Here is a 54542-nt window from a genome sequence, read left to right as displayed (position 1 = left end):
CGCGCTGAGCCGCTTCGGCCGGATCAGGCTGGGCGCGGACGATTCGGAGCCGGAGTTCACGAACCTGGCGTGGATCGCGATGATGTTCAGCGCCGGGATGGGCATCGGTCTGATGTTCTACGGGGTCGGGGAGCCGCTGACGCACTTCCTGAACCCTCCGCCGGCGACCGGGGTCCCGGCCGGGTCGGGCGCGGCGGCGCGGACGGCTCTGGAGTACTCGTTCTTCCACTGGACGCTGACCCCGTGGGCGATCTACGGCATCGCGGGGCTCGCGCTGGCGTACGCGGGCTTCCGCAAGGGCCGGGGGAACCGGCTGAGCTCCGCCTTCGTGCCGCTGATGGGGGCGCGCCGGGCGGAGTCCTGGCCGGGGAGGGCGATCGACCTGCTCGCGGTGTTCGCGACGGTGTTCGGCACGGCGACGAGCCTGGGGCTCGGCGCGCTCCAGGTCGCCGAGGGGCTGAACCTGACGATGGACGTGGAGAACTCCACGGCGACGCAGCTGGTCATCATCGTGGCGCTGTCGGGGGCCTTCGTGCTCTCGGCGTTCTCCGGGCTGAACAAGGGCGTGAAGTGGCTGTCCACGCTGAACATCGTCCTCGCGGCCTGTCTGATGGTCTTCGTGTTCCTGCTCGGTCCGACCGTCTACATCCTGGACACGATTCCGGCCTCCGTCGGGGGTTATCTGCACGAGCTGCTGCCGATGGCGAGCCGCACGGGCGCGTTCACCGACCGCGACTGGCTGGGGGCGTGGACGATCTTCTACTGGGCGTGGTGGCTGTCCTGGGCGCCGTTCGTCGGCACCTTCATCGCCCGGATCTCGCGCGGCCGGACGATCCGCGAGTTCCTGGTGGGGGTGCTGCTCGTGCCGTCGGGGGCGACGGTGGTGTGGTTCTGCGTGATGGGCGGGACCGCGATCCGGCTGGAGTCCACGGGTGCGGCGGACCTGGCGACGGCCGTGAAGGACGGGGCCGAGGCCTCGCTGTTCGCGATGCTGGAGGCGCTGCCGATCGGGACGGTGACCTCGGTCATCGCGATGCTCCTGGTGATGACGTACTTCGTCACGAGCGCGGACTCGGCCTCCCTGGTGATGGGTTCGCTGACGAGCCGCGGCTCGCTGCACCCGCCGACCTGGCTCGTGGTGACCTGGGGCGTCCTGATGGCGGCCGTGGCGGCGGTGCTGCTCGTGGCGGGCGGTCTGACCTCGCTGCAGACGGCGACGATCCTGGTGGCGTTGCCGTTCGTGGTGGTGATGCTGGTGCTGTGCTGCGCGCTCCTGAAGGAGCTGCGGGAGGACCCGGGGGCGGGCCCGGCCCGGCACCACGCCCTGCACGGGCTGCGGGACGCGGTGCGGACCCTGGTCGGCGAGGCGATGACGGAGCAGGGCGGCGAGCCCCGCCGCGAACGGCCCCGGGAGACGGCGAAGGCCGGCACCGGCGTGGAGCCGCCCGAGGGCGAGGGCTGACGCTCGGCGCGCGTCCGGCCGCCCGATTCGGTACACCGGAGGTATGGGGTTCACGGACGGGGAGCTCGGTGACCGGATCCTGGGCGGCTGGACGGGCCGGATCGCCGGGAACATGCTCGGCAAGCCCGTGGAGCGCGGCGACCACTGGACCCGGGAGCGCATCGACGCGTATCTGCGGCTGACGGGGGCGCTCCCGCTGACGGACTACCTCCCTCCCCCGCCGCCGGGAGCGGAGGGCTTCGAGCTGCGGCCGGAGTGGGAGCGGTGCGTGCGGGGCGGGATCGACGGCAGCTGCCGGGACGACGACGTCGACTGGTCGGTCCTGGGGCTGCACCTCCTGGAGACGTACGGCTTCGCGTTCACCACCGAGCAGGTCGGCGAGGAGTGGCTGCTGCGGCTGCCGTACCTGCAGACGTTCACGGCGGAGCGGGTCGCCTACCGGAACCTCGCGGACGGGCTGCGGCCGCCGCTGACCGCCACGTACGACAATCCGTACCAGGAGTGGATCGGGGCGATGATCCGGGCCGACGTGTACGGCTGGACCTGCCCGGGTGATCCGCGCCGGGCCGCCTCGCTGGCCCGCCGGGACGCGGTCCTCTCGCACACCGGGAACGGCGTGTACGGGGCGATGTGGGCGGCGGCACTGATCGCGGCGGCCTTCACCGCGCCGGACCTGCGCGCGGCACTCGAGACGAGCCTGGAGCGGGTGCCGGCGAGCAGCCGGCTCGCCCGGACCGTACGGGGCACGATCGCGCTGTACGAGTCGGGGCTCGGCTGGTCGGAGGCGCTCACCGAGCTCGCGGAGCGGACGGCGGGCCTCGGCTGGATCCACACCGTCCCGAACGCCGCCGTGCTCACCGCCGGACTGCTGTACGGGGAAGGGGACTTCACCGACACGATCGCGCTGACCGTCCGCGGCGGCCTGGACACCGACTCCAACGGGGCGACGGCGGGCTCGGTGGCCGGGGTCCGCTGCGGCGCGGCCGCGATCCCGCCGCAGTGGTCCGAGCCGCTGCGGGACCGGGTGCGCAGCGCCGTCTTCGGCTTCGACGGCGTCCGCATCAGCGAACTGGCGGAACGGACGCTGCGGTTGGCGGGGCGGACGGGGTGAGGGGAGGCTTGGGGTCCACGGGCCGTTCGAGGGACGACAGGGCGACCGCGAGGAGCAGCAGAGCGCCGACGACCAGGACGAGGCCGCCGACGAGGACCCAGAAGCACCCGCCCAGGAGCAGGCGGGCGCGCCGGTCGGGGGTCGCCGGCACCCTCAGCCCTGCGGGGGTTCCGGTGGGACGATCTCGCCGGTGCGCTGCGGTTCGTCGCGGCTGACGGCCCGTGCCTCGGTGCGGTGGCCGCGGGCGATGTAGTCGCGGACCACCGCCTCGACGGCGTCCTGGGGGTTGCCGATGCCGGCCAGAACCATGACTTCCACGACGAGTTCGGCGTCGAGACCGATGTTCACCTTGGCCATGGCGGGAACCTAACACCGGGAAACCCGCTCGCGGGAGCGGTTCGTCGGTGCCTAGGGTCTTCGCATGACCATGGTCGCGATCTTCACCGGTGCCGGCATCTCCACCGATTCGGGTATCCCCGACTACCGGGGGCCGAACGGTGTGTGGCGGCAGGACCCCGAGGCCGAGCGGCTCGTCACGTACGGGCCGTACATGGCCGATCCGGACATCCGCCGCCGCTCGTGGTTGATGCGGCTCGACGGCGCGGTCCTGGGCGCGGAGCCGAACGTGGCGCATCGTGCGATCGCCGCCTACGAACGGACGAGCGGCAACGCGCTGCGGGTGATCACGCAGAACGTGGACGGCCTGCACCAGGCCGCCGGGGTGTCCGAGCGGAAGGTCCTCGAACTGCACGGCTCGGCACGGTCGGTGGTGTGCACGGCCTGCCACGCGCGGTCGTCGATGGCGGAGGCGCTCGACCGGCTGCGGGCCGGTGAGGACGATCCGGCGTGCCGGGCCTGCGGCGGGATCCTGAAGTCCGCGACGGTGATGTTCGGGCAGCGGCTCGATCCGGTGGTGCTCGGGACGGCCATGTCGATCGCCAAGGCCACCGAGGTGTTCGTCGTGGTGGGCAGCAGCCTCCAGGTGCAGCCGGCGGCCTCCCTCGCGGGGATCGCGGCCGAGCACGGCGCCCGGCTGATCATCGTGAACGCCGAGCCCACGCCGTACGACTCCGTCGCCGACGAGGTCGTGCGCGAGCCGATCGGCACGGCGCTGCCCGCGCTGCTCGACAGGCTGCGCTAGAACAGGGCGTCCGGTTCCGCCGTGCCCGATTCGAAGGCGAGCAGCCGCTGCTTGCGGTCCAGGCCGCCGCCGTAGCCGGTGAGGCTGCCGCCCGCACCGATGACCCGGTGGCAGGGGACGATGATGCTGACGGGGTTCTTGCCGTTGGCGAGGCCGACGGCCCGGGAGGCGCCGGGGTTGCCGAGCTCCTCGGCGAGCTCGCCGTACGTCCGGGTCTCCCCGTACGGGATGCGGAGCAGCTGCTCCCAGACGCGCAGCTGGAACGGGGTGCCGATCAGGTTCAACGGCAGCTCGAATTCGGTGAGTTCGCCCGCGAAGTAGGCGTCGAGCTGGCGGATGGTCTCGCCGAAGGGGCGCGGGTCGGGTTCGCCGAAGGTCTCCTCGGCCGGGCGGTGGCGCTGTCCTGTCATGTGGACGCGGCTGAGGACGCCGTCGACGGCGACGAGGGTCAGCGGGTCGTACGGGCTGTCCACGACGGTGTTCTGGATGACGGGTGGCATGGGACGGGGTCCTTACGGTCCTTACGCGGGCAGGAGGTTGATCGGGTGGTCGTCGGTCGCCCAGAGGTACTGGACGGCGTAGGCGCGCCAGGGGCGCCAGTGCGCGGCGCGGGCGGTCAGCGCGGCGGGGGTGCCGGGCAGTCCGAGCCCTTCGGCGGCGCGGCGGACGCCGAGGTCGCCGGGGAGGAAGGCGTCGGGGTCGCCGAGGGCCCGCATGGCGATGATCTCGGTGGTCCAGGGGCCGAAGCCGGGCAGGGCGAGCAGCCGGGCGCGGGCCTCCTCGCGGTCGTCGGCGGGGCCGAGCGGGAGCGAGCCGTCGGCGAGGGCCCGGACGAGGGTGAGGAGGGTGGTGCGGCGGCTGCGGGGCAGGGCGAGGGTCTCGGGGTCGAGGGCGGCGAGCGCCTCGGGGTCCGGGAAGAGGTGGGTGAGGCCGCCCTCGGGGTCCTCGATCGGGACGCCGTGCGCGGTGACCAGGCGGGCGGCGTGGGTGCGGGCGGCGGCGGTGGAGACCTGCTGGCCGAGGACGGCCCGTACGGCGAACTCGGCGGCGTCGACGGTGCCGGGCACCCGGCGGCCGGGCGCCTTGTCGACGATCGGGGCGAGCAGCGGGTCGGCGCGGAGCTGCTCGTCGACGGCGACGGGGTCGGCGTCGAGGTCGAGGAGCCGGCGGCAGCGGCTGATCGCCTGGGTGAGGTCGCGCGGGTCGGTGAGGAAGAGGCGGCAGGCGATGTGGTCGGGGCGCGGGGCGAGGGCGACGATGCCGTGTCCGTACGGGAGGCTCAGCGTCCGCCGGTAGGCGCCGTCGCGCCACTCCTCCACGCCGGGGACGGCGGTCGCGGCCAGGTGGCCGAAGAGGTTGGAGGGTTCCAGCGGGGCTCGGAACGGCAGCCGGAGGCTGATGACGCCGGGGGTCGCGGCCGTCTGGAGCGGTGACCGGCGGGCGGCGCGGGCGCGGAGCTCGCCGGGGGTGAGGGCGAAGACCTCGCGGACGGTGTCGTTGAAGGTACGGATGGAGGAGAAGCCGGCGGCGAAGGCGATCTCACCGAAGGGCATCGGGGTGGTCTCGATGAGCAGCCGGGCGGTCTGGGCGCGCTGGGCGCGGGCCAGGGCGAGCGGTCCGGCGCCGAGTTCGGCGAGGAGCTGGCGTTCGATCTGGCGGGTGGACCAGCCGAGCCGCCGGGCCAGGCCGGGGACTCCCTCGCGGTCGACGACGCCGTCCTGGATGAGCCGTACGGCGCGGGCGACGGCGTCGGCCCGGACGTTCCACTGGGGTGAGCCGGGGCTGGTGTCGGGCCGGCACCGCTTGCAGGCCCGGTAGCCGGCGCGCTGGCAGGAGGCGGCGCTGGGGTGGAACTCCATGTTCTCCGGCTTGGGCGGGACGGCCGGGCAGCTGGGCCGGCAGTAGATCCGGGTGGTGCGGACGGCGGTGAAGAACACGCCGTCGAAACGGGCCTCCTTCGACTGGACGGCCCGTACGCAGCGCTCGGTGTCGGTGTGCATGGTTCCAGGATCGGGGACGGAAGGGCCGCGGGCTGGCGAGAAAACGACATGGACGTCCGCCCCGCTCCCGGGCCTCAGCCGCCCCCTCCCGGTCCTCAGACGGTGACGGTCCGGTAGTGGGTGGTCAGCCGGCCGTCCTCGTCGAGGACATGGAAGGCGAGGGCCGGCGGCAGGTCGAGGTGGACGTGCGGGTGATCGGTCGGGTTCTCCCAGGGCAGGCGCAGGGCCGAGACCACCCCGGGCGCGACGAGCAGCGGACGCCCGGCGAACGTGGTGGCGGCGGCGGTGTGGGCGTGGCCCGCGAGGAAGGCCGTGAGGTGGGGGTGGCGGCCGGCGAGCGCGGCGAGGCGATCCTCGCCGAACTGCCGGATCCCGTCCACGTACGGGGTGTGCAGCGGGACCGGCGGGTGGTGGAAGGCGACCAGGACGGGCACCTCGTGCGGGGTGTCCGTCAGGACGCCGTCGAGCCACTCCAGGGTCTCGTCCTCCAGGAAGCCCCGGTGTTCGCCGGGCACCGAGGAGTCGCAGAGGGCGATGACGAAACCCTCGCCGCGGAGCACCTGGTCGACGGGGGCGCCGGGGCGCGCCGTGGGCTCCTCGGGGAGGAGGCCCTTGCGGAAGGCGGCCCGGTCGTCGTGGTTGCCGGGGCAGACGAGCAGCGGATGGCGGGAGGTCAGCAGCTCCCGCGCCACCGCGTACTCGTCCGGGGTCCCGTGGTCGGCGATGTCACCGGTGACGAGCACGGCCGCCAGGTCGTACGGCAGCTCCTCCAGATACCGCAGCACCGCGCGGGTACGGTCCTGGCTGCGCTGCTCGCCGTCGATGTGGACGTCGCTGACGTGGGCGATGACGATCATGCGGCCGGGCCTCCGTGGGTGCGTGTGGCGTTCACCCGACCGTACGGTGGGCGCGGCCGGGCCCGGAAGGGCCGATCCGGGAGCGGTGGCCTTGCCCGGTCCGGCTACTCGAAGCGGGTGGTGTCCCCGGCGCCGACGCGCACGATCTCGGGCTCTCCGCTGGAGAAGTCGACGACGGTGGTGGGTTCGGTGCCGCAGTCGCCGGAGTCGAGCACGGCGTCGACCTGGTGGTCGAGCCGCTCCTTGATCTCCCAGCCCTGGGTGAGCGGTTCGGCCTCGTCGGGCAGCAGGAGCGTGCTGGAGAGCAGCGGCTCGCCGAGCTCGGCGAGGAGGGCCTGGGTGACGACGTGGTCGGGGATGCGGACGCCGACGGTCTTCTTCTTGGGGTGGAGGAGCTGGCGCGGCACCTCCTTCGTCGCCGGGAGGATGAAGGTGTACGCGCCGGGCGTGGACGCCTTGACCGCGCGGAAGACGTCGTTGTCGATGTGCACGAGCTGGCCCAGCTGGGCGAAGTTCGCGCACATCAGCGTGAAGTGGTGCCGGTCGTCGAGGTCGCGGATGGCGCGGATGCGGCTGATGCCGTCGCGGCTGCCGAGCCGGGTGCCCAGCGCGTAGCAGGAGTCGGTCGGGTACGCGACGAGCGCCCCGTTCCGGATGGAGTCGGCCACCGCGCCGATGGTGCGGGGCTGGGGGTTGTCGGGGTGCACGTCGAAGTACTTGGCCATGGGGAGCAGTCTATTTTCGCAGGCTCCGCCATACGGCCTTCGCCGCGTTGTGCCCGGACATGCCGTGCACGCCGGGGCCGGGCGGGGTCGCGGAGGAGCAGAGGAAGACCGCAGGGTGCGGGGTGGCATAGGGGCGGAGGGAGAGCGTGGGGCGCAGCAGGAGCTGGAGGCCGCGGGCGGCGCCGCAGGCGATGTCGCCTCCGATGTAGTTGGCGTTGCGCTCGGCGAGTTCGGCCGGTCCCGCGGTGGCGCGGGCCAGGACGCGGTCGCGGAAACCGGGGGCGAAGCGCTCGATCTGACGCTCGATCGCCTCGGTGAGGTCACCGCGCCAGCCGTTCGGCACATGGCCGTACGCCCAGAAGACGTGCTTGCCCTCGGGGGCGCGGGAGGGGTCGACGAGGCTGGGCTGGGCGGTGATGAGGAAGGGGGCGTCGGGGGCGGTGCCGGAGGAGGCCTCGCGCAGGGCGGTGCCGATCTCGCCGGCGGTGGGGCCGATCTGGACGGTGCCCGCCCTGCGGGCCTCCTCGGCGGTCCACGGCACGGGCCCGTCGAGCGCGTAGTCGATCTTGAAGACGGCGGCGCCGTACTTGTAGTGGTCGTAGTGCCCGCCGAAGCCGGCGATCCGGGCGAGGGCGGTGGGCGAGGTGTCGAAGACGTAGGCGCGGGCCGGCGGCAGGTCGTCGAGCCGCTTGACCTCGAAGTCGGTGTGGACGGCGCCGCCGAGGTCCTTGAGGTACGCGGCGAGGGCGTCGGAGATCGACTGGGAGCCGCCCCGGGGCATCGGCCAGCCGCCCGCGTGCGCGGCGAGCGCGAAGACCAGACCGACGGCGCCGGTGGCGAAGCCGTCGAGCGGGGCGATGACATGGCCGACGAGGCCGGCGAGGAGCGCGCGGGCCTTCTCGTCCTGGAACCTTCGCATCAGCCAGGTGGAAGGGGGCAGTCCGGCGAGGCCGAAGCGGGCGAGGGTGACCGGGTCCCGGGGCAGCGCGGTGAGCGGCAGCTGCATGAAGTCGCTCGCCAGGGTGTCCCACTTGCCGAGGAAGGGGGCGACGAGCCTGCGGTACGTCCCGGCGTCGCGCGGTCCGAAGGAGGCGGCGGTCTCGGCGACGGACCGGGCGAGGACGGCGGCGGTGCCGTCGTCCCAGGGGTGGGCCATGGGCAGTTCGGGGTGGAGCCACTCCAGGCCGTACCGGTCGAGCGGCATCGTCTTGAAGACGGGTGAACCCGCGCCGAGCGGGTGCACGGCGGAGCAGGGGTCGTGGTGGAAACCCGGAAGGGTGAGCTCCTCGGTCCTGGCGCCGCCGCCGACCGTGGACTTGGCCTCGAAGACGGCCACGGACAGTCCGCGCCGGGCCAGTTCGACGGCGGCCGTCAGTCCGTTGGGCCCCGCCCCCACGACGACGGCATCGAGCATCGACGTCTCGTTCGTCACCTTCGGACTCCTTCGTCAGCCGATGGCCAAGGCTCCCAGGATAGGCGGGTGGTGGACCGCGTCTCACACGCCTCCGAGGAGCGTCCGGATCCGCTCGGCGGTGTCCGCGTCCCGGGCGGTCGTGAACGGCAGCGCGTTCCCCCCGGCGATACGGAACGGCTCCCCCGCGATCGTCGTCGTCGCGCCGCCCGCCTCCGCGACCAGGAGCAGTCCGGCGGCGTGATCCCACGCGTACTCCCAGCTGAAGGCGGTGCCGTCGAGCGCCCCGCGCGCCACGGCGAGGTACTCGAGCCCGGCCGAACCGCAGGGTCGGGGCCGTACCCCCTCGACCTTCAGGCCGAGCAGGGCCCGCTTCTGGTCCGGGGTGGTGTAGTCGGGGTGCGAGGTGGCGACCTCCAGGACCGCGCCCGGCGCCGGCGAACCGGACCGTATCGCCTGCCCGTTGAGCGTGGCGCCGCGCCCACGCACGGCGACGGCGAACTCCTCCAGGGCGGGCGCGAAGGTCCAGGAGGCGAGGATCTCGCCGCGGTGGGCGAGGGCGACGAGGGTGCAGAAGCCGGGGTCGCCGTGGACGAACTGGCGGGTGCCGTCGACGGGGTCGACGATCCAGACGGGGGCGTCGCCGCGCAGCGCCTCGTACACCGTGGGGTCGGCGTGGACGGCCTCCTCGCCGACGACCACGGAGCCGGGCAGCAGGGCGGTGAGGGACTCGGTGAGGTGCTCCTCGGCGGCCCGGTCGGCGACGGTGACCAGGTCGTGCGGCCCGTTCTTCTCGACGATGTCGTCGGCGGCGAGCTGCCGGAAGCGCGGCATGATCTCGGCGGCGGCCGCCTTGCGGACCGCCTCCTCGACCTCGGTCGTACCGCCGCGGAGGACGTGCTCAAGGAAGTCTTCGATCATGCCTCCAGCTAAGCACGGGGCGCTGACAACCGGAATGCCGCTCTTGTCACCCCCCGTTTCCCCGGAGAGTACCCTTTGGCCGAGTTCACCCCTTACAAGCAGGGAGGCTTCCGTGCACGGCGCGTACCACGGTGAGTACAAGGTCCCCGGCGGAAAGCTGGTGGTCGTCGACCTCGACACCGAGGACGGGGTCCTGCGGAACGTCCGGGTCGCGGGCGACTTCTTCCTGGAACCCGACGAGGCGATCCTCGCGATCGACGGGGCGCTCGAAGGCGCGCCGGTCGACACGGACGCCTCGGGGCTCGCGGCACGGATCGACGCGGCGCTCCCGCCGGGCACGCAGATGTTCGGCCTGACCACGGAGGGCGTCGGGGTCGCGGTCCGCCGCGCCCTCGCCCACGCCACGGACTGGACCGACTACGACTGGCAGCTCATCCACGAGCCGCCGCAGTCCCCCGCGCTGCACATGGCACTCGACGAGGTCCTGACCGCCGAGGTCGCGGCCGGCCGGCGTCCGCCGACCCTCCGGGTCTGGGAGTGGGGCGCCCCCGCGGTGGTCATCGGCAGCTTCCAGTCCCTGCGCAACGAGGTCGACCCGGAGGCGGCGGAGCGGCACGGCATCCAGGTGGTGCGGCGCATCAGCGGCGGCGGGGCGATGTTCATCGAGCCGGGCAACACCATCACGTACTCGCTGTCCGTCCCCGACGCCCTCGTCCAGGGCCTGTCCTTCACCGACAGTTACGCCTACCTCGACGACTGGGTCCTCGGGGCGCTCGGCGACATGGGGATCCGGGCCTGGTACCAGCCGCTCAACGACATCGCGACGGACGCGGGCAAGATCGCGGGCGCGGCGCAGAAGCGGCTCGTGGCGGGCGAGGGGGCGGTCCTGCACCACGTGACGATGGCGTACGACATCGACGCGGACAAGATGACCGAGGTGCTGCGGATCGGCCGCGAGAAGCTCTCCGACAAGGGCACGAAGAGCGCGAAGAAGCGGGTGGACCCGCTGCGCCGTCAGACGGGCCTGCCGCGCGAGACGGTGATCGCCCGGATGATCACCTCCTTCCGCGACCGCTACGGCCTCACGGAGGGCCACGTCACGGAGGACGAACTGACCCGCGCGAAGGACCTGGCGGAATCCAAGTTCGCCACCCCGGAATGGACGTCCCGGGTGCCGTAGCGCCCCGTAGGGTCGCGGCATGCGTGTCGAGGAGCCGGTGAAGCCCGGTCTGCGGATGGAATGCGCCGACGGGGGCCGGCTGGTGCTGCTCCAGGGCGCGGTCCCGGTTCTGTTCGCCCGGCAGCGGGCCACCCACCACGGGGTGCACTACGCGCGGACCGGCCGATACGTTTCCCCACTGGCCCCTCTGCGGGCCGAACGGGCGCGCGGGTTCGCGGAGTTCTCGGCGCCGGGCACGGAAGAGTGGACGGCGCGCTGGGCCGCACACGCGGAGACGGAGCTCCGCACATCTGCCGACGGGCCGCTCCACGCGGGCGAGTGGCGGCTCGGCCCCCAGCCGAACGGCTGGTTCGTGGACGGCAACTGGCCGAAGCTGCTGGCGCACGACCCCGACCGGGGCCACCTGACCTGGTTCGGGTACGGCGACCCGGCCGAGGACGCGCGCGACCTGCTCCCGCTGCGGGCGCTCTCCCCGGTGGACGCGCCCCGGGTGCGGGCGTACCGCCGTCAGTACCGGGAAGGGGTGCTGCCGCCGGTGTTCGCCTGGTGGATCAGCGGGCTCCATTCCCCCGTCGTCCTGGACGGCCACGACCGTCTGACGGCGGCGCTCGCGGAGGGCGGACGGCCGCGCGTACTGGTCCTCTCGCGGGCCGTGGACGCCGCGTGGGTGGAACTCTGCTCCGCCCGCCCGGTCCAGGGGTACGAGGAGCGGGTTGCCGCCCTGGACGGCACGGACGGATCCGCCCTCCTGATCTCGTACGAGAGCCGCCGTCTCGCGGAGACGCTCCAGAGGATCACCGAATCGCCCGATGCGACCCGGGCCTGGCCGTTCCCGGGCGGAGCCCCGGCCTGGGACGCGGCTGCCGCCGCGCACGTGCCCGGCTGGGCTCCCGACGCCGACCGCTGATCACACCATCGGTCACCAGTCCGGCCCCCTGATCAGGTGACCCCGCCGCGTCCCCGTCGTTGATGCCCACGCGGGTCGGGGCAGAGGTGCGGAAACGTCTCCGCACCGTTGGCGGTCCGGGACATGGTGTCGGCACGGCGGAGGTCAGGTGGGACGGGTGCGGAAGGTTGTCGCGGCGGTCGTGGGGGCGGTCGTGGGCGTGTGGCCGTTCGGTGGCGCGCCGCACGCGTACGCGGTCGTCGGCGGGCAGGAGGCGCGGCCGCATCAGTACCCGTTCATGGTGGGGCTCGTGGACCGGGAGGAGCGCCGGGTGATGTGCGGTGGCGCGCTGGTCGGCGAGCGGTACGTGCTCACCGCCGCGCACTGTCTCACCGGCTCGTACAGCAGCACCGCGCGCGTGGGCGTGCTGCTCGGCGACCACGATCTGACGCGCGCGGACGACAGTCCGAACGCCGTCCTCGCCGCCCCCGCCGCGTTCCTTCCCCACCCGGGCTACGACCCCGGCACCCAGCGCGACGACATCGCGCTGATCCGGCTGGCCGAGCCGGTGGTGTTCAACCGTGACGTGCGGCCGGTCGCCCTGCCCGCCCGGTACGCGCACGGCGCCTTCGACCACACCCAGGTCGAGGCCCCCGGCTGGGGCGCCACCTCCTTCGGGGGCCGTACCTCCGACGTCCTGCGGACCGTGGTGCTCGGCACCATGAGCAGCCCGGCCTGCGGCACCCGGGGCATGTCCGAGGTCACCGCCGCCCAGCTCTGCACGTACGCGCCCGGCCGGGACACCTGTCAGTACGACTCCGGCGGCCCCCTGGTCCACACGATCGCGGGGACGCCGTACCTGGTCGGTCTGGTCTCCTACGGCAAGGGGTGCGCGACCGACACCCCCGCCGTGAACACCCGGGTCTGGTCCTACCTCAACTGGATCGGGAGGACGGCCGGGCGCCTCCCCCGCGCTTCATGAGGGCGGTGTAGAGGAGCAGGGCGGCGACCAGGCCCACGGCCCAGCCGTAGTCGGCGAGGGGCTTGAGGAAGGGGATCAGGCCGTTCTCCGGGAACGGCCCCGTGCCCGGCGCCGAGTGCGAGCCGCCCACGGCGAGGACGCCACCGACCGCGAAGGCGAGGACGGCCGCCGGGTTCCAGCCTCCCCGGTACCAGTAGGGGCCGTCGGCCCGGTAGAGCCCTTCGAGGTCGAGGACGGTGCGGCGGACGAGCCAGTAGTCGGCGATGAGGATCCCCGCGACGGTCCCGAGGAGGCCGCCGACCAGGCCGAGCCACGTGAAGATGTACAGCTCCGGGGTGGCGGTCAGCTTCCACGGCATGATGAGCACGCCGACGACGCCCGTGATCAGCGCCCCCGTACGGAAGTTCACCAGCCTCGGGGCGAGGTTGGCGAGGTCGTACGCCGGGGAGACGACGTTGGCCGCGATGTTCACCGACAGGGTGGCGACCAGGACCGTCACCAGGGCGAAGAGCAGACCGAAGACGTTGTCGGTCTTGGCCGCGAGCGCCACCGGGTCCCAGACCGGCGCCCCGTACACGGCCTGCGAGCCGGAGGTGACGAGCACCGACAGCAGTGCGAACAGGGTCATGGTGGTGGGCAGTCCGAGGGTCTGGCCGAGGACCTGGGAGCGCTGGGCCGCGCCGAAGCGGGTGAAGTCCGGGATGTTCAGGCTCAGCGTCGCCCAGAAGGCGATCATGCCCATCAGGGCGGGGAAGAAGACGGGCCAGAACTCCGCTCCCCAGCCCAGCTTCGACGGCTGGTCGAGGAGCGGCCCGAGGCCGCCCGCCTTGACCGTGATCCAGACGAGGAGGGTGAGCGCGCCGACGATCACGAAGGGCGCGGCCCAGTTCTCGAAGCGGCGCAGGGCCTCCATGCCCCGGTAGATGATGGCGAGTTCGAGCGCCCAGAAGAGCAGGAAGCAGAGCCACAGGGTCCATGGCTGGCCACCGACTTTGGACGCCTCCGCCCAGCCGCCGCCGAAGACCTTGTCGAGCAGGACGAACACGCCCTGGCCGCCGATCCAGGTCTGGATGCCGAACCAGGCGCAGGCGACGCCGGCCCGCACGAGCGCGGGCAGGTTCGCGCCGCGCAGCCCGAAGGAGGCGCGCGCGAGGACGGGGAACGGGATGCCGTACTTCGGTCCGGCGTGCCCGGTGAGCAGCATCGGCACGAGGACGACGACATTGGCCAGGGCGATGGTGAGGACGGCCTGCTTCCAGTCCATGCCGAGGGCGACGAGACCGGAGGCGAGCATCCAGGAGGGGATGTTGTGGGCCATGCCGACCCAGAGGGCGGCGAAGTTGTACGTGGTCCAGCGGCGTCCGGCCACGGGGACGGGCAGCAGGTCGTCGTTGACGAAGCGGGGGTCGGCGGGGGTCGTGCCGGGTGCGAGCTCGACCCGGCCGTGGTCGATCGCAGAGGGGCCGGGTCTGCCGGAGGACGCGGTTGCGGTCATGGACGGAACCCTTCGTTCGGGGGACGGAACGAGGCCGTGCGGGGCGTGGGGCTCTTGACCGTGCGGAGTCTTGTCCTGTGGGGCGGGGGCGTCAAGAAGGACGGAACGCCCAGTCACCTGGGAAATGTCCTGCTTGCCCGTGCGTTTGACGGGGCGCCTGCTCTCTGCCCGACAATTCCCGGATCGGAATCGGCTCGACGTGCCGGAAGGGAACCAGTGGTGGCGACGCTCGCGGAGATACAGGCCCGGTTGGGAGAACCCCGGTTCAACTGGTCGGATCCGGCCCCCTGGCTCGGTCTCGAGGAGGAGCTCGGCGTCGCGCTCCCCGCGGACCTGCGCGAGATCGTGGACGCCTACGGTTCGGTCATGGTCAACGGGCAGCTGTACCTGAAGCACCCCGCCGGCCATCTCCTGCACGACCTGGGGACCTTCGTCCGGCAGGAGATCGAGTTCTGGCGCGAGGAGGACATGGCCGAGTTCCTGCCGAGCCGGGCGGGGGCGGGCCCCGGGGAACTGCTGCCGGTGGCGACGGCCACGACGGGAGAGATGATCTTCCTCCGTGTCCCCGACGAGCCGTCCTCGCCCTGGCGTGTCCTGGTCCAGGAGATGGACAGCCCGTCGTGGACCCTCTACGAGATGACGTTCGGCACGTGGTTCCTGGCCTATCTCAAGGGGAGGGACGTGATGCTGTGCTCGCGCGGCCGCACGCCCGACGGCCCGTTCTACGAGTTCCTTCCCTGATCCGGCTCCGCCGGACACCGACAGGAGCCCCGCCCGGGAGGGCGGGGCTCCTGTCGTTCGGGGACGGTCAGGCGCTGAATCGGGAGAGGCGAGCGGTTCTCGGCCGTCGCGTCGTCCATCTGCTGACCTGGCACCAAGGGTGCGGTGCCCGCCTCCGAGGGCGGGTTCTCCGCACAGCTTCAGGCCGCCGGCACCACGACGGAGGTGAGGACCAGACCGTCCCGGACCAGCCACCGGCCGCTCATCGACGAGAGCGCGGTCCCCCCGATCTCGGGACCGGTCTCGTGCAGTGCGACGGTGAACGTGCCGTCGTCGGGGGCGAAGTGGACGGTGGCGTCCTCGAAGCCCAGCCAGCGACGGGCGAGCGGGAACCACGCCTTGTAGACCGACTCCTTGGCGCTGAACAGCAGGCGGTCCCAGCAGATGCCGGGGGCTTCGACCGCCCACCGCTCCAGGGCGCGGCGCTCCTCGGGGCGGGCGACCGTGGGGAGGACCTCCCGCGGAAGCGGCGCGTGCGCCTCGGCGTCGATGCCGAGTGAGGCGACCGGTCCCACGCGGGCGAGCGCGGCGGCCCGGTATCCGTCGCAGTGCGTGAAGCTGCCGAGGACGCCGTCGGGCCAGATCGGTTCCCGATGGGGGCCGCTGAGGATCGGCGCCGGCGGGAGGCCGAGTTCCGCGAGGGCCCGGCGGGCGCAGTGGCGGACCGTCAGATACTCCCGGCGCCGCTTCTCGACGGCGCGGGCCAGCACGGCGGCCTCCTCGGGGAACACCGCCGCTTGCGGAAGGTCCTCGTACGCCTCGACGACGGCGACGCCCGCCGGGAGCAGCGACCTCATCGCGGCCGTCCCGGCAGGATGACGCGCGGGGCGAACTCCGTGGAGCGGGTGCGCCATTCCCGCGGATAGCCGAGGGAGACCTCCTCGAAGCGCACCCCGTCGTGGTGCGTCGTGCGGGGAATGTGCAGGTGCCCGTAGACGACGGCCGCGGCACGGAACCTGGTGTGCCAGTCGGCGGTGTGCACCGTCCCGCACCACTGCGCGAACTCCGGGTACCGCAGGATCTCGGTGGGCTCGCGGACGAGCGGGTAGTGGTTGACGAGGACCGTCCTCAGGTCCGGCGGCACCGCGGCGAGCCGCTCCGCGGTGTACTCCAGGCGCGCCCGGCACCATTCCTGCCGGCTCGGGTACGGGTCGGGGTGCAGGAGGTACTCGTCGGTGCAGACGACGCCGGACTCGTGGGCGATCGCGAGGCCTTCCTCGACGGTCGTCGCACCCGGCGGGTAGAAGGTGTAGTCGTAGAGCACGAACAGCGGCGCCACCGCGACCGGCCCCTCCGGGCTCTGCCAGACGGGGTACGGATCCTCGGGGGTGTCCACGCCGGCGGCCCGGCAGATCTCCACCAGGTGCCGGTAGCGCGCCTCGCCGCGCAACTGCTGCGGATCGGAGGAACGGGTCCACAGTTCGTGGTTGCCGGGCGCCCAGACGACCCGGCGGAACCGGTCCGCCAGGGAGGACATCGTCCGGGCGAAGAGCGCGCTGTCCTCGGCGACGTCTCCGGCCACGAGCAGCCAGTCGTCCGCGTGTCCGGGCTTCAACGCGTCGACGACGGCGCGGTTCTCGCCCGCGGCCACATGCAGATCACTCACCGCCAGCAGCCGCGGGCCACCGGCGGACACGGACGGGCTCGCCTGGGTCATGGGGCAACCATACGTCTGTGCGACTGCCCATGTCGGCCCGTCCGGGCCGTGGTTGGGGGGCCGACGGGCCTCAGCCGAGGGCCGGGATGATCTCGGAGCCGTACGCGTCGATGGTCCCCTCCCGGTTGTCGTGCATGTTGTAGACGGCGAACTGGTCGACGCCCAGGCTCTTGAGGTGGCGGAGTTTCTCGATGTGGGCCTCGGCGGGGCCCAGGAGGCAGAAGCGGTCGACGATCTCGTCGGGGACGAACTCCGTGTCGGGGTTCCCGGCGCGGCCGTGATGGCTGTAGTCGTAGCCGTGCCGGTCCTTGATGTACGCGGTGAGCTCCTCCGGGACCATGGACGAGTGCTCGCCGTACTTCTCCACCAGGTCGGCGACGTGGTTGCCGACCATGCCGCCGAACCAGCGGCACTGGTCACGGGCGTGGGCCAGGTCGTCGCCGACGTACGCCGGGGCCGCGACGCAGATGGTGAGGGCGTCGGGGTCGCGGCCGGCGTCGGCGGCGGCCTGGCGGACGGCCTTGACCATCCATTCGGTGAGGAAGGGGTCGGCGAGCTGGAGGATGAAGCCGTCGGCCTTCTGGCCGGCGAGGGCGAGGGCCTTGGGGCCGTACGCGGCCATCCAGACGGGAAGCCTGCCGTTCTTGATCCAGGGGATCTGGATCGCGTTGCCGTCGACGGTCGCCTCGCGGCCCTCCGCCAGGTCGCGGATGACCTCGATGGCCTCGCCGAGGCGGGCCAGGGTGTTCGGCTTGCGGCCGGCGACGCGCATGGCGGAGTCGCCGCGGCCGATGCCGCAGACCGTGCGGTTGCCGTACATGTCGTTGAGGGTGGCGAAGGTGGAGGCGGTCACCTCCCAGGTGCGGGTGCCGGGGTTCGTCACCATCGGCCCGACGTGCAGCTTCGTCGTGTGTTCGAGGATCTGGCTGTAGATGACGAAGGGTTCCTGCCAGAGCACGGCGGAGTCGAAGGTCCAGCCGTAGCGGAAGCCGTTGCGCTCCGCCCGGCGCATCAGCCCGACGACCTGCGAGGCGGGCGGGTCGGTCTGCAGGACGAGTCCGAAGTCCAACGTCGTTCTCCTAGTTCAGGTACTGACAGGTGGAGCGGGGGGTGAAGGCGCCGTGGCCGGCCCGGCCGGTGAACTTCCGCTGGTCGATGACGGGTTCGCCGCGCGACAGGACCGTCTCGACCTGGCCGGTGATCGTCTTCCCCTCGTAGGCGGAGTAGTCGACGTTCATGTGGTGGGTCGCCGCGGAGATCGTCTGGGTGGCGTGCGGGTCGTAGATGACGATGTCCGCGTCCGCTCCGGGCGCGATCGTGCCCTTCTGCGGGTAGAGGCCGAACATCCGGGCCGGCGTGGCGCAGGCGATCTCGATCCAGCGGCGGCGGCTGATGTGCCCGTCGACGACGGCCTGGTGGAGGAGGTCCATGCGGTTCTCCACCCCCGGCAGGCCGTTGGGGATCTTGGAGAAGTCGCCGCGGCCGAGGTCCTTCTGGCCCACGAAGCAGAAGGGGCAGTGGTCGGTGGAGACGACCTGGAGGTCGTTCGTCCGTAGTCCCCGCCACAGGGCCGCCTGGTGCTCCTTGGGCCGCAGCGGTGTCGAGCACACGTACTTGGCGCCCTCGAAGCCCGGCTCCGCGAGGTTGTCGGTGGACAGGAAGAGGTACTGGGGGCAGGTCTCGCCGAAGACGGGCAGCCCCTTGTCGCGGGCGGCGGCGATCTCGGCGACGGCCTCCTCGGCGGAGACGTGGACGACGTAGAGCGGGGCGCCCGCGACCCGGGAGAGCTGGATCGCCCGGTGTGTGGCCTCGGCCTCCAGGAGGGCCTTGCGGACCTCCCCGTGGTAGCGGGGGTCGGTCTCGCCGCGCGCGAGGGCCTGTTCGACGAGGACGTCGATGGCGATGCCGTTCTCGGCGTGCATCATGATCAGCCCGCCGTTGTCGGCGGAGCGCTGCATGGCGCGCAGGATCCGGCCGTCGTCGCTGTAGAAGACGCCCGGGTAGGCCATGAAGAGCTTGAAGGAGGTGATGCCCTCCTGGACGAGCTTGTCCATCTCCTTGAGCGTGTGCTCGTTGACGTCGGAGAGGATCATGTGGAAGGCGTAGTCGATCGCGCAGTTGCCGTCGGCCTTGGCGTACCAGGCGTCGAGGCCTTCGCGGAGGCTGTGGCCGACGCTCTGGACGGCGAAGTCGACGATGGTGGTGGTGCCGCCCCAGGCGGCGGCGCGGGTGCCGGTCTCGAAGGTGTCGGAGGCGAAGGTGCCGCCGAAGGGCAGCTCCATGTGGGTGTGGGCGTCGACGCCGCCGGGCAGCACGTAGCGGTCGGTGGCGTCGATGGTCCGGTCGGCGGTCCAGCCGGCCGCCACGTCGGAGCCGTGGGCGGCGAGGGCGACCACACGGCCGTCCTCGATCAGCACGTCGGCGTGGACTTCGTCGGCGGCGGTGACGACGAGACCGCCGCGGATGAGGGTACGGGTGCTCACGGGACTACTCCCCTGCCAGCTAGAGCGACCGAAGGGCCTGTTCGAGGATGGCCGCGCCTTCCTCGGCCTCGGAGACGGTGAGGGAGAGCGGTGGGGCGATGCGCAGGATGCTGGTGTTGTGGCCGCCGCCCTTGCCGATGAGCAGGCCGTTCTCGCGGGCGGCCTCCAGGACGGCGCTCGCCGCGTCCGGGTTCGCCCGGTCGGTGCCGGGTTCGGTCAGCTCGATGCCGATCATGAGGCCGCGGCCGCGGACCTCCCGTACCGCCGCGACTCCGGCGGCCGCGGCCCGGACGCGTTCGATGAGGAGGCCGCCGACGCGGCGGGCGTTGCCCTGGAGGTCGTGCTCCAGGAGGTACGCGAGGTTGGCGAGGCCGGCGGCCATCGTGACCGGCGAACCGCCGAAGGTGGAGATGGAGTTGGCGTCGAGACAGTTCATGATCTCGGCGCGGGCGACGACCCCGCCGACGGACATGCCGTTTCCGATGCCCTTGGCGAAGGTGAGGATGTCGGGCGGTCCGGCCTGGCCGTGGGCCTGCCAGCCCCAGAAGTGGTCGCCGGTGCGGCCCCAGCCGGTCTGCACCTCGTCGGAGATCCAGAGGATGCCGTGCCGGTCGAGGACGCGGCGGAAGGCGGCGTAGAGGCCGTCGGGCGGGGAGGTGAAGCCGCCGACGCCCTGGATGGGCTCGGCGATGAGGGCGGCGACGCCCGAGCGGGTCTGGCCGAGCATGTCCTCCAGGTCGGCGACGCACGCCTCGATGAACCGCTCGTCGGTGAGTCCGGCGTAGGGGCCGCGGGTGCGGACGCCGCCGTGCACGTACAGCGTCTGGAGCGGGGAGAGGCCGGTGGGCGACCAGGCGCGGTTGCCGGTGATGCCGACGGTGGAGAAGGAGCGGCCGTGGTAGCTGTTGCGCATCGCCAGGATCTGGTTCGAGCGGCGGTACGCGGTGGCGAGGAGGAGGGCCGTGTCGTTGGCCTCGGTGCCGGAGGTGGTGAAGAAGACCCGGGCGTCGGGGATGCCGGAGAGGCCGGCGACGCGCTCGGCGAGCTCCACCATGGGGCGGTTGAGGTAGAGCGTCGAGGAGTGGATGATCCGCCCGGCCTGCTCGGAGACGGCCTTGGTGACCTCGGGCAGGGCATGGGCGGTCATGGTGGTGAGGATGCCGCCGAAGAAGTCGAGGTACCTGCGGCCCTCGGCGTCCCAGACGTGGCGGCCCTCGCCGTGGGTGATCTCCAGGGGGTCGCGGTAGTAGAGGGCGACCCAGTCGGGGATGACGGCCTTGTGCCGGGCGTACAGGTCGGTCACGGCTGCACCAGCCCGTCGTACGCGTCGGGGCGGCGGTCCCGGTAGAAGGCCCACTGCTGCCGGACCTCGTCGATGAGGCCGAAGTCGAGGTCGCGGACGACGAGTTCCTCGGCCTTGTCGGAGGCGACCTCGCCGACGAACTGGCCGCGCGGGTCGACGAAGTAGCTGGTGCCGTAGAAGTCGTTGTCGCCGTACTCCTCCTGGCCGACGCGGTTGATCGCGGCGACGAAGTACTCGTTGGCGACGGCGGCGGCGGGCTGTTCCAGCTGCCAGAGGTACGAGGAGAGGCCGCGCGAGGTCGCGGACGGGTTGTAGACCAACTGGGCGCCGTTGAGGCCTAGTTGGCGCCAGCCCTCCGGGAAGTGGCGGTCGTAGCAGATGTAGACGCCGACCTTGCCCACGGCGGTCTCGAAGACCGGCCAGCCGGCGTTCCCCGGGCGGAAGTAGTACTTCTCCCAGAAGCCCCTGACCTGCGGGATGTGGTGCTTGCGGTACTTGCCGAGGTAGGAGCCGTCGGCGTCGATGACGGCCGCGGTGTTGTAGTAGAAGCCGGAGTCCTCGATCTCGAAGACGGGGACGACGATCACCATGCCGGTCTCGCGGGCGAGGTCCTGCATCCGGCGGACGGTCGGCCCGTCGGGGACCGGCTCGGCCCAGCGGTAGTGCTCGGGCTCCTGGACCTGGCAGAAGTAGGGGGCGTTGAACACCTCCTGGAAGCCGATCACCTGGGCGCCCTGTCTCGCGGCCTCGCGGGCGTGCTCCTCGTGTTTCGCGATCATGGATTCGGTGTCGCCGGTCCAGGTCGCCTGGACGAGCGCGGCGCGTACGACGTCGGTCATGAGCTGCTCCTTCGGCACGGCGTCAGAGAGCCTCTACGCACGTAGACGCGATGCGTAGGAGGAGAACGTAAGCCCCGTCACACCCCGGAGCAAGACCACCGCCGTGAAGCGGCCGGGTCGATCATGTTTCATACCCGAGTGGTCCACGTCGGACACGTACCGACACGTACCGACCAGTACGGATAGGGCCCCGTTCCCTCTCAGGCCCCGGCCAGGCCCGCCACCCGCAGGGCGTGGAGGAGGTCGCGCTCCCGGGACGCGGACACCGCGCGGGCCGCGGCGAGGAGCTGGGGGACGAGCCCGCGCGGGTCCGCGCCCGCGAGCCGGGCCGCGTCCTCGGGCGCACGGACCCGGACGAACGCGGTGAGCAGGGCGTGCGCCTCACGGTGGTGCTCCTCGGCGTGCAGCGCGGCGCACGCCCCGGCGAGCTCCTCGACCGGGCGGGCCACGCCCTGCCGGAGCAGCTGCTCGCAGTCGGCCGCCCGGCCCGCGTCGGCGAGCACGCCCGCGACGGCGGCGAGCCGGCCCGGAGGCAGCGAGGCCGCCTCCCACAGCAGCGTGGACCAGTCGGCGCCGAGCCCGGCCCGGTGCAGCTCCGCCGCGAGGGCGGGCAGCCGGTGGGGCGGCCCGCCGAGCGCCTCGCAGAGCAGGGCGTGCGCCTCGCCGGTGCGGCCCTGGGCGCGCAGGCGCCGGAGGGCGTAGACCGCGTTGGCCGCGGCACGGAGGGCCTCGGCGTGGTCGACGGCGGGGGCCGCGGGCGCGGCGACGGGTTCCGCGGCACCCCCGAACCGGGCGCCCCGGGGCGCTACTCCCCCGGCCGGCAGGACGGGCACCGGCGCGGCCGCCTCCTCGGCCCCTTCTTCGAGCCAGGCGTACCGGGCACCCCGGGGCCGCCGCTTGACCTTGGCGGGCCGCGGGGCATCGACGGACGGGCCGCCGGCCGGAACGGGGCCCGCATCCGGACGGGCGGGGCGGGTCGAAGGAGCCGCATCCGGACGCGCGGGGCGCGTCGATGGCGCGGCCGGGCCCGGTGTCCCCGCCCCCAGTCCGGCCAGTCTCCCCGTCAGCTCCCTCACCCGGGCCGTCGCCCTGGCCTGGTCGTCCCGCGTCCAGGCGAGGTCGTGTTCCAGGCGGGCCGCCTCGGCCGGGTCCGGGGTCGTGCGGAGACGTTCGGCGAGTTCCCGGCCGCGGGTCTCGGCGTGGCGGCGTTCGCCCTCCATCAGGTCCCGGCGTTCCGCGAGGGCCTCCGCTCCGCCGGGCCGCTCGTCGTGGGCGCCGGCGGCCGCCGCGTACAGGATCCGGCCGCGCGTTGCGAACGGTCCGCCGGCGGGCTCCCCGGCGTCCTGGAGGAGGGACTCGACGACGTCCCAGGGCAGGATCTCGGCCCCGTCGAGGCAGGCGCGCAGGCCCTCGGGGTCGCGTGCGGCGAAGATCCCGTACCAGCCCCCGTCCGGTCGGCAGCGGCCGACGAGCTCTGTCAGCCAGCCCTTGAACGCGGCGACTTCCACCGGGAGTTGATACACCGTCATGCGTCACGCACCTGCCCCGCCGTCGACTGGAACCTTCCGGTCCGCGGGTATTGGACCGCAGTCGTGTTACGGGACGACTACGGACCGTTTTCAGAACGTGACGACGATCCCGGTGTGCGGGCGCTTCCCGAGCCGGACGATCATGGCGGGCACGTCGGTCAGCCAGTACTGCCAGGTGTACTTCCGCGAGAGCAGCCGCCGGATCCGGCGCAGTTCCTCCCCCTCCACCAGCCGCCCCGTGCCGGCGAACCGCTCGGCTCCCTCGGCGACGTTGCCGCGCAGATCGCAGACGGCGACCTCGACCCGGGGGTCGTTGCGCAGGCGCTTGACCTTCCAGGAGTCGGAGCGGGTCCACACGTACAGCGCGGAGTCCTCCACCGCGTACCAGACGGGCGTGGCGACCGCCGTGCCGTTCTTCCGGAAGGTGGTCAGGCTGACGTAGCGGCCGCGCCGCAGCTCTTCGGGCATCATGCCCGGGAGCTTAGAGCGCGGCCCGTTCGTACGCGGTGCGGGCCTCGGTGATCTCGGGGGCGTGGGCGCGCGCCCAGTCGCAGGCGGTGTCGAGCGGGGTGATGAGGGACCGGCCGAGGGCGGTGAGGGCGTACTCGACGCGGGGCGGGTTCTCGTCGTGGACGGTACGGCTGAGGAAGCCGTCGCGCTCCATGGCGCGGAGGGTCTCGGTGAGGACCTTGGGGGTGATCCAGTGCAGCGGGACGCGGAGTTCGGAGAAGCGGCGGGGCGTCCCGTCCTCCAGGCAACGCAGCACCATCGCCGTCCACTTGCCGCCGCCGACGCGGATGGGCTGGGCGGGTACGCCGCAGTCGGGGTCGTGGAAGAGGGAGGGGCTCAGCGGCTCCGGGGAGGACTTCTCGATCATGCGGCCGACGCTAGCCCAGTACCGTTGAAGTAACCAGGGGTGCCCGTTCTACGGTCCCGCCATGGACAACGACAGCAAGCGTGTAGTCATCTTCGGCGCCGGCGGACGGGTCGGCCGGGCGGCCGTGGCGGAGGCGGTGGCCCGCGGCCACCGGGTGACCGCCGTGGTGCGCGAACCGGACGCGTACCGCGATCTGGAAGGGGCGGGCGTCACGCTCGTACGGGGCGACGCGACGGACGCGACCTCGGTGGCGGCGGTCGCGGCCGGCCACGACGCGGCGGTGAACGCGGCCGTCCGGCTCGACGTTCCCTCGGCCGACTTCTTCACGGCCGCGGCGAAGGCGATGGTCGCCGGGCTCGCCGAGGCGGGGGTCGGGCGGCTGCTCACCCTGGGCATCGCCACGACCCTGGAGACCGCGCCCGGGGTGCGGTTCATGGACGCGCCCGAGTTCCCGGAGCAGTACCGGACGTTCTCCCAGGGGCACGTGGCCGAGTTCGAGACGCTCACGGCGGAGGCCGGGCCCGAGCTCGACTGGCTGATGGTGGTGCCGCCGATGGACCTGAACGCGGAGGCGGAGCGGACGGGCGGCTACCGGACGGCGGTGGGCACGGTGATCGACGGCCCGGGCCGCATCGCCCACGCCGATCTGGCGCTCGCACTCCTGGACGAGATCGAGCGCCCGCGCCACAGCCGGGTGCAGCTGGCGGTCTCCGTCTGAGGGGACCGTCAGACGGGCGCCGGGGTGCAGTGCACCACGAGCTCGTCCATGGAGAGGTTCAGGACCCCGGCCAGGGCCGCGACGGTGAAGAAGGCCGGGGTCGGGGCCCGACCGGTCTCGATCTTGCGGAGGGTCTCGGCGGAGAGACCGGCGGCCGCGGCGATCTCGACCATGGACCGCTCGCCGCGCGCCTCGCGCAGGAGCAGGCCCAGGCGCTCGCCGCGCTCGCGCTCTTCGGGGGTCAGGGGTGTGCGCACCATGCCCCCATATTAATACCGACCCCCCATAAAAATACCGGTATAGTAATTGGCTATGGTGGAGATCAAGACGAACGAATCCCTGGCGGCCATGCGCGAGTCGGGCCGGGTGGTCGCCCGCGCCCTTGCGGCCGTACGAGAGAAAGCGGCGCCCGGCGTCGCGCTCACCGAACTCGACGCGGCCGCGCGCGAGGTGCTCGCGGAGGCGGGCGCCGGCTCGCCCTTCCTCGACTACCACCCGGAGTGGGCCCCGGTGCCGTTCCCCGCGGTCGTGTGCGTCTCCGTGAACGACGCGATCGTGCACGGCATCCCGGACGGGACGCGCCTCGCCCCGGGTGACCTGGTCTCGGTGGACTGCGGGGCGACGCTGGGCGGCTGGGCCGGCGACTCGGCCGTCAGCTTCACGGTCGGCCCGGCGCGTCCTGAGGACACGCGCCTCATCGCCGCGGCGGAGGAGGCCCTGGAGGCCGGCATCGCCGCGGCCGTCGTCGGCAACCGCATCGGCGACATCGCCCACGCGATCGGCCGGGTCTGCCGCGCCGCCGGGTACGGCATCCCCGACGGCTTCGGCGGCCACGGCATCGGCCGCGCCATGCACGAGGACCCGGGCGTCCCCAACGAGGGACGCCCGGGCCGGGGCATGAAGCTGCGCCACGGGATGGTGCTCGCGATCGAGCCGATGCTCATCGGCGGCGGCACCGACGAGCACTACACGGCGCGGGACGGCTGGACGATCCGTACGTCCGACGGCTCGCGCGCGTCCCACGCCGAGCACACGGTGGCGATCACGGACGACGGCCCGCGTGTCCTGACGGCGCTCTAACCCGCGTCCGGCCGCACCACCATCGCCGAGCCGCCGCCCCGCCGGACCGTCTCTGCGGCGGCCACCCAGCGGCCGTCGGGGAGGCGCTGGACGCCGGTCGCCGCGCCGATCTCCGGGTTCTGCCGGAAGCCGTGCCCGATGCCTTCGAGCTCCGTCTTCAACGGGCTGTTCCACAGGGCGGGTTCGAGTTCGGTGGTGGCCTGGTTGCGCTGACTGGCGCGCGGCGCGGCGATCGCGTCGACGAGCGGCAGGCCCCGGTCCAGGACACCCGTCAGGGTCTGGAGGACCGTGGTGATGATCGTCGCGCCGCCGGGCGAGCCGAGGGCGAGGACGGGCCGGTCGTGCCGGTCGAGGACGATCGTCGGGGAGATCGAGGAGCGCGGCCGCTTGCCGGGGCCGGGCAGGTTCGGGTCGTGGACGGCCGGGTTGGCCGGGGCGAAGGAGAAGTCGGTCAGCTCGTTGTTGAGCAGGAAGCCCCGGCCGGGGACGGTGATGCCGCTGCCGCCGGTGGACTCGATGGTGAGGGTGTAGGCGACGATGTTGCCCCACTTGTCGGCCACGGTCAGATGCGTGGTGTTCTCGCCCTCGTACGTGGTCGGCGCGGCGGTCCCGCCGTTCGCGCACGGCACCGGGCTGCTCGGGTCGCCGGGGGCGAGCGGGCTGGTGAGGGCGGCGTCGTCGCGGATCAGGCAGGCCCGGGAGTCGGCGAACCGCTGGGAGAGCAGTCCCCGGGTCGGCACGGACTCGAAGGCCGGGTCGCCGACCCAGCGGCCCCGGTCGGCGAAGGCGATGCGGCTGGCCTCGATGAAGCGGTGCAGGTACTGGGCCCGGGTCGCCGCCGAGAGGTCGGTGCCCTCCAGGATGTTCAGCGCCTCGCCGACGCTCGTGCCGCCTGAGGAGGACGGGGCCATGCCGTAGACGTCGAGCCCGCGGTACGAGACCTTCGTGGGCCTGCGGGACTCGGTGCGGTACGCGGCGAGGTCGGCTTCCGTCAGGTCGCCGGGGCGGACGGTCCGGGTGGCGCCCGCGCGGAGCGGGGGCGTGCGGACGGTGTTCACGATGTCCCGGGCGAGCGGGCCGCGGTAGAGGGCGCCGACGCCTTCGCGGCCCAGCGTCTCGTACGTACGGGCCAGGTCGGGGTTCTTGAAGACGGAGCCGACCACGGGCAGCTGCCCGCCGGGCAGGAACAGTTCGGAGGTGGCCGGGAAGTCGCGGAAGCGGGCCTCGTTGGCGGCGGTCTGGGCGCGGAAGGTGGGGTCGACGGTGAATCCGTCGCGGGCCAGCCGCTCGGCGGGTTCAAGCAGGGTGTCGAGGCGCTTGCTGCCCCAGGCGTCGAGGGCGGTCCTCCAGGTGGCGGGGGTGCCGGGGGTGCCGACGCCGAGGCCGCTGGTCTGGCCCTCCTCGAAGGGGATGGGCTTGCCGTTCTCCGTGAAGAGGCCGGCGTCGGCGGTGCGGGGCGCGGTCTCGCGGCCGTCGATGGTGCGTACGGTACGGCTCTTCGCGTCGTAGTAGACGAAGTAACCGCCGCCTCCGATGCCCGCCGAGTACGGCTCGGTGACGCCGAGGGCGGCCGCGACGGCGACGGCGGCGTCGACCGCGTTGCCGCCCTTCCGGAGCACCTCGATGCCGGCGGCCGAGGCGTCGGCGTCGACGCTGGCCACGGCACCGCCGTGGCCGACGGCGACGGGTTCCTTCACCGAGGGCGGGGCGGTGCTCGGTGGGGCGGCTGCGCCCATCGAGAGCACCGCCGCCGCGACGGCGAGAAGGGAGACCTTGCCAGCGGCGGAGCGACGCATTCCTACCTCCAGTCAACGACCGTCCGCGCAGCGTAACTTCCCGCGCCGCCTCCCGTCAGGACCGCCTCGAACTGAAGGCCGGATCGCCGCTAGCATGCGCGCCCATGAACGAAGACGTCCGCAACATCGTGCTCGGGGTCCTGGCGACCGGGATCAGCGCGTCCTTCGGCTGGCTGGGCCGCACGTACTTCTGGCGGCGCAAGCTCCGCCGCAAGCAGGACTTCTTCGGCCTCCCGGGGAGTTCCGAGTGCCTGCTCGTGGTGAACAAGGAGGCCGGCGGCAGCACCGCCGTGCACCGCTACGACGTGTTCGCGCTCCTGGAACTCTGCGCGCTCATCAAGGACTGCGGGGCGCACGCGCGCATACTGCAGCACGACCAGGCCCATCAGGGCTTCGGCGACCGCACGGAGTTCTGCGTCGGCGGGCCCGGCTCGAACCGCCGCATGGCCGCCCATCTGGCGACCCTTCTCCCCGGACTCACGGTGAACGTGGACGTGGAGAGGGGCCCGGACCAGGGGTCGTTCCTGATCGGCTCCGAGCGCTACCGGATGGACGCCGGTGTCGAGGAGTACGTGATCCTCGCCCGGCTCATGGCGGGCGAGGACTGCCGGCCGGTGTTCCTCTTCTGCGGGCAGCGGGCGATCACCAACCAGGCGGCGACCCGCTATCTCGCCCGCCACTACGAGTCCCTCGCGCGCCGCCACCGCTCGGGCTCCTTCGTCCTGCTCCTGAAGGTGGTCAACTCGCAGGCGTACGGCCCCGATGTGGTGGAGCTGGTGGCCGATGTCACGCGCGCGGCGCGTACGGCTCCCGTGGCCGCACCGGCAGCGACTTGAGCCCGTTGATGAAGTTGGAGACGAGGCGCCGGGGCGGTCCGGCGAGGGCCAGGCCGTCGCAGGCCGCGCGCACCTCCTCGTAGAACACGCGGAGCTGGAGCCGGGCGAAGTGGGCGCCGAGGCAGACGTGCGGGCCGTCGCCGAAGGAGACGTGCGGGTTCGGGGTCCGGCCGAGGTCCAGGCGGTGCGGGTCGGTGAAGACGCGCTCGTCGTGGTTGGCGGAGGCGTGGAAGACGACGACCTTGTCGCCCGCGAGGATCTTCTGCCCGGCCAGCTCGGTGTCGCGGGCGGCGGTGCGGCGGAAGGAGAGCACGGGCGGGTGCACACGGAGGAGTTCGTCGACGGCCGTGCCCACGGACACCTCACCGCGCCACAACCTCCCCTGTTCTTCCGGGTGTTGGGCAAGGGCGAGGATGCCGCCTGGTGCGGCGCTGCGGACGGTGTCGTTGCCGGCGACGGTCAGCAGGAAGAAGAACATCTCCAGTTCGGCGTCGGCGAGTTCGGAGGCGGCGAGGACGCTCATGACGTCGTCGGCGGGGTGCGCGCGTTTGTACGCGGCGAGCTCCTGGGCGTAGCCGAACATCTCGGCGAGCATGGCGGGCGAGCGGGGGTTGACCGGTCGGCCCTCGGCGTCGAGGACCGGGGGCTCGTCGGGGTCCTGGTAGGCGATGACCCGCTCGGTCCAGGCGTGCAGGAGCCCCCGGTCGCTCTCGGGCACTCCGAGCAGGTCGGTGAGGTTGAGCAGGGCGTAGTCGTCGGTGACGGCCCGGACGAGGTCCACCTCGCCGCCGCCCGCGAACGCCTCACCGAGCAGCTGACGGGCGCGGTCGCGCGCGGTGGCGGTGAAGCGCTCGATGCGGCCGGGCGTGAAGGCCCGGCTGACGAGGCGTCTCAACTTGCCATGTGCGGGCGGATCCTGATTGAGCATCATGCGCCGGATGAAGGGCAGGTCGGCGGGGTCGGGATCGCGGATCTGGGTGGCGCCGAGGTGGGAGGAGTACGTCCCCGAGTCCTTGAGCACCCGGACGACGTCGGCGTGCCGGGTGACGGCCCAGAACCCGGCCCCGGCGGGCCAGCCGAGGATCTCCGGTTCGTCCTGCCGGGCGACGGGGGCGAGGTCGCGCAGGGCGCGGAAACGGTCGTGCGGGATGCCCGCGGCGTAGATCCGGGGGTCGAAGACGTCGGGCGGGTCGATCCTGCTCTGCACCGGCCCTCCGATCGGAGTGAAGACGTCACCATCATGACAGGTCAGGGCCCGTTTTCGTAGGACGGAACGCACAGTTCGAGAGCCTTGTCCGGCCTGTCCCCCGACTCCCAGAATCTCCGTCGTGCATCACACGGAGATTAGGGGGCCCATGGGGAACGCAGGGAAGTTCGACGCGGAGACGGTGCTGAGGGCGCGGGTCCTGCTGCTCGGGTCGGAGCCGTTGACCCTCGGGGAGCGGCTGGGCGCCTACCGGGTGCTCGCGGAGGTGAGCCCGCGGGCGTATCTGCCGAAGCTGGTCGACGCGCTGGTCGAGCGGGCCTACGAGTTGAGGGATCCCGCGCTGCGCCTCGCCCTGATCGGGGAGGCGGCCGGCGCGGCGCGGCGGCTCGACGCGGATGCGCCGAACGGGAAGGAACGACTGCACCGCGCCCTGGGCGGCCACGAGCACGCGCTGTTCGCCGCCGGCCGACGGGCCGAGGGGAAAGCGGTGTGCGAGGAGCTGGCGGAGGCCGGCTCGTACCGCCGGCTCGCGATCGTGCTGGCCGAGGAGGGGCGCCACGCGGAGGCCGCCGAACTGTACGGCCGGCACCGCGAGCCCGGGGACAGCGTGTCCCCCTGGCGCCTGATCGAGTGGGTGGCCGAACTCGACGCGGCCGGGCGGCACGAGGGGGCACTGGAGGTGTTCGCCGGCCTCGTGGACGACTGTCGGCACAAGGGGGCCGAGGACCGTGGCCCGCTGGCCTCCCTCGTGTGGACGCTGGACCAGTACGCCCGGATGCTCCGGGCGGCTGGACGTGACGCCGAGGAGGCCGCCGCGCGGCGCGAGGCGCTGGCCCTGCTGGACCGGCTCGCGCGAGGCGGCGAGCCGGTGAGCTGGAGCAACATCCAGGCCTGGTGGGTCACCTTCCTCGTCCTGTCGGGCCGACCGGACGAACCGGCCGCCACTCCGGACGCCCCGCTGCCGGCGTCCGGGGCCTACCTGTTCCACGGCTGGTCTCCCGACGTGCGGGAGAACTACTTCGCCTCGCTCCCCGCCCTCGAACAGCGGACCGCCGACCTGCGCGCGTCGGGTGATCTCCCCGGTCTGATCGTCGCCCAACGCCGCCTGACCGTCCGCCGGGCACTCCACTGGGAGACCTCCGGCCGCAGGGCGGAGGAGTCGCTCCGCCCGACGTTCGACGAGGGCGTGTCCCTCGCCCGCCGCCTCCCCGACGACCGCTCCGCCCTCGCCCGCGCGCTCGCCGACCGTGCGATGTTCCTCCTCGCCGTGAAGCGGTACGGGGAGGCGCATGCCGACTTCGCGGAGGCCGCCGCCCTCCGGGCCGGAACACCAATCGTTACCCGCACGTAACTTACCGACCAGTTACCACGGGTAAAGCACCCCGGTTACCGTCGGGTCACTTTCACTTCACTGCCCCCCAACAGTGCCCCCCAGTGAGGAGTGCCCCGTGCGCACATCCCTGGTCCTCGCCGTCTCGGCCGCTCTCGTGGCCGGGACGGCCCTCGGGCTCGCCCCGACAGCCCAGGCCGCCGACACGTCCATCCGCTTCGTCGACATCGCCGGGGACGGCGGCACCGTCCTCAAGGCGAACGTCGTCACCCCGGCAGGAGCCGCCGCCGGCGCCCGCCACCCCCTGATCGTGCTGCCCACCAGCTGGGCCATGCCCCAGGTCGAGTACCTCGCCCAGGCCCAGAAGCTCGCCGACTCCGGCTACGTCGTGGTGAGTTACAACTCGCGCGGCTTCTGGCAGTCCGGCGGGGAGATCGAGACGGCGGGCCCGAAGGACGTCGCCGACGCCTCCAAGGTGATCGACTGGGCCCTCGCGAACACCCCGTCCGACCCCGCCCACGTGGGCATGGCGGGAGTCTCGTACGGCGCGGGGATCAGCCTGCTCGCCGCCGCGCACGACCCGCGGATCAAGGCCGTCGCGGCGCTCAGCGGCTGGGCCGACCTCATCGAGTCCATCTACAGCGGCCGCACCCAGCACCTCCAGGCCGCCGCCCTGCTCGGCGGCGCGGGCTACCTCACCGGCCGCCCGGGGCCCGAACTCCAGGAGATCCTGGGCGACTTCCTCTCCTCCGACCTGGCCAAGGAGGAGGACATGATCGCCTGGGGCCGCAAGCGCTCAGCCGTCGAGCAGCTCGACCGGATCAACGCCAACGGCGCCGCGATCATGCTCGGCAACGCCTGGGGCGACACCATCTTCCCGCCCAACCAGTACGCGAGCTTCTACGAGAAGCTCACCGGCCCCAAGCGCCTGGAGTTCCGTCCGGGCGACCACGCCACCGCCGAGGCCACCGGCCTCCTCGGCCTGCCCAACGACACCTGGACCAGTGCCCACCGCTGGTTCGACCACTACCTCAAGGGCGCCGACAACGGCATCGACCGCGAGCAGCCCGTCCAGCTCAAGCCGCGGTCCGACGCCGGCTACGAGGGCTACCCCGACTGGAAGTCCCTCGACGCGAACCGGCGGAAGTTCGACCTCGGCGGTACGCAGCGGATCTGGGCCAATGTCGACTCCGGCGCGAACGGCGGGGTCGTCATGCTCTCCAACCTCCTGGACCAGTTCTTCCAGGCCCCGCCGATCGCCTCGATCCCCCTCCTCCCCCGCGCCTTCGCGGGCGTCTGGCAATCGGAGCGGTACGACAGCCCGCAGCGGGTGCGCGGCACGGTGAAGATGCACACCACGGTCAGCTCCACCAAGGAGAGCGGCACCCTCGTCGCGTACCTCTACGACGTCGGCCCGCTCGGTCTCGGCAAGCTGGTGAGCAACGCCCCGTACACCTTCCACGACCGGACCCCGGGGCAGCCCTTCGGCGTCGATCTGGAGCTGTTCTCGACGGCGTACGACGTCCCGGCCGGGCACCGGCTCGCGCTGGTCGTCGACACCGTCGATCCGCTCTACATCGAGCACAACCCGACCGGCGCGCAGCTGACCTTCTCCTCCCCCACGGCCGACCCCTCGTACGTGTCGGTCCCGCTGCGGGCGGAGTGATCACCGGCTGCTGCCGGGCGGGTGCGGCTCGGGGGCGGGGCCCCCTACTGCTGCCCCGGCAGCAGCGTCCGCGGTTCGGCCGGGGCGACGTCCGCGGCCTTCGTCTTCGGGCTGCGGCGTTCCCAGCGGGCGACCCAGGTGGCGAACCAGGAGAGCAGCATGCACATCCCGATGCAGATCGGTGAGATGACGAGGACGACGGGGATGAACGGCAGGTCGTGGTCGAGGTTGGGCGCGATCAGCTTGCCGGCGTGCAGGAACTCCTCGTAGGTGATGAGGAAGCCGAGCGAGGTGTCCTTGAGGGCGACCACGAGCTGGCTGATGATGGCCGGCAGCATCGCGCGGACGGTCTGGGGCACCAGGACGTACGTCATCACCTGCGTCTTGCGCATGCCGAGGGCGTACGCGGCCTCGCCCTGGCCGCGGGCGACGGCGTGGACGCCGGTACGGAAGACCTCGGTCCCGGTTCCAGGTGGCGGAGTCCGGCAGGGTGACGCCGGACTGCACCTGGTAGACGGGGAGTTGGTCGGCCTGGGGGCCCTTGACGGGCGGGCTGCCCTCCTTGCCGCAGCCGCCGAGGCCGGCCGTCACGGCGAGCAGCAGGACAATCGCGGCCGGGGTCCGGTGCGTGCGCCGCATGGTTCCCACCCCGGTCAGTGCTTGAGGATCTTGGAGAGGAAGTCCTTGGCGCGTTCGCTGCGCGGGGCGCTGAAGAACTCCTCCGGCGTGCGGTCCTCGACGATCTTCCCGTCGGCCATGAAGACGACCCGGTTGGCGGCGGAGCGCGCGAAGCCCATCTCGTGGGTGACGACCACCATCGTCATTCCCTCACGGGCGAGTTGCCGCATGACCTCCAGGACCTCGTTGATCATCTCGGGGTCGAGCGCGGAGGTCGGCTCGTCGAAGAGGACGGCCTTGGGGCCTATGGCGAGGGCGCGGGCGATCGCCACGCTCCCCCAGTGCCTTAAGGGCCTGGGAGGTACCCCCAGCTGCTGGCCCCCGGAGAGCTGGGCGGGGTACTTGTCGGCGTGCGCGGCGAGCCCGACCCGGTCGAGGAGTTCGCGCGAACGCCGGTCGGCCTCCTCCTTCTTGCGCTTGCGGACCTTGATCTGGGCGAGGGAGACGTTCGCGAGGACGGTCTTGTGCGCGAAGAGGTTGCAGGACTCGAAGACCATGCCGACCTCGGCGCGCAGCCGGGCCAGCGCCTTGCCCTCCTCGGGGAGGGGGCGGCCGTCGATGACGATCTCGCCGGACTCGACGCCCTCCAGGCGGTTCATCGCCCGGCAGAGGGTGGACTTGCCCGATCCGGAGGGGCCGATGACCACGACCACCTCTCCGCGCCCGACGGTGAGGTCGATGGACTGGAGGACGTGCAGCGTGCCGTAGTGCTTGTTGACGCCACGCAGTTCGATCAGCGGATCGACGACGGCCATGCGCTGCCCTGCCCCGTTTCTCAGCGGTGTCGCGGTCAGCGCACACTCTTCACGAGCGACCCACCGGAAGAAGGGACTTCACGCCCGACACGTATGAAACGGGTATAAGCAGTATTTACTGTAAAAGGGTGGCGCGGGGCGGGCGCGGACTCAGTACTCGGAGGCCTCCGCGTACACCTGGGAGAGCTGCGGGGCACCCGTGATCGCCCAGTCGAGACCGGCCTCGACGACCTGGATCTCCCGGCCGGAGGCGAGCCGCACGACGGGGCCGCCGCCGGGCCACACCTGCCACCGGGCGCCCGGCACGTTCCGGACGATCACGGTGCCGAGGTAGAGGCCGGCGTCGTTCCCGAACCAGGGGAGCTCCTCCGGATCGTTTCGCCAGCGGGGCGGCAGCTGGTCGAGGTCCTGGAGGGAGCGCGGGGTGTCGTCCAGTTCCACCCCGGCCTCCCCGACACGGGAACGCAGCAGCTCGCACTCGGAGAGGAGCTCGGCCACTCCCTCCGGGTCGCGGTCGAAGGCCGCGGCCAGGGGGGAGTCGGCCGGCTCGGGCTCATGTCGCTTGCGCCAGTTGTCCAGAAACGGGATGTTCATCCGAACAGCCTCGCACCGTCACCTCCCGGTCGACCACCCGGCGCGCGGAGATGATCTCCGCGGCCGCACCGGAGGATCCGCTCAGACGTCGAGGTCGACGACGACCGGCGCGTGGTCCGAGGCGCCCTTGCCCTTGCGCTCCTCGCGGTCGACATAGCTGTCGGAGACCGCCTCGGCGAACGGCTTGTTGCCGTAGACCAGGTCGATCCGCATGCCCTTGTTCTTCGGGAAGCAGAGCTGGCGGTAGTCCCAGTACGTGAAGGGGTGGTCGTACTTGAGGGGGCGCGGGACCACGTCGGCGAGACCGGTCTCGCGCAGCCCGGCGAGCGCGGCCCGCTCGGGCTCCGTCACGTGCGTGGCGCCCTCGAAGACGGCGATGTCCCAGACGTCCTCGTCGGTCGGGGCGATGTTGTAGTCACCCAGGACCGCGAAGGGGCGGTCCCCCGCCGCGTCCTCCGCGACGGCCGCCTTCAGCGCCTCCAGCCAGCGCAGCTTGTACGCGTAGTGCTCGTGGGCCACCTCGCGGCCGTTCGGCACGTACACCGACCAGACGCGGACCGGGCCGCAGGTCGCGGAGATCGCCCGGGGCTCCTCCGTCCCGTCGTACTCCGGGCCGCCGGGCAGGCCGGTGACCACGTCGGCGAGGCCGACCCGGGAGACCAGGGCCACGCCGTTCCACCGCCCGGTGGCGTTGACCACCGACTCGTAGCCCAGGGCGCGCAGCTCCTCGGTGGGGAACTGCTCGGCGGTGCACTTGGTCTCCTGGATGCACAGCACGTCGGTGCCGCTGCTCTCCAGCCAGGCCAGGAGCCGGGGCAGCCGGGCGGTGATCGAATTGACGTTCCAGGTGGCGATGCGCATGACCGCAAGCCTACTGGCGGGGTGTGACAGTGCGCGGATTCAGAGCTCGGCGGAGCTGCCGGGGGCCAGGCGCGCGTGGGCCGTGCCGCCCAGCTCGCCGATCTGCCGGTCGTAGATGGGCCGCGCGAGGTCCGTGAGCAGGGCGTCGTGGATGTCGTACGCCCGGCGCGGCTTGACCTCGCGCACGTAGTCGATGACCTCGGAGATCTTGTTCCAGGGGGCCATCACGGGCAGCAGCAGCGTGTCCACGGGGTGCTCGGGCACGGTGAGCGCGTCGCCGGGGTGGAAGACGGCGCCGTCGACGAGGTAGCCCACGTTGGTGATGCGCGGGATGTCCGGGTGGATCACCGCGTGCAGCTCGCCGTGGACCTGGACGTCGAAGCCGGCCGCCGTGAAGGTGTCGCCGTGCCCGACGGTGTGCACCCGCCCCGGGAAGGCGGCCGAGATCCGCTCGGCGACGCTGCGCAGCGTCCAGATCTCGGCGGCCTCGTTGGCCTCCAGGGCGGCGCGCAGCCGGCCCTCGTCGAAGTGGTCGGCGTGCTCGTGGGTGACGAGCAGGGCGTCGGCTCCGAGGACGGCGTCCTCCTCGGTGAACATGCCGGGATCGAGGACGAGCGTGCGGCCGTCCTTCTCCAGCCGCACGCAGGCGTGGGACTTCTTCGTCAGCTTCACGGGCCCAGGCTACGCCGGGGGCGTCGTCTCCTCCGCGATGACGCGGGTGACCACCCGCAGCGCCGTCTCGGCGGCCGGGAAACCGCAGTACGCGCCCGCGTGGAGGACGATCTCGCGCAGTTCCTCCGCCGACAGGCCGTTGCGGAGGGCGGCGCGGGTGTGGTCGGCGAGGGCCTCGCGGTGGCCGCCGGCGATCAGGGCGGTGAGGGTGACGACGCTGCGGGTGCGCCGGTCGAGCCCCTCACGGCTCCAGACCTCGCCCCAGGCGTAGCGGGTGACGAGCTCCTGGAAGGCGCCGTCGGGGTCGTCGGCGAGGGCCTGGTCGACATGGGCGTCGCCGAGGACCTCGCGGCGCAGCCCGAGCCCCCGCTCGTACGGGTCGGGCCGGCCGGCCTCGGCGGGCTCGGCCTCGGGAGCGGCCGGTGCGGGCTCGGCGACGGGGACGGGCGCCGGAGGCACGGCCAGGGTGCCGCTGGTCTCCGGAACGATCCCCGCGAAGTGCTCGGTGAGCAGGTCGGTGACGGCGGCGGGCTGCTCGACCGGGGCGAGGTGCGAGGCGCCGGGCACGACGGCGAGCCGGGCGTCGGCGATCCCGGCGACCAGGGTGCGGGCCTCGGCGGGGCCGGTGACCTGGTCCTCGGAGCCGACGAGGACGAGGGCGGGGATGCCGATGCCGCCGAGGGCCTCGCGGACGTCGAAGACGGCGAGGGCCTCGCAGGCGGCGATGTAGCAGGCCGGGTCGGTCGTCCGGACCATCTGGACGGCCCAGTCGACGATGGCGGGCTGGGCACCGGCGAAGAGCGGGGTGAACCACTGCTCGGGCGCCGTCCTGGCCATCGGCTCGAGACCGTTCGCCCGCACGATCACCCCCCGCTGCCGGAACTCGTCGGCGGTGCCGAACCGGGGGGAGGTGGCGACCAGGGCGAGCGAGGCGACCCGGTGGGGCGCGCGGAGGGCGAGATCGAGTCCGACGGCACCGCCGAAGGAGCAGCCGGCGTAGCCGAACCGCTGGACGCCGAGCGCGTCGAGCGTCGCGAGGAGCCGGTCGCCGAGCTCGGCGACGGAGGTGAAGGGCTCCGCGGGCGCGCCCCCGTGCCCCGGAAGATCGAACCGGACGACCCGCCAGTCACGGGTGAGCTCCGGTATCTGCCGGTCCCACATGTGGAAGGTGGTCCCGAGGGACGGCCCCAGGACCAGGACCGGGGCGTCCTCGCGCCCGTCGACACGGTATTGCAGGGTGTTCGTCGCTGTCTCACTCACCCGCAAGACCCTCTCATCTCCCACGGAGGCGGGCGCCGCCGGGTCACCTGTCAGTCCGGCGCCTCGCCGGTCCGCGCCGCCGGGCAGGAGGAGTAGGCGACGCGCTTCGTCGTCCCCCGCACACGCAGCCCCGGGCGCCCCCTGACACCCCCTGGCACCCCATGACGCCATCTGGCGCCACACGGACTTGCAGTGGCGCCATTTTGGTGCCACCCTCTTTCTTCGAGGGGTGCAGACCCCGTATGTCTCCCGCCTTTTCCGTGACGCCATGCATGGCGCCTGTGGCACCACCGGCGGCATGATCTCCCTACCGACAGGACTTCTCCACGATGGCCACCTTCCTCTCCCGAGTGGGCCGCTTCGCCTTCCGCAGGCGCGGCCTGGTCGTTCTCCTCTGGCTCCTGGCCCTCTTCGGGGCGGGCTTCGCGGCCTCCACCGCCGCCGCCCCGCCCGCCGACACCTTCTCGATGCCGGGCACCGAGTCGCAGAAGGCCTTCGACCTCCTCCAGGAGAAGTTCCCGGACGCACGCGCGGACGGTGCCGCCGCCCGCGTCGTCGTCCGCGCCCCCGGCACCGAGAAGCTCACCTCCCCGGCCCGCAGGGCCCAGGTCGAGCGGCTCGTCGCCGAGCTGGCCAAGGCGCCTCAAGTAGCCGTCGTGGCCGACCCGTTCGCGGCGAACGCGGTGAGCGGCGACCGTACGACCGCGTACGCGTACGTCACGTACAAGGTGAAGGCCACCGAACTGACCGACGCCGCGCACGACGGCCTCACCCACGCCATGGAGCGGGCCAGGACCGCCGGACTCGCCGTCGAGGCGGGCGGCGACGCCGTCGAGATCGAGCAGGCCATGAGCGGTACCGGCGAGAAGCTGGGCATCCTCGTCTCCGCCGTCGTCCTGCTCCTCACCTTCGGGTCCCTGATCGCCGCCGGCATGCCCCTGCTCACGGCCATGATCGGCGTCGGCATCGGCATCAGCGCGATCACCGCGCTCGGCGCCACCCTCGGTCTGTCGTCCACCACCTCGACGCTCGCGATGATGATCGGCCTCGCCGTCGGCATCGACTACGCCCTGTTCGTCGTCTCCCGCTACCGCTCCGAGATCGCCGAGGGCCGCGAGCGCGCGGAGGCCGCCTCGCGGGCCGTGGGCACCGCGGGCTCGGCCGTCGTCTTCGCCGGCCTCACCGTGATCATCGCCCTGTCGGGACTCGCGGTGGTGAACGTCCCCATGCTCACCAAGATGGGCCTCACCGCCGCCGGGACGGTCGCCGTGGCCGTACTCGTCGCCCTCACCTTCGTACCGGCGCTGCTCGGCTTCGCCCCCGTCCGGGTGCTCGCCCGCCGGGACCGGAAGCAGTACACCGGCAAGCCGCTGTCCCGGCGTCAGCAGCGCGGGGCCGACAAGCGCGCGGCCCGGACCAAGCCCAACCTCGGCGCCCGCTGGGCCGGGTTCGTCCTGCGCCACCCCGTCGCCGTGCTCCTCCTCGGTGTCGTGAGCCTGGGCGCCGCCGCCGTCCCCGCCGCGAGCCTCGAACTGGGCCTGCCGGGCGAGGGCTCGATGGCCCCACACACCACCCAGCGCAAGGCGTACGACCTGCTGTCCGACTCCTTCGGCCCCGGCTTCAACGGGCCGCTGACGGTCACGGTCGAGGCGAAGGACGCGAAGAAGGCCGCCGAGGGGGTCCGCACGACCCTGGAGGGGGTCCGCGGGGTCGCGAGCGTCTCCCCCGCCACCACGAACGCCGCGGGCGACACCGCCCTCGTCACCGTCGTCCCCGCCACCGGCCCCACGGACAGCAGGACCGAGGAGCTCGTGCGCTCCCTGCGCGCGACGGCGGAGGATGCGGAGCGGCGGACGGGCGCGACGGAGATCCTGGTCGCCGGGCAGACCGCGATGTTCATCGACTTCTCGCAGACCCTGGACGACGCGCTCCTCCCCTATCTCGCCCTGGTCGTCGGCCTCGCCTTCCTCCTGCTGATGCTGGTCTTCCGCTCGATCCTCGTCCCCCTCAAGGCGGCCCTCGGCTTCCTCCTGTCCGTCAGCGCGGCCCTCGGTGCCGTCGTCGCCGTCTTCCAGTGGGGATGGCTCGCCGACCTCGTCGGCGTCGACCAGCCGGGCCCGGTCATGAGCACCCTGCCGATCTTCATGATCGGCGTCGTGTTCGGCCTCGCGATGGACTACGAGGTCTTCCTGGTCTCCCGGATGCGTGAGGCGTACGTCCACGGCGCCCGTCCCGGCGAGGCGGTCGTCACCGGCTTCCGGTACGGCGGCCGGGTCGTCAGCGCGGCCGCGATCATCATGACCAGCGTCTTCTCCGGCTTCATCGTCGAGGACAACGACTTCGTCAAGATGATCGGCTTCGGTCTCGCCGCCGCCGTCCTCTTCGACGCGTTCGTCGTCCGCATGGCCCTCGTGCCCGCCCTGTTCGCCCTGCTCGGCAGGTCCGCCTGGTGGCTGCCGAAGTGGCTCGACCGGCTCCTGCCGGACATCGACGTCGAGGGCGAGAAGCTGTCGCGGGACCCGGAGATCCCCTCGGGGCGCTCCGTGCGCGAGCGCCACTTCGTGGGCTGACCCGCCCGGGTCATTCCCGGTCCGTGCCCAGGTACCGGTTCAGCGGGGGTTCCTGGGCCAGGACGGCCCCGATCGTGAAGGCGAAGGTGATCGCGGCGCAGACCACGATCAGCCAGGACAGCATCGTCAGGACCAGACCCAGCGAGCCGTACTCGCCCAGGGCCCGGTTGAGGGCGCCCGGCATGTAGAGGCGGGCCGTGATGCCGAGGACGGTCGAGGCGGTGCCCGCCAGGACCGCGCCGGGCAGCAGCGGCAGCCAGGCCACCCGCTTGGCGAGCAGGAGGTGCTGGGTCCACAGCCACACTCCCGTGCTGACCAGGAAGTACAGCGGCAGGCCCAGCCAGGTGCCGGCCCCGAAGCCGTCGCGGATGGGGGCCTGAAGGAACACCACCACGACGAGGGCGAGCAGCCACACCATCCACCGCCAGGCCGCGATCCGGGTCCCGGCCTTCGGCAGTCCCCAGGCCCGCTCGCACACCCTGGCCATGGCACGGCTGAAGCTGGTGGCCGACACCAGGGCGACCACCGCGCCGACGATGCCGGTGGTCTCCCGCACCCCGTCGGTCGTGCTCTGGTCCAGGACCTTCTGGACCTGCTGGTCGGACGCCCCGGACAGGCCGAACATGACGCGGAGGGACTCGCCCAGCTGGTCGCGGATCGCGAGCGGGGCGAAGGCGGCGAGGGCGAACAGGAGCGGCACGGCGGCCAGGAAGGCCTGGGCCGCGAGCCGCGTGCCCGCGTCCAGGAGGTTCCCGCTCACCAGTCGGCCGGTCAGTTCCGTGAGGACGGGAAAACGGCTCTCGGCTCCGGCGCGGATGCTCCGCACCCGGGTCGCCCACGACATCCCGCCTCCCGACCCCGCCCGGCCCGTCCTGCCATGGGACGCGATCCCGCGCCTGCGCGCGAGCCGGGGGGTTCTTCCGGGGGACGGTCAGGGGCTGGTGGTGGAGACCGCGTACACGCGGGGGAAGGCCGGGTCGGTGAGGTCCACGGTGATCGCGGTGTGGGGGCGGGGCTTCTCGCGGGTCACGGTGGTGCCCGCCCAGCCCATGCCGTCGGCGAAGGTCCAGCCCGCGATGTCGGCGTCGCGCTCGCCGACCGTGATCCGGCCCGGGGTGAGCGCGGAGCGCGAGGTCCCCGACTCCGCGAGGAAGGCGTCCAGGCCGCCGGCGGTCGTCGCGAACTGGACGTACAGCCGGCTGGTCTTCCAGTTGCTGGTCTCGTAGTAGGCGACGTCCCAGGCCCCGGCGGGGATCGGGACCTCGAAGACCCGGCGCTTCATCAGCGAGGGCCAGTTGGCCTGGAGCCCGGCCGCCGAGGACTCGCGCTCCTTGTCGCGGCCGCTGTCACGGCTCTGGCCCGCGGAGATGACCAGGTAGCCGGCGGGGATGCCGACGAGGAGCACGATGATGACCGCCGTCAGCCAGCGGCGGCGGATCATGTGCCTGCGGTCCTCGGGCAACTTGTCCTGCGGGGGGCGGGGCGGGGCGGACTGGTGGGGCACGGTCATGAAGAGGGGTCCTCGGGGGTGCGTGCGGCCCGGCCCGAGGTCCCGTTGCGCAGGGCCTGGGCGTAGCGCTCGTACCGTTCGTACCGCTCGACGCGGCGCCGGTTGGCGCGGCGGAAGCGGCGGGCGACGAGCCGGGCGAGGTCGGCGGCGCCGACCATGCCGGCCTCGGGGCCGAGCTGGGCGCGGACGATGCGGGCCTCGGGACGGTAGCCGCGGCCGGTGAGGTGGCGGCGGAAGGCGTCCCTCGCGGGGCCGATGAGCAGGTCGTCGGCGGCGGAGACGCCTCCGCCGATGACGAAGCAGGACGGGTCGAGGGCGGCGGCCAGGTTGGCGATGCCGACGCCCAGCCACTGGCCGATGTCCTGGAAGAGCTCCACGCACATGGCGTCGCCCTCGCGGGCGAGCTCGGTGATCAGGGGGCCGGTGATGTCGGGGACGCTCCCCTTGACCCGCTCGATGATCTCGTACGCGACCGGGGAGTCGGCGGCGGCCAGCTCGCGGGCCTCGCGGACCAGCGCGTTCCCGGAGCTGTACTGCTCCCAGCAGCCGCGGTTGCCGCAGGCGCAGCGGTGGCCGCCGGGGACGACCTGCATATGGCCGAACTCTCCGGCGACGCCGAACTTGCCCCGCTTGACCTGGCCGTCCTCCAGGATGGCGCCGCCGATGCCGGTGCCCAGGGTGATCATGACGAGGTGGTCCTCGCCGCGTCCGGCGCCGAAGCGCCACTCGGCCCAGGCGGCGGTGTTGGCGTCGTTGTCGACCATGACGGGGACGGCGAGACGGCCCTGGAGGGCGTCGCGGAGCGGCTCGTTGCGCCAGGCGAGGTGCGGGGCGAACAGGACCCGGGCCCGGTCGGCGTCGACCCAGCCGGCCGCGCCGATGCCGACCGCGTGCACGTCGTGCCGGTCGGAGAGGTCCAGGACCAGCTCGACGATGGTGTCCTCGACGACCTTGGGGCTCTTGGACTTGTCCGGGGTCTCCGTGCGGAGCTTCTCCAGGATGTTGCCGTCGGCGTCGACGACGCCGGCCATCACCTTCGTACCGCCGATGTCGATGCCGACGGTCGGCACCCGGGGCGCCGTCAGGTGGGAGCGCCGCTCCCGGCTTCCGACGGTGCGCAGCACGGTCCCGCGGGCGGCTCCCCGGTGGGCGAGGTCACGGTAGGTACTCATCGGCTCCGATTCTGCCAGGTGGGGTGTCAAGGGGCCGTTACATCGCGCCGCGGTCCGTCACGTGCCGGTCGGCCGCTCCAGCTCGTGCCGCAGGTCCTCCAGCTCGCTGCCGCCGGCCATCTGCCGGGTCAACTCGTCGAGGGTGACGGAGTCCTTGGTGTGGCTCGCGGCCATGACGCCCCGCTTGAGGAGGACGAAACGGTCGCCGACGAGATACGCGTGGTGCGGGTTGTGCGTGATGAGGACCACGCCGAGACCCTGGTCGCGGGCGGCGGCGACGTACTTCAGGACGACCCCGGACTGCTTGACGCCGAGCGCGGCGGTCGGCTCGTCGAGGACGAGGACCTTGGCGCCGAAGTGGACGGCGCGGGCGATGGCCACGCACTGGCGCTCGCCGCCGGAGAGGGTGCCGATCGGCTGGTCGACGTCCCGGAGGTCGATGCCCATGCGGAGCAGGGCCTCCCTGGTCGTCGTCCGCATCTGCTCGACGTCGAGGCGCTTGAAGGGGCCCTTGCCCTTCGTGGGCTCGGAGCCGAGGAAGAAGTTCCGCCAGACCGGCATGAGGGGGACGACGGCGAGGTCCTGGTAGACGGTGGCGATGCCCCGGTCGAGGGCGTCGCGCGGGTTGCCGAGGGCGACCTCCTCGCCCTCGATGCGGAAGGTTCCGGCGTCGTGCCGGTGGAGGCCGGCGACGATCTTGATGAGGGTGGACTTGCCGGCGCCGTTGTCGCCGAGGACGCAGGAGATCTCGCCCGCGCGGACCTCCAGGGAGACGCCTTCGAGGGCGCGGATGTTGCCGTAGTACTTGCTGACGTCGTCGAGCTGGACGAGGGGAGCGGTGTCGGTCGTCACTTGGTCGCCTCCACGCGCTTGCGGATCCAGGCGTTCAGCAGGGTCGCCAGGAGGAGCATCGCTCCCAGGAAGAACTTGAACCAGTCGGGGTTCCACTCGGCGTACACGATGCCCTTGCTGGTCATGCCGAAGATGAGGGCGCCGACGGCCGAGCCGATGGCCGAGCCGTAGCCGCCGGTGATCAGACAGCCGCCGATGACGGCCGCGATGATGTAGATCAGCTCGTTGCCGACTCCTTCGCCGGACTGGACGACGTCGAAGGAGAAGAGCAGGTGCTGGCCGGAGATCCAGGCGCAGAAGGCGACGCCCATGTAGAGGCCGATCTTCGTGCGGTAGACCGGGACGCCGACCGCGCGGGCCGCGTCGGCGCCGCCGCCGACCGCGAAGATCCAGTTGCCGAAGCGGGTGCGGAGCAGGATCCAGGTGGCGAGGGCGACGAGGCCGAACCACCACAGGATGGTGACCTTGAACTCGACGCCGCCGATCGTCACCTCCGAGGCGAAGAGCTTGCGGGCGGAGGGGAAGCCCTCCATGTCGGCGATGCTCTTGGTGGAGACGGTGCCGCTGATCAGCTTGGTGAGGCCCAGGTTCAGGCCGGTCAGCATGAGGAAGGTGCCGAGCGTGATGATGAAGCTGGGCAGCTTGGTGCGGGTCAGCATGAAGCCGTTGAAGACGCCGATCGCCAGGGTGACGAGCAGCGAGACGCCGACGCCGACCCAGACGTTCGCCGTCATCTGGTAGCTGAACATCGAGGAGACCAGCGCGGAGCTGGTGACCAGGACACCGGCGGAGAGGTCGAACTCGCCGCCGATCATCAGCAGGGCGACCGGGACGGCCATGATGCCGATGGTGGAGGCCGCGTAGAGGACGGTGCCGAGGCTGGAGGGGTTCAGGAAGCTGTCGGCGACCACCGCGAAGAAGAGGAAGACGGCGATCGCGCCGACGACCGAGCCGAGCTCGGGCCGGGCGAGCAGTTTCTTCAGCGGGGTGGTGCGGAGCAGCCTCTCGTCGACGTGGTCGACTCCGTCCGACGGCGGGGCGGTGGAGCTCATCGGGTGCCCCGATCCGCGTACTCCTTCAGCGCGGCGGCCTGGTCCTTGGTGATGATCTGGGGGCCGGTCAGGACCGGCTTGCCGCCGCCGAGGACGTCGGCGTTGTAGCGGTACAGCCAGAGCAGGTCGACGGCCTCGTAGCCCTGGAGGTAGGGCTGCTGGTCGACGGCGAAGCCGAGGGTGCCGGCCTCCAGGGCGGTGGCGACCTTGGCGTTGAGGTCGAAGGTGTCGACCTCGGCCTTGCTGCCCGCGCCCTTCGCGGCCTGAACGGCGGTGTCGGCGAAGGGGGCGCCGAGGGTGACGACGGCGTCGACGGCCTTGTCGGACTGGAGCTTGGCCTCGATGGAGGCCTTGACGTCGGGCATGTTGGTACCGTCGACGTACAGGTTCACCAGCTCGCCGCCGAAGGTCTTCTTCACACCGGCGCAGCGCTGCTCGTGGCCGACGTTGCCCTGCTCGTGCAGGACGCAGAGGGCCTTCTTCTTCCCGCGCTTGTCGAGCTCCTCGCCCACGGCCTCGCCGGCGACGGTCTCGTCCTGCCCGATGTGGGTGAGCGCCCCGTAGGCCTGGGACTGCTCGGCGCCCGAGTTCACGGTGATCACCGGGATGCCGGCCTTGACGGCCTTCTCCACGGCGGCCTTCATCGCGTCCGGCTTGGCGAGGGTGACGATCAGTCCGTCGACGCCCTTCGCGACGTACGAGTCGATCAGCTGCGCCTGCTGCTGGGCCTCGTCGCTGTGGGCGTACAGGAAGTTGATGTTGTCCTTCGCGGCGGCCTGCTTGGCGCCCTTCTGGACGATGTCCCAGAAGGTGTCGCCGTCGCCCGAGTGGGTCACCATGGCGAAGGTCCACCGGGGGGTGTCGACCGCCGCCCTGCCCTGGGCCTCGGCGGCCTTCCGGGCGTCCTCCGCCCGCTTTCCGCCGGTGCTGCTGCACCCGGCGAGCGCCGCGGTGAGTGCGAGGGCGAGCACGGCGCCGACTGCGGCGCGTACCCCTCCTGTCCGAAGCCTGGTCACGAGGCCGTGCCCTCCTTTGTGTCCTTCTGCGTGCATTGCAGTATCGGTCATGCGGGTCTTGGCACTGGTCAGGGGCCCCCTCGAGTGGCTACGGACGGACCATCAGCTGGAACTCGAAGGAGTAGCGGGTGGCCCGGTAGAGGTGGGAGCCGTACTCGACGGCGCGTCCGGAGTCGTCGAAGGTGACGCGCTCCATGGTGAGCAGCGGCGCGCCCTCGGCCTCGTCGAGGAGGGCGGCCTCCTCGGCGGTCGCGGCGCGGGCGCCGACGGCCTGCCGGGCGCTGTGCAGGGTGAGCGCGGCGGAGCGGAGCATGCGGTAGAGGCCGGTGGTCTCCAGCTGTTCGGTGTCGGGCTCGATGAGGCCGGCGGGCAGGTGGTTGCAGAGGTACGCCATGGGCTCGCCGTGCGCGGTACGGAGCCGCTCCAGGTAGTGGACCTCGGTGCCCTCCGGTACGCCGAGGGCGGCCGCGACCGGTCCCGCGGCGGGTTCGAGGCGGTTGACGAGGACCCGGGTGGCGGGGCGCTGTCCGGCGGCGGCGAGGTCGTCGTACAGGCTGCTGAGCTCCATCGGCCGCCGGACCCTGCTGTGCACGACCTGGGTGCCGACGCCCCGGCGGCGGACCAGGAGGCCCTTGTCGACGAGGGTCTGGATGGCCTGGCGGACGGTGGGCCGGGAGAGGCCGAGCCGGGTGGCGAGGTCGATCTCGTTGCCGAGGAGGGTGCCCGGGGCGAGCGTCCCGTTCTCCACGGCGCTCTCCAGCTGCTGGGCGAGCTGGAAGTAGAGCGGGACCGGGCTGCTGCGGTCCACGGAGAGCGGGGGCAGGCGGGAGCCGGACTGCTTGGGCACGGGGGGAGCGTAGCCCGGGGTCACTCATGACAGGAAGCTCATGACGGGAAGTCGTGACGTCCGGTTGTCCTGACAAATCCTTGACACTCGGGCACGCCCGGCTCCACGGTGGGGCCATGCGCATCGGACTGATCGGTACGGGACGGATCGGGAGCTTCCACGCGGGTGTGCTGGCCCGGCACCCCGAGGTCGAGTCGCTGGTGGTGGCGGACGCGGACCCCGTCCGGGCGGCCGGGGTCGCGGGGGCGCTCGGCGCGGAGGCGGCCCGGGACGTGGACGCGCTGCTCGGACACGCCCTGGACGCCGTGGTGATCGCCTCGGCGACGGCCGCGCACGCGGAGCTGATCGCCCGCGCCGCCGGGGCGGGCCTGCCGGCCTTCTGCGAGAAGCCGATCGCCCTGGACGTGCCGGGGACGACGGCCGCGCTCGACGCGGTGACCGCGGCGGGCACGGTGCTCCAGCTGGGCTTCATGCGCCGCTTCGACGCGGGCTACCGGGCGGCGCGCGAGGCCGTGCGCTCGGGGCGGCTCGGCCGGCTGCACACCGTGCGGGCGGTCACCTCCGACCCGGAGCCGCCGCCCGCCGCGTACCTGCCGCTCTCCGGCGGTCTCTTCCGGGACTGTCTCGTGCACGACTTCGACATCGTCCGCTGGGTGACCGGGCGGGAGGTCGTCGAGGTGTACGCGACGGGCTCGGACGGGGGCCCGGCGATGTTCCGGGACGCGGGGGACGTGTCCTCGGCCGCCGCCGTCCTGACCCTGGACGACGGCACGCTGGTGACGGCCACCGCGACCCGGTGCAACGGCGCCGGGTACGACGTCCGCATGGAGCTGGCGGGCGAGCGGGACCAGATCGTGGTGGGCCTGGACGACCGGTCCCCGCTCGCCTCGGTGGAGCCGCAGGGCCCTCCCGCGCCGGGCAAGCCGTGGCCGGGCTTCCTGGAGCGGTTCGCCCCCGCGTACGAGGCGGAGCTGGACGCCTTCGTCCGCCTGGTGCGCGGCGAGGCCCCCAACCCGTGCGACGGCCGGGAGGCCCTGGCGGCCCTGCGGATCGCGGAGGCGTGCGAACGGTCACGACGGGAGAGGCGGCCGGTTCCGGTTCTGGTCTGACGGCGGGGGCGGCGGCCGGTTCCGGTCCAGGGCTGACGGCGGGGCGGCGGCCGGTTCCGGTCCAGGGCTGACGGCGGGGCGGCGGCCGGGTCCGGTCCAGGGCTGACGGCGGGGGCGGCGCCGGGTCCGGTCCAGGGCTGACGGCGGGGGCGGCGCCGGGTCCGGCTCGCCTCGGTGGGCGGGCCGGACCGGGTCGGTCGGGGGCGACGCGGCCGGTTCAGCCGGCTGAGAGCACCGTGCCCTGGGCGACCGCGCACAGCGTCTCGGTGCCCTGCTCGTCGACCGTCGACAGGTCGCAGCGCACCACCGCCTGCCGTCGCCCGGCATGGACCACCTCCGCCCGGGCGCGCAGCACCCCGCCCTTCGCGGGCCGGACGTACTGGATGGAGAACCCGGCCGTCAGCACGGCCGCGCCCAGCTCGGCGCCCGCGGCGAACGTGATCGCGTTGTCCGCCGCGTACGAGAGCACACCACCGTGCAGGAATCCGTTCTGCTGTCTCAGCTCGTCGCGGTGGTCCACCTCCAGGACCGCACGGCCCGCGCCGAACTCGGTGATGCGGGCGCCGACGAGCCGACTGAACGGCTGCGCGTCCAGGACCTTCCGGGCGAGGTCGAGGTCGAGGGCGGGGATCTGGTCGCTCAAGGGTTCACCACCGGACGGGAAGATGACGGGTCCCGCGCATGAGCATGCCGGGCAGCCATTCCAACGTACCGGCCTCCGCGTCGAGTTCCAGCCGGGGGAAGCGGTCCAGAAGCGTCCGGAGCGCGATCCTGCCCTCAAGACGGGCGAGCGGGGCGCCCAGGCAGTGGTGGATGCCGTGGCCGAAGGCGAGGTGGCCCCGGGTGTCGCGGCGGATGTCGAAGCGGTCGGGATCGGGGAAGCGGGCCGGGTCCCGGTCGAGCGCCCCGATCCCCACGAGGACGCTCTGCCCCGCCGGGATGACGGTGTCGCCGATGGTGACGGGCTCCCGGGTGAAGCGGAAGGTGCCGGTCTCCACCGGACCGTCGTACCGCAGGGACTCCTCGATCGCCCCGTCGAGGAGGTCCGGGTCCGCGCGCAGGGCGGCGAGCTGCTCGGGGTGGGTGAGCAGGTTGCGGACGGTGTTGGCGATCAGGTTGACGGTGGTCTCGTGGCCGGCGATGAGCAGCAGGTAGGCCATGGCGCGGAGTTCGGGCCCGGAGAGCCGGTCGCCGTCCTCGCCGCGGGCGGAGATCAGGCCGGAGAGCAGGTCGTCGGCGGGTCCCGCGGCCCGCTTGTCCTCGATGAGGCCGTCGAGGTAGCCGCCGAAGCCCTCCAGGGCGTCGAGGATGCCGCGCTCGCCGGTCGGCGTGACGAGCTCGTTCGACCAGGCGCGGAAGGTGTCGCGGTCCCCGGCGGGGACGCCGAGGAGCTCGCAGATGACGGTGATCGGCAGCGGGTACGCGTACGCGTCGACGAGGTCGGCGCGCCCGGCCGGTTCCATGGCGTCGGCGAGTTCGTGGGTGAGCCGCTCGATGCGGGGGCGCAGGCTCTCGACGCGGCGGCCGGTGAACTCCGCCGTGACCAGGCGGCGCAGCCGGGTGTGGTCGGGGGCGTCCGCGGAGAGGAGGTGGACGCCGATGATGTCCTCCTCCGGCGGCCGGACGCCGATGACGGACGGGGACTTGGCGAGCCGGGGATCGGTGAGCGCGGCGCGCCCTTCCTCGTGGCCGACGACCAGCCAGAACTGGAAGCCGTCGGGCATCCGTATCTCGTGGACGGGGCCTGCTTCACGGAACTTCGCGTAGGAGGGGTACGGGTTCGCGGTGAAGTCCGCGCCGTACTCCCCCAGTTCGATGACGGACATCGCAGCAGACTATCCCGACCGGTGGTTCTCGTCCGGGTCGACGAGGCCCGCGTCGTGGACGAGGAGTGCGATCTGGACCCGGTTGTTGAGGTCGAGTTTGGCGAGGATCCGGGAGACGTGGGCCTTGACCGTGGGGACGCTCAGGTAGAGCTCGGTGGCGATCTCGGCGTTGGACCTGCCCTGTCCGACGGCGACGGCCACTTCCCGCTCGCGGTCGGCGAGTTCGGTGAGCCGGGCGGCGGCCGTGGCGCGCCTGGGCGGCTGTTCCGGGCGCTCCACGACGTGGGTCATGAGCTGGCGGGTGACGGCCGGCGAGAGGACGGGGTCGCCCGCGGCGACCCGGCGGACGGCGGCGACGATCTCGGCGGGCGGGGTGTCCTTGAGGACGAACCCGGCGGCGCCGGCCCGCAGGGCGCGCAGCACCTGCTCGTCGGCGTGGAAGGTGGTGAGGACGACGACCTCGGGGGCGCCGGGGAGGGCGCGGAGGCGTTCGGTGGCGGTGAGGCCGTCCACGTGGGGCATGCGGATGTCCATGAGGACGACGTCCGGGGCGTGCCGGGCGACGAGTTCGGGGACGTCGCGGCCGTCGGCGCCCTCGCCGACGATCTCGAGGTCGTCGGCACCGCCGAGCATGAGGGTGAGGCCCGCGCGGACCAGGGGGTCGTCGTCGACGACGATCAGCCGGATGGTCATGGGGGCCACGGTAGCCGTGCGCACGGCGGGATCGGCCGGAAGACCGTGCCCGGCCGGGGCGGGCGCGGGTGCGGGTGCGGCGGGTTGGGCCGGGGCGGGCGCGGGTGCGGCGCAATCGGCCGGGGCTTCGCGCTCGCTGTGGTGCGCCCGGGTGCGGCGGGATCGGTCGGGAAGGTCAGGCCGGCCACGGCAGCCATGCGTGCAGGGTGAAGCCGCCGTCGGGGGACGGGCCGTGGTCCAGTCGGCCGCCGGCGAGGGCGGCGCGTTCGGTGAGGCCGATGAGGCCCTGGCCGGAGCCGGGGACGTGCGGGACCGGACCCGCGGGGGCCGGGTTGCGGACCTCGACGGTGAGGCCTTCGCCGGGGCGGCCCCGGACGGTGACCGTGACCTTCGTGCCGGGGGCGTGCTTGCGGGCGTTGGTGAGGCCCTCCTGCGCGATGCGGTAGACCGTACGGCCGGTGGCGGCGGGCACGGCGGCCGGATCGTCGACGGTGCTGTCGAGGACGACCTCCGTACCGGCCTCGCGGGACTCCTCGACCAGCGAGTCGAGGGTGGCGAGGGTGGGCTGCGGCCGGTCGCCGTCGCCGTTCTCGCCGGGCGCGCGCAGGACGCCGATGATCTCGCGGAGGTCCTGGAGGGCTTCGTGGGCGCTGTCGCGGATGACCCCGGCGGCGCGGGCGATCTGCTCGGGCGGGGCGTCCGGCCGGAACTCCAGGGCTCCGGCGTGCACGCTGAGCAGGGTGAGGCGGTGGGCGAGGACGTCGTGCATCTCGCGGGCGATGGCCTCGCGGGCGAGCCGCTGGGCCTGGGCGGCCCGCAGCTCGGCCTCGGCCTCGGCGCGGCGGGCCCGTTCCCTGAGGGCTTCGACGAGCTGGCGCCGGGAGCGGACGAGCATGCCCCAGGCGGTGACGAGCAGGATGAGGACGAAGCCGAGGGCGATGGAGAGCCCGGCGTTGGTGGTGGGGTCGGGGCGGACGAAGACCTGCGCGGTGGAGGTGGCGACGGCGAGCGCCACGATCCAGCCGACCTCGCGGAACGGCCGGCGCACGGCGACGCTGAACAGGCTCGCGAGGAGGGCGCCCGCGGCGACGGGGGCGACGATGTTCACCACGGACAGGGCGACGGCGAGCCCGACCGGCCACCGGCGCCGCGTCCACAGGGCGCAGCAGGCGGCGGCGCCGGCCAGCTGGTCGAAGAGGGTGACGGTCTCGCTGGTGTACTGCGCGCTGGTGTCGGCGGCGATGAGGCCGACGAAGGCCGCGAGCAGGAACAGCGAGGTGTCCACGATCCAGTCGCGGACGGTACGGCGGGGCCGGGCGGTCCCGCTCCCGCCCGGTTCGACCAGGTGGGAGGGGAGCAGCCAGCGCTGCCGGTCCGTGCGAGTCATGTCCGCAAATGTACGCAGGCCGGGGGCGGTGCACCGGGCGCGCGGGCCCTCGGGATACCGGAGTCGCTCAGGTCGATACTTTGGTATCGACCGCCGTAGACGAGCGGCGGACGCGGCCGGCCGGTCCTCCCCTCCATGATCGGATCATGAAGAAGTTTCTTGAGGGCCTCGGGGTGCTCCTGCTCGTGGCCGGCGTGGCAGGGGTGATCCGCGAGATGACCGGCGGCTGGTTCCACTTCATGGGTCTGACCCGGTTCCTCACGGAGAACGTGGGGTTCCTGGAGGGCCGGGAGCTGTTCGCGAACATCGTGGTCGCGGTCCTCGGTCTGGCGCTCGCGATGGGGGCGAGCCGCATAGCCGGGGACTGAGCACCCGGCGAGGTCAGGCGCTCGCCTCGTTGAGGCGGGTGACCTCGGCCAGGTGCTCGGCCATGCGGTGGGAGACGGAGCCGCTGGTGTAGAGGACGCCGCCGATGACGGAGACGGGCACGGACGCGGCGAGCACGGCGAGGAGTTCGGGCCAGTCGCGCTCCTCGACGCAGTGGCTGTCGTTGTCGTGGAGGTACTCGCTGGTGAACCGGGAGGTGCACTCCCGGCTGTACTCGCCGCTCTCGTACGGCGTGAAGAGGAGGACCGCGAGCCAGATCCACAGGAGCACGGCCACGGCGAGCAGTCCGAGTCCCCATGCCTGGGTGCGGCGGGCCCGGGCGCGGAAGTCTATGTCGTACGGCAGTGAACGCATGGGCCAAGAACCTACCGGGAGTCCTCGTCCGCGGCGCGGCGGCCCCAACTGGTCCCCGCGAGAACGAGGATCGCGCCCGCGAGGCCGAGCGCGCCGGGGCGGTCGCCGGCGAGGGCGATGCCCGCGGCGGCGGCCCAGAGCGGCTCCGTGCCGAGGAGGAGGCTCACCCGGGACGGCGAGGTGCGGCGGACGGCCCACATCTGGACGAAGAACGCGAAGAGCGTGCAGAAGACGGAGAGGAAGAGGAGCCCGGCCCATTCGCGCGGGCCGAAGTCGAGGGCCACGGCCCAGGGGGAGGCGCCGGTGCCGGGGAGGGCGGCGATGACGGCGAACACGGCGACGGCGGAGCCGAGCTGGACGGTGGTGAGGGAGAGCGAGTCGGCCGAGCGGACCGCCTTGATGCGGGACATGGCCAGGACGTGGACGGTACGGGCGAGGGCGGCGAGCAGCATGAGCAGATCGCCGAGGGAGGGCGCGGTGAACCCGCCGCCCTGGGTCAGCAGGACGACGCCGGCGACGGAGAGCGCGGCGGCGGCCAGGAAGCCGCGGGAGGGGAGGGCCCGGGTGACGGCGGCCTCGGCGAGCGGGGTGAAGATCATGGTGAGGCTGATGATCAGGCCCGCGTTGGTGGCGGAGGTGTGGACGACGCCGTACGTCTCCAGGAGGAAGATCCCGCTGAGGATCAGCCCGAGGGTCGCGGCGCCCCGCCACTGGGCCGCGCTCAGGGCCCGGAGCCTGCGCCACCCCGCGGCGACGAGGACGGGCAGCACCACGGCGAACCGCAGCACGAGGACCGCGATGACGGTGTGGCCGGTGGTGATGCCCTTGGCCGCGAGGTAGCTGGCGCCCCAGACGACGGCGACGAGCAGGACGGGCAGGTCGGTGAGCCAGGCGCGGCGGGGCGCGCCGAGGGGCAGGGGTGCGGCGATGGACGACGAGGCTGACATCGCGGGCCGGTTCTCCAACTGTTGCGGCGGGGTGGAGACTTCGACGGCTCGCACTCGGAGCGATCACCGTACCCGGAGGGGCCCGTGGCGGCTACATCTTTCCTGCGGCTTCCGGTTCAGTAGCTGCCGTAGGTGGGGCGTCCTGCCAGGTCGTACGTGTGGAGGGCGACGCCCGTGCCCGTGGTGCGCGCGTCGGTGAGGCGGAAGGCGGTGGGGCGGACCCCGTCGGTGAAGAGGCGGCGGCCGGTGCCCAGGACCACGGGGTAGATGTGCAGGTGGAGGGTGTCGATGAGGTCGTGGTCGAGGAGGGTGCGGGCGAGGCCGGCGCTGCCGTGCATCTGGATCTCGCCGTCGAGGCGGTCCTTGAGGGCGGCGACCTCTTCGACGACGTCGCCCTTGAGCAGGGTGGTCCCGGCCCAGTCGGCGGAGTCGAGGGTGGTGGTGGCGACGTACTTGGGGAGGGCGTTGAGCTTGGAGGCGATCGGGTCGGCGGGGTCGGTCTGCTTCGGCCAGTAGCCGGCGAAGATCTCGTACGTGTGGCGGCCGAGGAGGAAGGCGGTGGGCCGGGCGAAGATCTCGGTGATGTGCCGCATGATCACGTCGTCGCCGAAGGGCACGGACCAGCCGCCGTGCTCGAAGCCGCCGCTGCGGTCCTCCTCGGGGCCGCCGGGGCCCTGGATGACGCCGTCGAGGGTGATGAACTGGGTGAGGCTGAGGGTGGCCATGGTGGATGCCCTTTCTGTTCTCCGGACCATCGTGTCTCGGAAGCTCTGACCGCGCCGCCGGGCGGAACTCATCGGTGATCGGCTCGGTGTCCGTTTCCCGCCAGCGTCCGGGCGTCCCGCCGAGTTTCCTTGAACCCGCAACCAGTTGGTTCTTCTCACGGAGGTTCGGGATGTCCACGATGAACGGCACGGCGGTCCTGGTGACGGGTGGCAGCCGGGGGATCGGCGCGGCGACGGCGGTGCGGCTGGCCCGGGAGGGCGCCGATGTGGCCTTCACCTACGTCCAGGACGAGGCGCGGGCGAAGGAGGTCGCCGCGCGGATCGAGGCCACCGGCCGCAAGGCGCTGCCCCTGCGGGCCGACGCGGCCGACGCCGGGGACGCGGCGGGCGCGGTGGAGTGGGCGGCGGACGCCCTGGGGCGCCTCGACGTCCTGGTGAACAACGTCGGCGCGGGCGTCCTCGGACCGCTGGAGTCGCTGTCCCTCGCGGACGTGGACCGGGTCCTCGACGTGAACGTGCGGGCGGCGTTCCTCGCCTCGCAGGCGGCCGCGGCGCGGTTCTCCGGGGGCGGGCGGATCGTCACGATCGGCACCTGCATGACGCAGCGGGTGCCGGGCCCCGGCGGGACCCTCTACACGATGAGCAAGGCGGCGCTGATCGGCCTGACGAAGGCCCTCGCGCGGGAGCTGGGCGGGCGCGGCATCACGGCGAACATCGTCCACCCCGGTCCCGTCGACACCGACATGAACCCGGCGGACGGACCGTACGCGGAGGGGCAGGCGGCCATGACGGCGCTCGGCCGCTTCGGCACCCCGGACGAGGTGGCGGCGATGGTCGCCTTCCTCGCGGGACCGGGCGGGCGGTACGTGACGGGCGCGGAGTTCTCGGTGGACGGCGGCCACGCGGCGTAACGCTCATGCGCGGCGCCTGGCGAGTGAGCCGAAGGGCGCCGCCGGGGGAACGGCCCCGAGCGCGCGGAGCCTCCCGAGGAACGAGGGAGGCG

55 protein-coding genes and 1 pseudogene (1 of these 56 running past the window's edge) are annotated in these 54542 nt (G+C 72.7%); 16 read left to right on the top strand and 40 right to left on the bottom strand.

The genetic code is table 11. The annotated features are described in order from the left end of the window. Both ACWGN5_RS15540 and ACWGN5_RS15535 read left to right on the top strand, forming a co-directional pair. Positions 1-1462, top strand: partial view of a BCCT family transporter gene (locus ACWGN5_RS15540; RefSeq protein ID WP_453515143.1) — the 3' portion only. 224 nt of this gene lie to the left of the window's left edge; 1462 of the gene's 1686 nt are visible here — the last part of the coding sequence; its start codon lies off the left edge, out of view; it ends in the stop codon at positions 1460-1462. Between the two features lie 43 nt (positions 1463-1505). Continuing rightward, on the top strand, positions 1506-2573 hold the full coding sequence (locus ACWGN5_RS15535; protein WP_453515142.1) for an ADP-ribosylglycohydrolase family protein: 1068 nt from the start codon (positions 1506-1508) through the stop codon (positions 2571-2573). A gap of 153 nt (positions 2574-2726) precedes the next feature. Here ACWGN5_RS15535 and ACWGN5_RS15530 read toward each other — a convergent pair whose 3' ends face one another. Further along, positions 2727-2930, bottom strand: coding sequence for a type II toxin-antitoxin system VapB family antitoxin (locus tag ACWGN5_RS15530; protein ID WP_093873280.1), 204 nt, complete (start codon positions 2928-2930; stop codon positions 2727-2729). Between the two features lie 64 nt (positions 2931-2994). Between ACWGN5_RS15530 and ACWGN5_RS15525 the strand changes: the two genes are divergently transcribed. Next, positions 2995-3714, top strand: a complete 720-nt coding sequence (locus tag ACWGN5_RS15525; protein WP_453515140.1) for an SIR2 family NAD-dependent protein deacylase — start codon at positions 2995-2997, stop codon at positions 3712-3714. On the opposite strand, the gene ACWGN5_RS15520 is transcribed toward ACWGN5_RS15525, so the two are convergent. The 6 genes from ACWGN5_RS15520 to ACWGN5_RS15495 all read right to left on the bottom strand — a co-directional run bounded on the left by ACWGN5_RS15520 (position 3711) and on the right by ACWGN5_RS15495 (position 9628). Beyond that, on the bottom strand, positions 3711-4214 hold the full coding sequence (locus ACWGN5_RS15520; RefSeq protein ID WP_453515138.1) for a methylated-DNA--[protein]-cysteine S-methyltransferase: 504 nt from the start codon (positions 4212-4214) through the stop codon (positions 3711-3713). The two genes, ACWGN5_RS15525 and ACWGN5_RS15520, sit on opposite strands and share 4 nt — an antisense overlap. Positions 4215-4235: 21 nt before the next feature. Further along, the gene (locus ACWGN5_RS15515) at positions 4236-5714 is read right to left on the bottom strand and encodes an AlkA N-terminal domain-containing protein (RefSeq protein ID WP_453515136.1); all 1479 of its coding nucleotides are present in this window, start codon (positions 5712-5714) and stop codon (positions 4236-4238) included. 95 nt (positions 5715-5809) lie between these two features. Then, complete coding sequence (locus tag ACWGN5_RS15510; RefSeq protein WP_453515134.1) at positions 5810-6571, bottom strand: metallophosphoesterase; 762 nt, start codon at positions 6569-6571, stop codon at positions 5810-5812. Positions 6572-6675: 104 nt separating this feature from the next. After that, complete coding sequence (locus ACWGN5_RS15505; RefSeq protein WP_453515132.1) at positions 6676-7296, bottom strand: L-threonylcarbamoyladenylate synthase; 621 nt, start codon at positions 7294-7296, stop codon at positions 6676-6678. Between the two features lie 10 nt (positions 7297-7306). Then, positions 7307-8710, bottom strand: a complete 1404-nt coding sequence (locus ACWGN5_RS15500) for a phytoene desaturase family protein (protein WP_453515214.1) — start codon at positions 8708-8710, stop codon at positions 7307-7309. A gap of 81 nt (positions 8711-8791) precedes the next feature. Further along, entirely contained in the window at positions 8792-9628 is an 837-nt protein-coding gene (locus tag ACWGN5_RS15495; protein WP_453515130.1) for an inositol monophosphatase family protein, read from the bottom strand. Positions 9629-9740: 112 nt separating this feature from the next. Between ACWGN5_RS15495 and ACWGN5_RS15490 the strand changes: the two genes are divergently transcribed. From ACWGN5_RS15490 to ACWGN5_RS15480, 3 genes are all read left to right on the top strand, one after another. Further along, the gene (locus tag ACWGN5_RS15490; protein ID WP_453515128.1) at positions 9741-10808 is read left to right on the top strand and encodes a lipoate--protein ligase family protein; all 1068 of its coding nucleotides are present in this window, start codon (positions 9741-9743) and stop codon (positions 10806-10808) included. 19 nt (positions 10809-10827) lie between these two features. Then, positions 10828-11715 (top strand): hypothetical protein, encoded by an 888-nt coding sequence (locus tag ACWGN5_RS15485; RefSeq protein ID WP_453515126.1) that lies wholly within the window; start codon positions 10828-10830, stop codon positions 11713-11715. A 157-nt stretch (positions 11716-11872) separates the two neighbouring features. Further along, on the top strand, positions 11873-12676 hold the full coding sequence (locus ACWGN5_RS15480) for a serine protease (RefSeq protein WP_453515124.1): 804 nt from the start codon (positions 11873-11875) through the stop codon (positions 12674-12676). Here the strand turns inward: ACWGN5_RS15480 and ACWGN5_RS15475 are convergent. Beyond that, positions 12630-14171 carry an NCS1 family nucleobase:cation symporter-1 gene (locus tag ACWGN5_RS15475; protein WP_453515122.1) on the bottom strand — a complete coding sequence of 514 codons (1542 nt, stop codon included), beginning with the start codon at positions 14169-14171 and terminating at the stop codon, positions 12630-12632. The two genes, ACWGN5_RS15480 and ACWGN5_RS15475, sit on opposite strands and share 47 nt — an antisense overlap. Before the next feature lie 219 nt (positions 14172-14390). Between ACWGN5_RS15475 and ACWGN5_RS15470 the strand changes: the two genes are divergently transcribed. Beyond that, a complete protein-coding gene (locus ACWGN5_RS15470; protein ID WP_453515121.1) occupies positions 14391-14912 on the top strand; it encodes an SMI1/KNR4 family protein in 522 nt (173 codons plus the stop codon). Positions 14913-15091: 179 nt separating this feature from the next. On the opposite strand, the gene ACWGN5_RS15465 is transcribed toward ACWGN5_RS15470, so the two are convergent. The 9 genes from ACWGN5_RS15465 to ACWGN5_RS15425 all read right to left on the bottom strand — a co-directional run bounded on the left by ACWGN5_RS15465 (position 15092) and on the right by ACWGN5_RS15425 (position 23639). Then, a complete protein-coding gene (locus tag ACWGN5_RS15465; RefSeq protein ID WP_453515119.1) occupies positions 15092-15748 on the bottom strand; it encodes a 4'-phosphopantetheinyl transferase family protein in 657 nt (218 codons plus the stop codon). Further along, positions 15745-16608, bottom strand: a complete 864-nt coding sequence (locus ACWGN5_RS15460) for a metallophosphoesterase family protein (protein ID WP_453515117.1) — start codon at positions 16606-16608, stop codon at positions 15745-15747. Before ACWGN5_RS15460 ends, ACWGN5_RS15465 begins: the two co-directional genes overlap by 4 nt. A 70-nt stretch (positions 16609-16678) precedes the next feature. Next, positions 16679-17677 carry a TIGR03842 family LLM class F420-dependent oxidoreductase gene (locus ACWGN5_RS15455; protein WP_453515115.1) on the bottom strand — a complete coding sequence of 333 codons (999 nt, stop codon included), beginning with the start codon at positions 17675-17677 and terminating at the stop codon, positions 16679-16681. A 10-nt stretch (positions 17678-17687) separates the two neighbouring features. Further along, complete coding sequence (gene hydA / locus ACWGN5_RS15450; protein WP_453515113.1) at positions 17688-19091, bottom strand: dihydropyrimidinase; 1404 nt, start codon at positions 19089-19091, stop codon at positions 17688-17690. A 19-nt stretch (positions 19092-19110) separates the two neighbouring features. Next, positions 19111-20394, bottom strand: a complete 1284-nt coding sequence (locus ACWGN5_RS15445) for an aspartate aminotransferase family protein (RefSeq protein ID WP_453515111.1) — start codon at positions 20392-20394, stop codon at positions 19111-19113. Further along, positions 20391-21233, bottom strand: a complete 843-nt coding sequence (locus ACWGN5_RS15440) for a nitrilase-related carbon-nitrogen hydrolase (RefSeq protein WP_453515109.1) — start codon at positions 21231-21233, stop codon at positions 20391-20393. The genes ACWGN5_RS15445 and ACWGN5_RS15440 overlap by 4 nt, the downstream gene beginning before the upstream one ends. Positions 21234-21433: 200 nt before the next feature. Further along, positions 21434-22762: a UL36 very large tegument protein gene (locus tag ACWGN5_RS15435; protein WP_453515107.1), complete on the bottom strand. Its 1329-nt coding sequence runs from the start codon at positions 22760-22762 to the stop codon at positions 21434-21436. 90 nt (positions 22763-22852) lie between these two features. After that, positions 22853-23233, bottom strand: coding sequence for a PPOX class F420-dependent oxidoreductase (locus tag ACWGN5_RS15430; protein ID WP_453515105.1), 381 nt, complete (start codon positions 23231-23233; stop codon positions 22853-22855). Positions 23234-23243: 10 nt separating this feature from the next. Beyond that, positions 23244-23639 (bottom strand): winged helix-turn-helix transcriptional regulator, encoded by a 396-nt coding sequence (locus ACWGN5_RS15425; protein ID WP_453515103.1) that lies wholly within the window; start codon positions 23637-23639, stop codon positions 23244-23246. A 61-nt stretch (positions 23640-23700) separates the two neighbouring features. On the opposite strand from ACWGN5_RS15425, the gene ACWGN5_RS15420 reads away from it, so the two are divergent. Beyond that, complete coding sequence (locus ACWGN5_RS15420) at positions 23701-24357, top strand: NAD(P)-dependent oxidoreductase (RefSeq protein ID WP_453515101.1); 657 nt, start codon at positions 23701-23703, stop codon at positions 24355-24357. Between the two features lie 8 nt (positions 24358-24365). On the opposite strand, the gene ACWGN5_RS15415 is transcribed toward ACWGN5_RS15420, so the two are convergent. After that, positions 24366-24617: a helix-turn-helix domain-containing protein gene (locus ACWGN5_RS15415; protein ID WP_351188357.1), complete on the bottom strand. Its 252-nt coding sequence runs from the start codon at positions 24615-24617 to the stop codon at positions 24366-24368. 52 nt (positions 24618-24669) lie between these two features. Here ACWGN5_RS15415 and map point away from each other — a divergent pair, with 52 nt between their 5' ends. After that, on the top strand, positions 24670-25437 hold the full coding sequence (gene map / locus ACWGN5_RS15410) for a type I methionyl aminopeptidase (protein ID WP_453515098.1): 768 nt from the start codon (positions 24670-24672) through the stop codon (positions 25435-25437). Here the strand turns inward: map and ggt are convergent. Further along, positions 25434-27233 (bottom strand): gamma-glutamyltransferase, encoded by a 1800-nt coding sequence (ggt, locus tag ACWGN5_RS15405; protein ID WP_453515096.1) that lies wholly within the window; start codon positions 27231-27233, stop codon positions 25434-25436. The two genes, map and ggt, sit on opposite strands and share 4 nt — an antisense overlap. Before the next feature lie 104 nt (positions 27234-27337). Between ggt and ACWGN5_RS15400 the strand changes: the two genes are divergently transcribed. After that, entirely contained in the window at positions 27338-28069 is a 732-nt protein-coding gene (locus ACWGN5_RS15400; RefSeq protein ID WP_453515094.1) for a hypothetical protein, read from the top strand. Here the strand turns inward: ACWGN5_RS15400 and ACWGN5_RS15395 are convergent. Continuing rightward, a complete protein-coding gene (locus ACWGN5_RS15395; protein WP_453515092.1) occupies positions 28020-29276 on the bottom strand; it encodes a cytochrome P450 in 1257 nt (418 codons plus the stop codon). The genes ACWGN5_RS15400 and ACWGN5_RS15395 overlap by 50 nt on opposite strands. Before the next feature lie 148 nt (positions 29277-29424). On the opposite strand from ACWGN5_RS15395, the gene ACWGN5_RS15390 reads away from it, so the two are divergent. Continuing rightward, positions 29425-30627, top strand: a complete 1203-nt coding sequence (locus tag ACWGN5_RS15390; protein WP_453515089.1) for a hypothetical protein — start codon at positions 29425-29427, stop codon at positions 30625-30627. A gap of 97 nt (positions 30628-30724) precedes the next feature. Next, positions 30725-32272 (top strand): CocE/NonD family hydrolase, encoded by a 1548-nt coding sequence (locus ACWGN5_RS15385; protein ID WP_453515087.1) that lies wholly within the window; start codon positions 30725-30727, stop codon positions 32270-32272. Positions 32273-32316: 44 nt separating this feature from the next. Here ACWGN5_RS15385 and ACWGN5_RS15380 read toward each other — a convergent pair. From ACWGN5_RS15380 to pcaDC, 6 genes and pseudogenes are all read right to left on the bottom strand, one after another. Next, a pseudogene (locus tag ACWGN5_RS15380) lies at positions 32317-32730 on the bottom strand (ABC transporter permease subunit); the annotation flags it as partial. Positions 32731-32925: 195 nt separating this feature from the next. Next, positions 32926-33705 (bottom strand): amino acid ABC transporter ATP-binding protein, encoded by a 780-nt coding sequence (locus ACWGN5_RS15375; protein WP_453515084.1) that lies wholly within the window; start codon positions 33703-33705, stop codon positions 32926-32928. A gap of 150 nt (positions 33706-33855) precedes the next feature. After that, positions 33856-34299 carry a DUF6278 family protein gene (locus ACWGN5_RS15370; protein ID WP_453515081.1) on the bottom strand — a complete coding sequence of 148 codons (444 nt, stop codon included), beginning with the start codon at positions 34297-34299 and terminating at the stop codon, positions 33856-33858. Positions 34300-34380: 81 nt separating this feature from the next. Further along, complete coding sequence (locus tag ACWGN5_RS15365) at positions 34381-35160, bottom strand: exodeoxyribonuclease III (RefSeq protein WP_453515078.1); 780 nt, start codon at positions 35158-35160, stop codon at positions 34381-34383. A gap of 39 nt (positions 35161-35199) precedes the next feature. Continuing rightward, a complete protein-coding gene (locus ACWGN5_RS15360; RefSeq protein ID WP_453515076.1) occupies positions 35200-35832 on the bottom strand; it encodes an MBL fold metallo-hydrolase in 633 nt (210 codons plus the stop codon). A 9-nt stretch (positions 35833-35841) separates the two neighbouring features. Next, positions 35842-37092 (bottom strand): bifunctional 3-oxoadipate enol-lactonase/4-carboxymuconolactone decarboxylase PcaDC, encoded by a 1251-nt coding sequence (pcaDC, locus tag ACWGN5_RS15355; RefSeq protein WP_453515073.1) that lies wholly within the window; start codon positions 37090-37092, stop codon positions 35842-35844. 329 nt (positions 37093-37421) lie between these two features. On the opposite strand from pcaDC, the gene ACWGN5_RS15350 reads away from it, so the two are divergent. Continuing rightward, positions 37422-39662 (top strand): MMPL family transporter, encoded by a 2241-nt coding sequence (locus tag ACWGN5_RS15350; protein WP_453515070.1) that lies wholly within the window; start codon positions 37422-37424, stop codon positions 39660-39662. Between the two features lie 10 nt (positions 39663-39672). Here ACWGN5_RS15350 and ACWGN5_RS15345 read toward each other — a convergent pair whose 3' ends face one another. From ACWGN5_RS15345 to ACWGN5_RS15315, 7 genes are all read right to left on the bottom strand, one after another. After that, positions 39673-40506 carry a YhjD/YihY/BrkB family envelope integrity protein gene (locus ACWGN5_RS15345; protein ID WP_453515068.1) on the bottom strand — a complete coding sequence of 278 codons (834 nt, stop codon included), beginning with the start codon at positions 40504-40506 and terminating at the stop codon, positions 39673-39675. Positions 40507-40593: 87 nt separating this feature from the next. Beyond that, positions 40594-41172, bottom strand: coding sequence for a hypothetical protein (locus ACWGN5_RS15340; RefSeq protein ID WP_453515065.1), 579 nt, complete (start codon positions 41170-41172; stop codon positions 40594-40596). Next, positions 41169-42344: an ROK family glucokinase gene (locus ACWGN5_RS15335; RefSeq protein ID WP_453515063.1), complete on the bottom strand. Its 1176-nt coding sequence runs from the start codon at positions 42342-42344 to the stop codon at positions 41169-41171. The genes ACWGN5_RS15340 and ACWGN5_RS15335 overlap by 4 nt, the downstream gene beginning before the upstream one ends. Positions 42345-42401: 57 nt before the next feature. After that, on the bottom strand, positions 42402-43196 hold the full coding sequence (locus ACWGN5_RS15330; protein WP_453515062.1) for an ATP-binding cassette domain-containing protein: 795 nt from the start codon (positions 43194-43196) through the stop codon (positions 42402-42404). Beyond that, positions 43193-44248: an ABC transporter permease gene (locus tag ACWGN5_RS15325; RefSeq protein WP_453515061.1), complete on the bottom strand. Its 1056-nt coding sequence runs from the start codon at positions 44246-44248 to the stop codon at positions 43193-43195. Before ACWGN5_RS15325 ends, ACWGN5_RS15330 begins: the two co-directional genes overlap by 4 nt. Beyond that, positions 44245-45264: a sugar ABC transporter substrate-binding protein gene (locus ACWGN5_RS15320; RefSeq protein ID WP_453515059.1), complete on the bottom strand. Its 1020-nt coding sequence runs from the start codon at positions 45262-45264 to the stop codon at positions 44245-44247. Before ACWGN5_RS15320 ends, ACWGN5_RS15325 begins: the two co-directional genes overlap by 4 nt. A gap of 88 nt (positions 45265-45352) precedes the next feature. Further along, positions 45353-46072 (bottom strand): GntR family transcriptional regulator, encoded by a 720-nt coding sequence (locus tag ACWGN5_RS15315; protein WP_453515212.1) that lies wholly within the window; start codon positions 46070-46072, stop codon positions 45353-45355. Positions 46073-46227: 155 nt separating this feature from the next. On the opposite strand from ACWGN5_RS15315, the gene ACWGN5_RS15310 reads away from it, so the two are divergent. Beyond that, entirely contained in the window at positions 46228-47220 is a 993-nt protein-coding gene (locus ACWGN5_RS15310; RefSeq protein WP_453515057.1) for a Gfo/Idh/MocA family protein, read from the top strand. Positions 47221-47437: 217 nt separating this feature from the next. Here the strand turns inward: ACWGN5_RS15310 and ACWGN5_RS15305 are convergent, their stop codons facing one another. The 4 genes from ACWGN5_RS15305 to ACWGN5_RS15290 all read right to left on the bottom strand — a co-directional run bounded on the left by ACWGN5_RS15305 (position 47438) and on the right by ACWGN5_RS15290 (position 51126). Then, complete coding sequence (locus tag ACWGN5_RS15305; protein ID WP_453515056.1) at positions 47438-47863, bottom strand: PaaI family thioesterase; 426 nt, start codon at positions 47861-47863, stop codon at positions 47438-47440. A gap of 4 nt (positions 47864-47867) precedes the next feature. Then, positions 47868-49046 carry a cytochrome P450 family protein gene (locus ACWGN5_RS15300; protein ID WP_453515054.1) on the bottom strand — a complete coding sequence of 393 codons (1179 nt, stop codon included), beginning with the start codon at positions 49044-49046 and terminating at the stop codon, positions 47868-47870. Between the two features lie 9 nt (positions 49047-49055). Further along, complete coding sequence (locus ACWGN5_RS15295; RefSeq protein WP_453515053.1) at positions 49056-49739, bottom strand: response regulator; 684 nt, start codon at positions 49737-49739, stop codon at positions 49056-49058. Positions 49740-49914: 175 nt separating this feature from the next. Beyond that, a complete protein-coding gene (locus ACWGN5_RS15290; RefSeq protein WP_453515052.1) occupies positions 49915-51126 on the bottom strand; it encodes a sensor histidine kinase in 1212 nt (403 codons plus the stop codon). Positions 51127-51272: 146 nt separating this feature from the next. Here ACWGN5_RS15290 and ACWGN5_RS15285 point away from each other — a divergent pair, with 146 nt between their 5' ends. Further along, complete coding sequence (locus ACWGN5_RS15285; RefSeq protein WP_453515050.1) at positions 51273-51494, top strand: hypothetical protein; 222 nt, start codon at positions 51273-51275, stop codon at positions 51492-51494. Between the two features lie 13 nt (positions 51495-51507). On the opposite strand, the gene ACWGN5_RS15280 is transcribed toward ACWGN5_RS15285, so the two are convergent. From ACWGN5_RS15280 to ACWGN5_RS15270, 3 genes are all read right to left on the bottom strand, one after another. Beyond that, on the bottom strand, positions 51508-51867 hold the full coding sequence (locus ACWGN5_RS15280) for a hypothetical protein (protein ID WP_453515048.1): 360 nt from the start codon (positions 51865-51867) through the stop codon (positions 51508-51510). 11 nt (positions 51868-51878) lie between these two features. Further along, positions 51879-52814, bottom strand: coding sequence for a DMT family transporter (locus ACWGN5_RS15275; RefSeq protein ID WP_453515047.1), 936 nt, complete (start codon positions 52812-52814; stop codon positions 51879-51881). A 116-nt stretch (positions 52815-52930) separates the two neighbouring features. After that, positions 52931-53539, bottom strand: coding sequence for a dihydrofolate reductase family protein (locus tag ACWGN5_RS15270; protein ID WP_453515046.1), 609 nt, complete (start codon positions 53537-53539; stop codon positions 52931-52933). A gap of 170 nt (positions 53540-53709) precedes the next feature. On the opposite strand from ACWGN5_RS15270, the gene ACWGN5_RS15265 reads away from it, so the two are divergent. Beyond that, positions 53710-54450, top strand: coding sequence for an SDR family NAD(P)-dependent oxidoreductase (locus ACWGN5_RS15265; protein ID WP_453515044.1), 741 nt, complete (start codon positions 53710-53712; stop codon positions 54448-54450). Positions 54451-54542: the final 92 nt, after the last annotated feature.

The sequence above is a fragment of the Streptomyces sp. NPDC055815 genome (assembly GCF_053616475.1).
This window is presented reverse-complemented; position numbering and strand designations above follow the sequence as displayed.

What these genes read in the sequence shown, in the direction of transcription:
- ACWGN5_RS15345 (WP_453515068.1), bottom strand. Translation starts at nt 40,506, where the DNA reads ATGTCGTGGGCGACCCGGGTGCGGAGCATCCGCGCCGGAGCCGAGAGC.
- ACWGN5_RS15500 (WP_453515214.1), bottom strand. Translation starts at nt 8,710, where the DNA reads ATGCTCGATGCCGTCGTCGTGGGGGCGGGGCCCAACGGACTGACGGCC.
- ACWGN5_RS15325 (WP_453515061.1), bottom strand. Translation starts at nt 44,248, where the DNA reads ATGAGCTCCACCGCCCCGCCGTCGGACGGAGTCGACCACGTCGACGAG.
- ACWGN5_RS15295 (WP_453515053.1), bottom strand. Translation starts at nt 49,739, where the DNA reads ATGACCATCCGGCTGATCGTCGTCGACGACGACCCCCTGGTCCGCGCG.
- ACWGN5_RS15310 (WP_453515057.1), top strand. Translation starts at nt 46,228, where the DNA reads ATGCGCATCGGACTGATCGGTACGGGACGGATCGGGAGCTTCCACGCG.
- ACWGN5_RS15390 (WP_453515089.1), top strand. Translation starts at nt 29,425, where the DNA reads ATGGGGAACGCAGGGAAGTTCGACGCGGAGACGGTGCTGAGGGCGCGG.
- ACWGN5_RS15275 (WP_453515047.1), bottom strand. Translation starts at nt 52,814, where the DNA reads ATGTCAGCCTCGTCGTCCATCGCCGCACCCCTGCCCCTCGGCGCGCCC.
- ACWGN5_RS15520 (WP_453515138.1), bottom strand. Translation starts at nt 4,214, where the DNA reads ATGCCACCCGTCATCCAGAACACCGTCGTGGACAGCCCGTACGACCCG.
- ACWGN5_RS15535 (WP_453515142.1), top strand. Translation starts at nt 1,506, where the DNA reads ATGGGGTTCACGGACGGGGAGCTCGGTGACCGGATCCTGGGCGGCTGG.
- ACWGN5_RS15515 (WP_453515136.1), bottom strand. Translation starts at nt 5,714, where the DNA reads ATGCACACCGACACCGAGCGCTGCGTACGGGCCGTCCAGTCGAAGGAG.
- ACWGN5_RS15430 (WP_453515105.1), bottom strand. Translation starts at nt 23,233, where the DNA reads ATGATGCCCGAAGAGCTGCGGCGCGGCCGCTACGTCAGCCTGACCACC.
- ACWGN5_RS15350 (WP_453515070.1), top strand. Translation starts at nt 37,422, where the DNA reads ATGGCCACCTTCCTCTCCCGAGTGGGCCGCTTCGCCTTCCGCAGGCGC.
- ACWGN5_RS15280 (WP_453515048.1), bottom strand. Translation starts at nt 51,867, where the DNA reads ATGCGTTCACTGCCGTACGACATAGACTTCCGCGCCCGGGCCCGCCGC.
- ACWGN5_RS15420 (WP_453515101.1), top strand. Translation starts at nt 23,701, where the DNA reads ATGGACAACGACAGCAAGCGTGTAGTCATCTTCGGCGCCGGCGGACGG.
- ACWGN5_RS15290 (WP_453515052.1), bottom strand. Translation starts at nt 51,126, where the DNA reads ATGACTCGCACGGACCGGCAGCGCTGGCTGCTCCCCTCCCACCTGGTC.
- ACWGN5_RS15510 (WP_453515134.1), bottom strand. Translation starts at nt 6,571, where the DNA reads ATGATCGTCATCGCCCACGTCAGCGACGTCCACATCGACGGCGAGCAG.
- ACWGN5_RS15465 (WP_453515119.1), bottom strand. Translation starts at nt 15,748, where the DNA reads ATGAGGTCGCTGCTCCCGGCGGGCGTCGCCGTCGTCGAGGCGTACGAG.
- ACWGN5_RS15530 (WP_093873280.1), bottom strand. Translation starts at nt 2,930, where the DNA reads ATGGCCAAGGTGAACATCGGTCTCGACGCCGAACTCGTCGTGGAAGTC.
- ACWGN5_RS15525 (WP_453515140.1), top strand. Translation starts at nt 2,995, where the DNA reads ATGACCATGGTCGCGATCTTCACCGGTGCCGGCATCTCCACCGATTCG.
- ACWGN5_RS15270 (WP_453515046.1), bottom strand. Translation starts at nt 53,539, where the DNA reads ATGGCCACCCTCAGCCTCACCCAGTTCATCACCCTCGACGGCGTCATC.
- ACWGN5_RS15370 (WP_453515081.1), bottom strand. Translation starts at nt 34,299, where the DNA reads ATGAACATCCCGTTTCTGGACAACTGGCGCAAGCGACATGAGCCCGAG.
- ACWGN5_RS15485 (WP_453515126.1), top strand. Translation starts at nt 10,828, where the DNA reads ATGCGTGTCGAGGAGCCGGTGAAGCCCGGTCTGCGGATGGAATGCGCC.
- ACWGN5_RS15425 (WP_453515103.1), bottom strand. Translation starts at nt 23,639, where the DNA reads ATGATCGAGAAGTCCTCCCCGGAGCCGCTGAGCCCCTCCCTCTTCCAC.
- ACWGN5_RS15505 (WP_453515132.1), bottom strand. Translation starts at nt 7,296, where the DNA reads ATGGCCAAGTACTTCGACGTGCACCCCGACAACCCCCAGCCCCGCACC.
- ACWGN5_RS15285 (WP_453515050.1), top strand. Translation starts at nt 51,273, where the DNA reads ATGAAGAAGTTTCTTGAGGGCCTCGGGGTGCTCCTGCTCGTGGCCGGC.
- ggt (WP_453515096.1), bottom strand. Translation starts at nt 27,233, where the DNA reads ATGCGTCGCTCCGCCGCTGGCAAGGTCTCCCTTCTCGCCGTCGCGGCG.
- ACWGN5_RS15375 (WP_453515084.1), bottom strand. Translation starts at nt 33,705, where the DNA reads ATGGCCGTCGTCGATCCGCTGATCGAACTGCGTGGCGTCAACAAGCAC.
- ACWGN5_RS15365 (WP_453515078.1), bottom strand. Translation starts at nt 35,160, where the DNA reads ATGCGCATCGCCACCTGGAACGTCAATTCGATCACCGCCCGGCTGCCC.
- ACWGN5_RS15435 (WP_453515107.1), bottom strand. Translation starts at nt 22,762, where the DNA reads ATGACGGTGTATCAACTCCCGGTGGAAGTCGCCGCGTTCAAGGGCTGG.
- ACWGN5_RS15300 (WP_453515054.1), bottom strand. Translation starts at nt 49,046, where the DNA reads ATGTCCGTCATCGAACTGGGGGAGTACGGCGCGGACTTCACCGCGAAC.
- ACWGN5_RS15475 (WP_453515122.1), bottom strand. Translation starts at nt 14,171, where the DNA reads ATGACCGCAACCGCGTCCTCCGGCAGACCCGGCCCCTCTGCGATCGAC.
- ACWGN5_RS15335 (WP_453515063.1), bottom strand. Translation starts at nt 42,344, where the DNA reads ATGAGTACCTACCGTGACCTCGCCCACCGGGGAGCCGCCCGCGGGACC.
- ACWGN5_RS15495 (WP_453515130.1), bottom strand. Translation starts at nt 9,628, where the DNA reads ATGATCGAAGACTTCCTTGAGCACGTCCTCCGCGGCGGTACGACCGAG.
- ACWGN5_RS15340 (WP_453515065.1), bottom strand. Translation starts at nt 41,172, where the DNA reads ATGACCGTGCCCCACCAGTCCGCCCCGCCCCGCCCCCCGCAGGACAAG.
- ACWGN5_RS15265 (WP_453515044.1), top strand. Translation starts at nt 53,710, where the DNA reads ATGTCCACGATGAACGGCACGGCGGTCCTGGTGACGGGTGGCAGCCGG.
- ACWGN5_RS15440 (WP_453515109.1), bottom strand. Translation starts at nt 21,233, where the DNA reads ATGACCGACGTCGTACGCGCCGCGCTCGTCCAGGCGACCTGGACCGGC.
- ACWGN5_RS15460 (WP_453515117.1), bottom strand. Translation starts at nt 16,608, where the DNA reads ATGACCCAGGCGAGCCCGTCCGTGTCCGCCGGTGGCCCGCGGCTGCTG.
- ACWGN5_RS15415 (WP_351188357.1), bottom strand. Translation starts at nt 24,617, where the DNA reads ATGGTGCGCACACCCCTGACCCCCGAAGAGCGCGAGCGCGGCGAGCGC.
- ACWGN5_RS15400 (WP_453515094.1), top strand. Translation starts at nt 27,338, where the DNA reads ATGAACGAAGACGTCCGCAACATCGTGCTCGGGGTCCTGGCGACCGGG.
- map (WP_453515098.1), top strand. Translation starts at nt 24,670, where the DNA reads ATGGTGGAGATCAAGACGAACGAATCCCTGGCGGCCATGCGCGAGTCG.